Source organism: uncultured Ferrimonas sp. (assembly GCF_947489035.1).
GTDB lineage: Bacteria > Pseudomonadota > Gammaproteobacteria > Enterobacterales > Shewanellaceae > Ferrimonas.
Genome location: NZ_CANLCI010000010.1, coordinates 57,672 through 114,068, shown reverse-complemented (window position 1 = coordinate 114,068; position 56,397 = coordinate 57,672). Strand labels below are relative to the sequence as shown.

Here is a 56,397-nt window from a genome sequence, read left to right as displayed (position 1 = left end):
GCGATATCGTCATTCGCTTGGGCGGAAAAATCTTGCGCCGCTTTTAATTTACTCATGTCAGTTTGTCCCCCAACATCCAATCAATCAGATGATCCATGCGCATGTGTGGCATCGGACCATCGCTGGTTAACCCACGGGGTGGCGCCAGCGGGGTGAAGTTAAACCCTTGCTGCTGCCAAAATTGCCCCTTGGGCAGCTGTTTTGGCACTTCGCCAGGAAAACGCAATAGCGGTTGATTGTTCATGTCGGTGCCACGGATCACCGCCACCGGCCCGCTGCCATCATCCACCTGTCCTTGCTCGCTAGCACGGATGGCGCTCAGCACCATGCTTTCCGATTTGGCTCCGCTAAAGCGCACTCGCTTGCCACTGGCCCCCATCAGCTGATCGGTCAAGGCCAGTAAATTGCTGTGCTGATCGATGCTGATGTGATCCGCTTTGCCTGCCACAAACAGTAATTTGTCGATTTGAGGCGACAACAAGCGCTTTAACAGCGAGCCAGGACCATAGTGAAAGCTTTGCAGCACCGCCTGTAAGGATTGGCTCATCTGCTCAACCTGAGCACGGCCATGATTCAGCGCCGCCAGCGAATCCACCAACACAATTTGCCGATCAAACTGAGCAAAGTGATTGCGATAAAACGGCTTCACGACCTGAGCTTTATACGCTTCAAAACGGCGTTCGAGCATCTGGGTTAATGCCGATTGCGGATCATGCTCGGCAGGATCTTGCGGATAGAACGCTAAAATCGGCGTACCGGCTAGATCCCCCGGCAGCAGCGCCCGTCCCGGCTGTAAGTAAGTAGCACCATGATCAAAACGCAGCCGCTGCAGCAACTGAGCATAGGCGTCAGCCACCTGCGCCACTTGGGCTTCATCCGCAACCGTTACGCTGCCGCTGTGTTGCCGCCACTCTTGGCTGGGTTCGGCCCAACAGGCTTGGCTTAACCACTGCCACTGCTGCTGGCACCAACGCTGGTAATCCAGCTCCAGTAGCGGCAGATCCAGCAGCCATTCACCGGGGTAATCCACCAGATCCAAGTACAGCGTAAAGTGATCGGCCAGCTGCCGTTTCAGCCCGCCTTGGGGCTCAAACCGAATCGCCAAACGGATCTCCGCTAACCCCTTGGTGGATTCCGGCCAGCAGGGGGGCTCGGCGGTTAATGACGCCATCGCGCCATCGTAATCAAACGGCAGCATGGTTAAATCCGGCTGGGGCTGGCGCTGCACTCCTAGGATCCGCCCTTGCGCCAACGCCTGCCACATGGGTAGCTGATTGGCCGTTGCATGAGTGAGCTGATGCACCAGCGAGGTGATCAGCGCGGTTTTACCCGCCCGAGACAACCCAGTAATGCCCACACGCAAATGCTGATCCAAACCGCGATAGGCGATCTGCTCTAACTGTTTTCCAAACCGCTTTAGGTGGGGCGTAACACTAACCATTACCGCATGATCCATTAACATAAAAAAGGGAGCCAATGGCTCCCATCTTAAGAGGGCTTACCCATTCGCAATAGCATTGATTGCGATTTTTGGGTTATTTCAAATTGTCGATCTCACGGCCAAGATGATACGCATCGGAAGTCACAAAGCGTTCAAGGTTGCGGATCCGCAGTTCCAACGAACGAAACTTGCTGTTGATGTCGCGAAACGCATTGCGTGGAGACTCGCCCGCTTGCCATACCTTGGTTTTCACTTCAGCTCGGTGAATGGGCTGCGCTTCGGGCTTTTTGTCTAACAACACCCACGCCACCACATACCCCAGTAACACGAAACTGAACACCCCAGTAAGGATCATGGCCGACAGCGTCACGATACGTACTAACCAAACTTCCAAGTTAAAGCGTTCAGCGATGCCGGCACAGACTCCGGCCACTTTGCCTTGACTGGGGATCCGATAAAGCGGCTCTTTTTGGTTATTGGTGTTCATGTTTGCGTCTCCATTCTGGTGCTTCAGCATCAAGAATACGCTCGAGGCTATCAACACGTTCCGACATCTTATCTGCACGTCCCAGCAGCTCATTCAATTGCTGATACTCTTCGTCGGTTAACCCCTGAGTGATCTGCTTCTTGCTGCGGTAATGCAGGATGAGCCAAATTGGCGCCACAAAAATCGTGAAGACAATCAGTGGCGCAATCAACAGGACTACTAGGTCTTCCATATGTCTCTTCCTCTACCGTGTGATCAGATCAGGCTTCTTTCTTGGCCATGCTTTTTTTCAGAGCTTCAAGCTCTTGATTAACTTTATCTTCTGCTTCCAGCGCTGCAAACTCATCTTGCAGACCTTTCGGTTGAGTCATTTGGTACGCTTCCACTTCGGATTCGATCCCTTCAACGCGGCGCTCGTATTGTTCAAAGCGGCTCATTGCTTGATCGATCTTGTTGGTGTCCAACTGTTTGCGTACATCCAAACGGGAAGTCGCCGCTTGCTTACGCATGATGATGGTCTTTTGACGCGCACGAGCATCGTTAAGCTTATCTTGCAGCTGCGCCACTTCCTCTTTCAAGCGCTCCAGTTGCTGTTCGATGGTCACCAGCTCTTGCTTAATCGCATCCACCATTTCAGCGGCGTTTTGCTTTTCGCTCAAGGCGGCACGGGCTAAATCTTCACGCCCTTTCGACAACGCCAACTCGGCTTTTGCCTGCCAATCTTGTACCTGTGCTTCCGCACGTTGGATGCGACGCAGTGATTCTTTCTTATCGGCTAAGATCCGTGCCGAGGTGGAACGAACTTCAACTAACGTGTCTTCCATCTCTTGAATGATCAACCGCACCATTTTTTCTGGATCTTCAGCTTTATCCAGCAGTGAACTTAAGTTCGAGTTCACGATATCTGCGAAACGAGAGAAAATGCCCATAATTTGAATCCTCTTAAAAAGTGTTGCCCTCGACCAATCCTATTCAGATCCCGTGCCAAGTTTTTAAGTTATTGTTTTTGAAAGAAATAGCATTAATGGTGGTTTTTTCAGCTCAAGTCCATATTATGGATTTCACCACTGGATAGTGAAATTAACCACGCGAGAGCACGGATGTCATCAAATCGCCAAGCCAATAATTTAATTGGCCAATCTGCCGCCTTCCATGAAGTGCTAGAACACGTATCGAAAGTTGCCCCCTTAACTAAACCGGTGCTGATCATCGGTGAACGGGGCACCGGGAAAGAACTGATCGCCGAACGCTTGCACTTTCTCTCCAGCCGCTGGGAACAGAATTACGTCAAACTGAACTGTGCCGCCCTGAACGAGAACCTATTAGAAAGCGAACTGTTTGGCCATGAGTCCGGCGCCTTCACCGGGGCCAGTAAGCGCCATGAAGGCCGATTTGAGCGCGCCGATAAAGGCACCTTGTTTCTGGATGAGCTCGCCAACACCTCGGGCTTGGTGCAAGAGAAGCTGTTGCGAGTGATCGAGTACGGCGAATTTGAACGGGTTGGCGGCACCCGCACCGTCCGCAGCGATGTGCGCTTAGTTTGTGCCACCAACGAAGATCTGCCTCAGCTGGCGGCACAGGGCAAATTTCGCGCGGATCTGCTGGATCGCCTTGCCTTTGACGTGATCACCCTGCCGCCACTGCGGGTGCGTAAAGAAGATATCCTGATTTTGGCGGATCACTTCGCCATGCAGATGACCCGTCAACTTGGGTTAGAGCTGTTTGCTGGCTTTAGCAGCAACGCTCAAAAAACCCTAATGGCCTATCCGTGGCCAGGCAACGTGCGGGAATTAAAGAACGTGATTGAGCGCAGCGTTTACCGCCACAGCAACATTCATATCCCACTGCAAGAGATTGTACTGGATCCGTTTGAGTCGCCATGGCGGCCAACGCAGATGGTGCACACCGAGGATCGCAGCAGCGAGCCCGCCCAAACCGCAACCAGCAATGAGGCCGCCGCACCAGCCGCCGTTAAGGTCAATGGCAGTGGCCACATTCAGTTCCCGCTAGACTTTAAGCAGGTGTGCCAAGACAGCGAACGCAACTTACTGCAGCAAGCGTTGGTACACAGCCAATACAACCAGAAGAAAAGCGCCGAGCTCTTGGGGCTGACCTACCATCAACTGCGCGGTATTTTGAAGAAATACGACATGTTGGCTCAGGAAAATTGAGCCCCCCACCCCGCCCTGCTAGACTACGCGGATCAATAAGTTGTGAATCAATATCATGGCCAAGTCGCGGCTACTTATAGCCTTGCTTATGTTGTTCGTTGTCGGTTGCAGCGAACAACAGCAATACATCGATAATGGATTGGTGTATTGCTCTGAAGGGGATCCTGAAACCTTCAACCCTCAAAAAACCGTCTCTGGCACCGCCATCGACGCCACCGCTAAGCAGTTATACAACCGCTTAATCCAGATCGATCCGGAAACCGGCGAGCTGCTGCCCGAACTGGCGGTGGATTGGCAGATCAGCGCCGATGGCCGGCAGTACCTGTTTACGCTGCGCCAACAGGTGCAATTTCATCGTACCGATTACTTTCAGCCCAGCCGCGCCTTTAACGCCGACGACGTGCTGTTCAGTTTCGAACGGTGGCTCAAGCGATCCCACCCCTATCACCAGATTGGCGGCGCCCGTTACCCCTTTTTCCAAAGCATCGATTTAGATCATATTGGCCTGAAGTTAGTGCGGGTGGCCGATGACCAAGTTCGATTTGAACTGCAGCAGCCGCGGCCCAACTTTTTGGCCGAGATAGCCACCGACTTTGCGGTGATCTTGTCGCAAGAGTATGGCCTAAGCCAATTGGCGGCGGGTACGCCAGAACTGCTGGACGCCAAGCCCATCGGCACCGGTCCATTTAAACTGCGTAACTACGTTCGCAACCAATACATCCGTTACGATCGCCACAACCAGTATTGGGGCCCGTTAGCGCGTTTGGATCAGTTGGTGTTCGACATCACCCCGTCGGCCTCTTCCCGCGTGATTAAGCTGATTGGCGGCGATTGCGACGTGGCCGCCTTGCCGCAAATCAGCGAGTTGGGCACCATTCAAAGCTACGACGACCTCGCGTTGGACGTGATGCCGGGACTCAATGTGGCCTACTGGGCCTTTAACACCAATAAAGCGCCGTTTAACGATCCCAAGGTACGCAAAGCGCTGAATCTGGCCGTGGACAAACGCCGCATTTTGAAAGCGGTGTACCACAACACCGCCGTGATGGCCAAAGGGATGCTCCCCCCCATCTCTTGGGCCTACGATCCTAACCTGCCCGCCATTGAGCACGATCCAGCCCAAGCCAAACGCTTGCTAGAACAAGCCAACGTTGGCCCCATCAGCATCGACATTTGGGCGGTGCCCGTGGGGCGCATCTACAACCCCGACGCCATGAAAAGCGCAGAGCTTATCCAACAGGATTTGGCCCGCATTGGCGTAAGCGCCAACATCGTCAGTTACGACTGGGGCCGCTTTTTACAGCTCTTGCAGCTGGGGGAGTACGATTCAGTGTTGATTGGTTGGTCTGCCGACAACCTCGATCCCGATAACTTCTTTAGCCCTCTGCTGAGCTGCTCGGCATTGGCTTATGGCTCTAACCGCGCCCGTTGGTGTGATCCTAAGTTCGATCAGCTGATGGCCCAAGCTCGCGAAAGCCGCGATCCACAGCAGCGTCAGTTGCTTTACAGCCAGTTGGAATATCAACTGCAGCAACAAACCCCTTTGGTGCCGTTAGCCCACGCCAGCCGCATTTTGGGGCGCAAACGCCACTGGCAAGGCCGGATGCTGCACATCAGCGGCGGCATCGACTTCTCTACCGTTGGTAAGGAGGCACTGTGATTACCTATTTGATCCGGCGCCTGAATCTGTTGGTGCTGACCAGTCTGGTGCTGATGGGGCTGATCTACAGCGCCACCTTACACATGCCCGGCGATCCGGTCACCAACCTCAGTGGTTACACCAACCCCACCGAACCGCAACGCGCTGCCATCGTAGAAAAATATCAGCTCGACAGTAACGTAGCCCAAGGCTACTTAGCCTTTGTTCGTAACCGCTTAAGCGGCGATTTAGGCTTATCCCAAGCCTCTGGCCAGCCCATTGCCGTCGAGCTACGCCAAGCGGTGCCCGCCACCGTAGAACTGACCGCCATCGCCCTGTTTATCGCCTTGGCGTTGGGCGTACCGCTGGGCGTTATCGCCGCTGGCCGGTCTGGCTTGTGGCCCAAAATACTGTGGGCCATCACCCTGCTGGGCTTCAGTTTACCGGCGTTTTGGTTGGGGCTGTTGCTGCTGATCACCTTCGGTTTGGATCTGGATCTGCTGCCCCCTTATGGCCGTTTAAACTTGCTCTACGATGTGCCCTTCCACACCGGCTTTATGCTGATTGATATCCCCTTATCTGGCGAGCCGTGGCGCTGGCAGGCACTGAACGACGCCATCGCCCACTTGGTGCTGCCCGTGATGGTGATGGCAGCCCTGCCCACCACCTTGGTGATCCGCACCGTGCGCGTCAGCATGTTGGCGGAGATGGAAAAGCCCTACATTCGTGCTCTAAAAGCGCGGGGGATCGCCAAATGGAGCCTGGTGTTTAACCACGCCATGCCGAACTCAATGTCGCCAATGTTTCGCACCATGACCCTGCAATTAGGGCCCATTGCCTCCACCTTAATGATTGTTGAAACCATCTTTAACTGGCCGGGGATCGGCAGCTGGTTGCTGTCATCGCTCTATCAAGGGGATTACACCGCCCTACACAGTGGGATCTTAGTGATGGCGATGTTCATCATTATTTTGTCCATCCTGTTGGAAGTGACCCACGCCCTGCTTAATCCGGTCAGCCGTAAGGAGATCCATGGCTAGTCCACAGCTGTATTACGAGGACAAAATCCCCTCAACTTGGGCGCAGATCTGGAACCACTTCCGCGCCCGCCCATCCGCCTACATTGGCTTATGGGCACTGGGGTTGATGCTCGCGCTCTCTCTGGTTGGGCCTTGGCTCGCGCCGTTCAGTGCGGTCGAACAAGCCTCACAAACCCTATTGGCGCCGCCCTCGTGGGACGCCAACGGCGACGTAAAATACTTTTTTGGCACCGACGCCTTAGGCCGCGATATCTGGTCGCGCTTACTGCACGGCGCCCATTTAACCTTTGGTTACGCCGCCTTAATCGTACTGGTAACCGTGATCGTTGGCTTTATGATCGGCACCCTGTCTGGCACCGCCCGCGGCTTGCGGGCGTCGATTTTAGGCCACCTGCTTGATGCTTTGCTGTCGCTGCCGTCGGTGGTTCTGGCGCTGCTGGTGGTGGCCGTATTGGGCCAAGGTTTGAACCACATCTTTTGGGCGGTGGGATTAGCGCTGCTGCCCAGCATCGTCCGCACCGTGCACAACGCCGTGCACGAAGAGAGCCAAAAAGAGTACGTGATCGCCGCTAAACTCGATGGCGCCAACCGTTACCAGCTGCTGCGTTACGCCATCTGGCCCAACATCGTCGATACTATGGTGGTACGCACCACCTTAACGTTCTCGGCAGCCATTTTGGACATCGCCGCCTTAGGGTTCCTGAACTTAGGTGCCCAAGCGCCAGTACCAGAATGGGGCGCCATGGTGCGCGACGGCGTAGCCAATGTGCTCAGTGCCCCTTGGACCGTTGCCATGCCGGGGATCGCCATCTTGCTGGCCGTATTGGCCACCAACTTAGTGGGCGATGGCTTGCGCCATGCCATCACCGAGGAGCGCGACTGATGCAGTTGCTTGATATTCGAAACCTCACCATCGAGCTGGATACCCCCCACGGCCGTTATGTAGCGCTGGAAAAATTCAGCCTGAAGATGTCGGAAGGGGAGATCCACGGCTTAGTGGGCGAATCTGGTTCGGGCAAAAGTTTGTTGGCTAAAGCGATTTTGGGGATCACCGATCGGCGCACCCACGTTCGAGCGGATCGGCTTAACTGGAACGGCAAAAACATGCTCGCGATGACCAATCGTGAGCGCCGCCAGTTGATGACCAACGAAATTGCGATGATCTTCCAAGAGCCCGCCGCCTGCTTGGATCCCACCGCCAACATTGGCTCGCAGTTGATTGAATCGATGCCCCACAAAGCGGAAACCCCCTGGTGGAAACGCAAAAGTGAGCAACGCAAACTGGCGATCCAACTGCTGCACAAAGTGGGAGTAAAGGATCACAGCCGCTTGCTGGAAGCCTACCCGTGGGAGTTAACCGAAAGCCAAGCCCACAAAGTGATGCTGGCGATGGCGTTGGCGCGCAAACCCAAATTGATCATCGCCGACGAACCCACCACCGGCCTTGAAACCGCCACTCAAGCGCAGATCTTCCGCATGCTGGAGAAGATGAACCAACTGCACAACGTCGCCATCTTGTTCATCAGCCACGATCTGCATTCGGTCGGGCGCTGGTCTGATCGGGTAACCGTGCTCTATTGCGGCCATTTGATGGAATCCAGCAGCGGCAAAAAAGTGCTGGAACAGTTTAAGCACCCCTACACCCAAGCGTTGCTGAACAGTTCGTTATCCAGCCAGCTGGATCTGACCAAAAAAGCCGATCTGCCTGCCTTGCGCGGTGCGGTGCCGCTGTTGCAGCACCTGCCGGTGGGCTGCCGCCTTGGCCCCCGCTGCCCGCACGCCCAAAAAGAGTGCGTCAAACCACCGGTGATCCGCACCGTCAACGGCCACGCGTTCCGTTGCCACTTCCCGCTAGAACAAGAGACAAAATCATGACCACGCCGATGCTGCAAGTGCGGGATCTGCACAAACAATACCCCCGCGGACGATCGCTCTTTAGCCGCGATTACCTGCAAGCGCTCGCCCCCATCAGCTTTGATCTGCGCGCTGGGGAAACCTTGGCGTTTGTGGGAGAAGCGGGCTCAGGCCGCACCTCGTTAGCGCAGGTGCTTAGCGGTGCTAAGGCGCGCAGCGGGGGCCAAATCATTCTGGATGGCAAAGAGCTTGAAAGCCAAAACAACCGCCAGCGCAGCCGCAACATCCGCATGATATTTCAAGATCCGGCCACCTCACTCAACCCACGTTTGCGGGTGGGCGAACAGCTGGAAAAACCGCTGCAGTTCAACACCAACATGAGCAAATCCGAGCGAGTTCGCGCGGTAGAAAAAGCCTTGGTGCAGGTTGGCTTGCTGCGGGAACATGCGGATTTTTACCCACTGATGTTGGCTAATGGCCAGCGCCAACGGGTGGCCATTGCCCGCGCCTTGATGCTCGAACCGAAAATTCTGATCGCCGATGAAGCCTTTGGTGGCTTAGATACGTCGCTGCGAGCTCAGTGCATCAACTTGATGCTGCAGCTGCAACGCAAGTTGGGGCTAAGCTACATTTTGATGTCGCACGATTTAGGTTTGGTGCGCCACATCAGCGATCGGGTGATTGTGCTGCGTAAAGGGGTGATCGTTGAGCAAGGCGATACCGCCGACGTGTTTGAAAACCCACAGCACGAATACACCAAGCTGTTGATTGAACAACAGGTGCTGCGCGCCCGCAATTGAGCCACCGCAGCCCAGAACAACAAAGGCGACCTAATGGTCGCCTTTGTTTTGCCCTGAGGCTGTGCTGTTACCAAAGCAACTCAGCGCAGCGCTTAATCCAAGGTGATCACATCAAACGGCACTTCTGGGTTTACGTCAGCGTCGTAATCCACGCCCTCTAACCCAAAACCAAACAGACTCAGGAACTCCTGCTTGTACTCAACGTAATCGGTACGTTCGGTCAAGTTGTCGTTGGTCAGTTGTGGCCACAGCGCCTGACAGTGGGCCTGAATGTCTTCACGCAGCTCCCAATCGTCCAAACGCAGGCGGTTGTTATCATCGGTCAGCAGCGGCTTGCCGTTGTACAAACGATCCGACAGCATGCGCCACACTTGCTCGATGCACCCTTCGTGTACGCCCTCTTCGCGCATCTTCTTAAACACCATCGCGATGTACAGCGGCATCACTGGAATGGCTGAAGATGCTTGGGTTACCACGCTTTTCAGTACCGCAACGTTCGCGCCACCGTTGATGTTGCTCAAGGTGTTATCCAGTGCCGCTGCAGCGCGATCGAGATCTTTCTTGGCTTCGCCTAAAGCGCCATCCCAGTAGATCGGCCAGGTGATTTCAGTGCCGATGTAGCTGTAAGCTACGGTACGACAGCCTTGGGCTAATACACCAGCGTCATTCAGCGCGTTGATCCACAGCTCCCAATCTTGGCCGCCCATCACGGTGACGGTGTTGGCCACTTCTTCGTCGCTGGCTGGCTCAACCGAGGCTTCAAACAGTTGATCTTTGTTGGTGTCTACCGCAGTGGCGGTGTAAGTCTGGCCCATTGGCTTCAGGCAAGAGCGGATCACTTCACCGCTGTCTGGCATTTTCCGCACTGGCGAAGCCAGCGAGTACACCACCATGTCGATCTGACCTAAGTCTTCTTTAATCAGATCAATGACTTTTTGCTTGGCTTGGTGAGAAAACGCATCGCCGTTGATGCTTTTGGCGTACACGCCCGCTTCTTTCGCGGCTTTTTCGAAGTAGGCACTGTTGTACCAACCGGCGGTGCCAGGCTTACGCTCGGTGGCAGGCTTTTCGAAGAACACGCCAATGGTGGCCGCATCACTGCCAAAGGCGGCGGAGATCCGCGATGCCAAACCGTAGCCACTGGACGATCCCACCACCAGCACACGCTTCGGGCCATTATCCAGTTTGGGTTGTGACTTTACGTAGGCGATTTGGTCGTTAACGTTTTTTTCGCAGCCCACTGGGTGCGTAGTGGTACAGATAAAGCCACGGATTTTAGGTTTGATAATCATGTCAGATCCCTGATGGCACGCGGCGGTGCAAAGCGTAACCGCATACTCATGCTTACTATTGAATTTACTGGCGCAAAGGGTAACGTAAAGCGCCTGCGGGACAAAGTCGAGATACGCTGATCCGACCATCCCCCAGCACAGTTTGGCCAATGGTTCGCCGATCAAAATCACAAACGATAACGATTATCATTGACAACTAGTTAACTGGCCATACACTTATTTTTAAACGTTCAGTTAGGTCGCCTCGTTATGTGTCTTGCTCGCCCAGAAGCGGTAGAAACGCCCGCCATCCCAATGATCCCCAGCAAACCGCAGGGCTCGACTACCCGTCTGCGCCGCAAACTGTGGGAGTTAGAAACCAAGCTGCATTGTCCGGTGATCGGCACCTGCTTGAGCAACACCGAACTGCGTACCTTGGCCAAAAAGCACGGCGATCCCTACGCCATCGGCAAGAACGACTATTGGCTGCACACCTTTTTTGTCACCAACACCCAAAACAAAAACCCGCTGTCGCTGGCCACCTTCAAGTTTTTAGAGCGCAAATACAGCAGCGCTGCTCGGCAGTTTGCTGCCGCCAAAGACGTCACCAGCTTGCGCCAGATGTGGAACGATGCCCTTGCCCGTGGGGCAACGGCCGAAGCACTGTGGGCAACATTAACCCACGGCCAATGCGACCAAGCACTGCAAGAAGAAGCGTTTGAAACCATCCATATGTTGTCGCACCAAATTGGCGCAGGTCAGCAAGCGGATCTAAAACGCCTAACCCAAGCAGAAAGCGAATTAACCAAGCTGAAGCAAACCCAGCAGCAACAGCAGAAGAAAGCCACCCAAATTCAGCAAGACAAAGACAAACAGCTGCTGGCACTGCGGGCTGAACTTGCGGCGCTGCAGCAAAGCCACCGCCAATTAGAGCTGCGCCACCAACAGTTGCAGCAGCAAGGCGCACAAACGGCCGACAGCGTTGAATTACAACAGCAAAACCAGCAGCTGCAGCAGCGTTTCCAAGACAGCCAAAGCGCACTGCAACGCACCGCCGAGCAGCGCGATCACTGGCAGATGACGGCGCTGACCCATCAACGCAAACTGGATAAGATCCGCGCCCAGCATGAACAGGATATGCGTACCCTAGAGGCCGCCTTTGGGCCTTCGGCCAGCGCCAGTGGCTGCACCGATTGTGGCAGCAGCGATTGCGGCAGCTGCCCAGACTTGGAAGGGCAAGACGTCTTAGTGGTGGGCGGTTTGCACCGTTTGGTGGAGCAATATCGGGCGATTGTCGAGCGCAGTAACGGGCAATTCAGTCACCACGATGGCGGCAAAGAGGACAGCCGCAAGCGACTGGAGTCGATGTTGGCCGCCGCCGATACCATTATCTGCGCGGTGGATTGCGTTAGCCACGACGCCTACTACAAGCTCAAACGCTTTTGTAAGCAGCACGGTAAGCGGCACATCTTTATGGAATCGTCGAGCCTGTCGAGCTTTGCCAGCACCGTAGGGCAACTGGCGGCTAAGCCCGACAGCAACGCCGCCTAAGCGAAGGCCACGGCGTTAACACTTCAGGCGGTTATTGATGTCGCGGCTGTCGCGCACAAGCTCATCGCCTTGGGCAAAATCGGATTTGGCCATGCGATCGTACAGCAGCACATTAACGGTTGCGGCCAGATTCATGCAGCCGTTGGTTGGCACATACACCACCCCGTCTGCTGCGGAAACCACCTCTTGACTTAAGCTGCCGTCTTCTGGGCCAAACAGGTAGATCGCCTGTTCTGGGTGCACAAACTGCGGCAGTGGCACCGCCCCTTCCACCAATTCAATGCAGACAACCTTGGTGCCCGCGGGCAAATTCTCACGCAGATCGGCCACCGCCGTTAACGGGATGGCGCTCGAGGCGCTGTGGGTATCAGTATGAAACTTGGCGGCACGTTCATAACGGGCACCGGTGTAACGCACCTCGTCCACGCCATAACAGCCAGAGGCTCGCATTACTGCGCCAACATTGGTTGGGCTTTTCGGGTTGGTTAACCCAATCATCAACTTCGGCTCGGCCATCGGTTCTTCATCTCAGTCATAAAAACGGCGCTCATCCTAACCGCCAGCGCCGCTTTTGTCAGCCACCGGCCGCCGCCGATGCCAACTGGCCCCAACATGAATGGCGTTTACATCGGCACAAAAAAACACCACATTGGTTAAGTAAGCCATTGGAATCGCTCCAACAGTTACCAAAACCCTATGACCCAAGCGCCATTATTAACGAGCCGTTATCGATAAGCAGTAGCGAATAACAGCCGGTGTCCGTTGCTAAGGAGAGCAATCATGATATCAATGCCCCAGCTCGCGTTGCCCGTAACCGCCCTGCTTAGCGCCATATTGGTCAGCAGTGCGGCCACTGCCGCTGCACCCAAGCAGCACTTTCACCCAGAAGGCAAAGCGCCGTCGGTGTTCACCAAAACGATCCTACAACAAGCCAAAAACACCCTACCGTTTGCCGACAAACGGGATTTCGATGAACAGAAACAAGGCTTTATTGCCGCGCCGCCATCAATGCAGATCAAAGACGACGACGGCAAAGTGGTGTGGGATCTGGGCCGATTTCAGTTTATTGAAGATGCCAACAACAGCGACAGCATCCACCCATCCTTGGTACGGCAATCCCAGCTCAACATGAACTATGGCCTCTATCAGGTGATGGATGGGGTCTACCAAGTGCGCGGGTTTGATCTGGCCAACATCACCTTTGTCCGCGGTAAGCGGGGTTGGATTGTGTTTGATCCACTGACCACCAAAGAGACGTCGCGGGCGGCACTGCAGCTGATCAACCAACAGATAGAATCCTTACCCGTTACCGCCGTGGTGTATTCCCATAGCCACGGGGATCACTGGGGCGGTGCCCACGGTGTGGTTACCGAAGAGGATGTGGCCTCAGGTAAAGTGCCGGTGTTTGCCCCCGCTGGCTTTACCGAGCACGCGGTAAGCGAAAACGTGTACGCCGGTACGGCCATGACTCGGCGCATGTATTACCAATACGGCATCGCTCTGCCTGCGGGCCCTTACGGGCATGCTGGCCAAGGCTTAGCGCAAACTCTGTCGCGCGGCACCATTGGCTTGATCCCGCCCACCCAGCTGATTGAACAAGCAATTGAAACTCGGGTCATCGATGGCATCACCATGGAGTTTCAATTAACCCCTGGCACCGAAGCCCCCAGCGAAATGAACACCTATTTCCCCGATAAAAAGCTGTTGTGGGCGGCGGAAAACGTTACCGGCACCTTCCACAACATCTACACCCTACGCGGCGCCCAAGTGCGCGATGCGCTGGCGTGGTCGAAATACATTAACCGCATGCTGTACCGCTATGGCCAGCAAGCGCAGGTGATGATGGCCTCGCACCACTGGCCTCGCTGGGGGAACGATCGCATCCAAGAGGTGCTGCGTGGCCAGCGTGATTTGTACGCCAACATCAACAACCAAGTGCTGCATTTGGCCAATAAAGGGATCACCATTAACCAGATCCACAATCAGTTCAAAACCCCCACCAGCATCAGTCAGCAGTGGTACAACCGGGGCTATCATGGTTCGCCAGAGCACAACAGTCGCGGGGTGATTAACCGTTACTTGGGCTACTGGGACAACAACCCCGCCACCTTGATTCCGTTATCGCCAGGGGATTCTGCGCCGCTGTATGTCGAGATGATGGGCGGTGCTGACGCCATTATCGCCAAAGGCCAACAGTTGCACGATCGCGGCGACTACAAACTGGCGGTGGAAATTTTAGATAAGCTGCGCTACGCCGAGCCCAATCATAAAGCGGCGAAACAGCTGCTGGCCGATTGCTATGAGCAACTGGGTTACCAGCAAGAAAACCCTGGCCTGCGTAACAGCTTCTTACAAGGCGCGTACGAGTTGCGCTCTGGGATCCCAACAGGGTTTGCCCCAGATACCCGCAACCCCGATGTGATGAAAGCGCTGCCAACCGAGCTGTTTTTTGATGCACTGGCGATCCGCATCGACGCCGAAAAAGCCGAGGGACTCAATTTTGTGATTAACCTCATTACCCCCGACACCGGCGAAACTTTTGTGATTGAGCTAAGCAACGCCACCATGACCACCATCGCCGGTGAGCAAGCCGACAACGCCGATCTCACCTTCACCATCGACCGCGAACATCTGGTGGCGGTGATGCAGCAACGCGCCAGCTTTGCCAGCCAACTGGCGGCGGGTAATGCCACCGCCACTGGCAACATCTTGGTGTTTGCCCAGCTGCTGATGACGCTATCGGCGTTCCCAGTCGAGTTTGAAATCCTGCCGGGCACCTCGTAACCGTAATCAGACATCACTTTGCACCGTGCCAAGAAAAGGGCCGCATATTGCGGCCCTTATTATGGCTGTGTATTAGTTAACTGTTGGCGTTGCTGCGCGGTAGCTATTGTCGCCTGCGCGAGCTTCGATGGCACTGCTTTTAAGTGGTTATGTCGCAGTGGCGACGGCACACTAGCTCGTAGAAAAAGGGGGGGATCCTCCCTTTGGGATCCCATTGCCTTAGCACAGCTCAACTTTCGCTCCTTGCACTGCGCCATTCGGCACGGCATCGATGCGCCATCCATGGCTTAGCGATGCACTCGCAACATCCTGTTGCTCAACCTCATTTTGCAGTACACCGCTCAACGCTGTGATGCGGCAGTAAAGCCAGTGCGGCGTATCTGTCACGGCTAAGTCATCATCTGGCGGTGAGAGCTTTCTGCCGACTTGGTGACGCCGAGTGCAGCAGTGATGAAATAAAGCCGAAGGCAGGATGCCGTAGAGGCCAGAGATTGCAAAGGGACGAGTCCCTTGCCCGCCGCCGGGCGGTCCCGGCAATGACCTTTATGCCGCAGCGGGTCATGCACAATAAGTTCAACAGCTAATTGGTACACAGCCCTTATTATTGATGTCGGCTTAATTAGATGCAGAGCTACTGGCACGGAGCACTGGCCGCCGTAACCAACCGGTGGCGGGCGATGTCGTACAGATAATTAAAGGCGATGGCATACAGCAAGAAAAACACCACCATGCCCAAGTCCAGTAACAGCACCGTCCAGAAATCCAAGCCGGTCGCCCACATCAACAGCGGCAAGCTGGCACCAAGTAACACCGTTTCAAAACCGATGCCGTGGCCAATTCGCAGCCACAACGAGCGTTCGATGCGGTTGTCACCAAACGCTTTATCGAACGCCAAGTTATAGCCGTAGTTCACCACCATCGCGATAACACTCATCGCCACGGCGATCCCCGTCATCGTGCTGCCATCAATGCCGCCCATCACCGCCCCCAACGGGATCAACATCAACAGCGCCAGCACCTCAAACAGCACACTGTGCACGATCCGCTCTTTCTTGTTCATTGCTGCACTCATTTATTTGTTTTGCCCAATAACCGGCAATACTATTAGCTTTACGAATACATAAAAGTTAATAACTATCGGATATGTCGATATGTTAAACCTGCAACAGTTGGATTTGTTTGTGCACTGTGCCGCAGCGGGGTCTTTTTCGGCCGCCGCCCGCAAGCTCGGCAAAGCCCAATCGGCGGTCAGCCAAGGGATCGCCAATCTCGAGATCGATTTAGGCCAAACCCTGTTCGATCGCAGCAGCCGCAAACCCACCTTGACGCCACAGGGGCAGCAGCTACTGCAACAAGCCAAAGCCGTCTTGCAGCAAGCGCAAGAGCTGCAAGCCACCGCCGAAGCCCTCAGCATTACCAGCGAAACCAACATCACCCTTGCGGTTGATCCGGCCGTCACTCTGCCCCGCCTTTATCAAATGCTGGCGCGCTTTAGCGAGCGCTTTCCCGCCACCACCATCACCCTAAATCTGGCCAACAGCGACGTGATCCCCAATTTAGTCAAGCGGGGCGAAGCGCAGTTGGGGCTGATGCTGGTGGAGTTCGAACAGGATATGCCCGTTGGGGTAGAACTGGGGCTGATTGGCCAACTGCCGTTTTATACCGTGTGCCATCCGCAGCACCCGCTGGCGCAGCTGCCCAGCATTGGCCGCAGCGAACTCAGCCAACATCGGCAGTTACAGGTAAAAAGCAGCGATGGCCGCGTGGCCGAAATCAGTGCGCCGCTGTCGCCAAAGGTGTTTTACTGCAACGATTTCGATGGACTCAAGCAGATGGCTCAAGCCAAACTCGGCTGGTGTTATCTGCCGGCTCATCTGGCCCAACCCGCCATCGATTTAGGCCTGTTGGTGCAATTATCGTTACGATTTGATTTAACCACTTGGACCGTACCGATTGATCGCGTTACCACCATGGGCAGCGGCAAAGGCCCAGCGTTATCCTGGCTGATAGAACACAGCACAGCACTGCTCGATTAACCTCAAAATAGAGAACACAACATGGCTTTAAAACATTACGTTGCCGGCTTTTTATTTAATCACGCCGCAACTGAAGTGGTGCTGATCCGCAAAATCAACCCCGCGTGGCAACGGGGACACTACAACGCCGTTGGCGGCAAAATCGAACCCGGCGAATCCGCCATCGACGCCATGGTACGGGAATTTGAAGAGGAAACTGGGGTGCTGATCCCCGCCTCAAGTTGGACCCATTACGCCCACATTCACCGCCCCACCGATTACCACCTGCAGCTGTTCTTTGCCCATTCAGATCAGGCTTACGATTGCCGCACGGTCGAGCAAGAGATTGTTGCCCGTTTTGCGGTCAGCGCCCTGCCCGACAACCTCATCAGTAACCTGCGGTGGTTGATCCCTCTGGCATTGGATCAGCACATCCAATTCAACCAGCCGATTGAGTTTACCGAGCCCGCCCACGAGCGCAGCCAAGTCTGATCACGGCAACACACCTTCGATAACCGCTGTGCCCACTAGGCAGGCGGGCGCAATCTGCTAAGTTAACCGTTTCACCATAAGGAATTGGATAAACGATGGAAGCCTCAGGAACCTTTACTGTCAGCCTTAGCCCCTTGGGTCCCTACGCCGAATCCAGCCAAGGCATTCAATTAGGGCGGATGTCGATTGATAAAACCTTCAGTGGCGATCTGAGCGCCAACAGCAAGGGCGAAATGCTGAATGCGATGGCCCCCATCGCGGGCTCGGCCGGTTACGTTGCCATCGAACTGGTGTCTGGCGTCTTACAGCAAAAGTCCGGCAGTTTTGCCCTGCAACACTACGGCACCATGGCCGCGGGGGCACAGCATCTGGTGGTTGAGGTTGTGCCCGGTTCCGGCGTGGGGGAGCTCTCTGGCTTAAGCGGCATCATGACCATCCGCATTGAAGCAGGCCAGCATTTTTATCACTTTGATTACCAGCTTTGATCTGCGCTTTGGGCTTGCAGCAGTTGGTAGCTCAGTAGCACCAACTCTTGGTAATAACGGTTTTCCAAGCTATCAGTAAGCTGGCCGTTATAGCGCTTGGCCACCGCTCTTACCGCCTGTTCTTGCGGCAGTTCAGGGCGCCACCAGTGTTGCACTAACTGTTGGGCATAATCGATGTTGGGGCACGGTTGCAGCAGTTGCTGCGCCAACTGCTGCCGCGACGTGAGCGTTGCACACTCGGGCAGTTGGCTGAGCTGATCGCACAGCGTCGTCAATTTGATTTGGGCTGGGCCTAACGACCAATCCGGCAGGGGCAACCGCAGCTTACTTAATAGGGTGATCCCCGCATGTTCTACCGCCGCTTCGAGCCGCCGCTGATTCACAAATTCAATGCTGACGATGGCGCGGGTTAATGTGGCAATGTTGCCGTGATCCGCAGGAAGGCATGCCGCCAGATGCGCAGCGCTGTATTGCAGAATATTCTGCGCCGCCTGTTGGGGCGGTAGCTGCGCCAGCGCCCGCCCTGCCAAGGCACGGGTTAAATGGCTGTGGCTGCTACTGAGCACCAGCGTTAACGCCAGCAGCAACAGCAGCATCAGCGCTTTCATCTAGGCCGCTCTGGCGATAGCCGTGGTGACGAACCAAGTAATCCCAACGGTGATCCCAGTGGTTACTAAGCTCGACATGGTTTTGCCTAAATCAATCTGAAATTGACTGTTTTTAATCAACCCCTTTTCAAGGCAAAACTCCGCCAGCATTACCCCCAACCGCGCCAAATGGAAGTAGAGCAACACGTACAGCATATACAACACCATAAACAGGCTTTGCTGTTGCGACCACGCCGCTGACACCACCCAATCCCACAGTAGGATCACCGGCCAGCTGTGGCTTAACGCCGCCAGCCCTGCCCCCACTGGTACCGCAATGTGCGCTTGCTCGCGCCACAGAAAATACAATAAAAAACCCGCCAGCAACGGCGGCAACCCCTTTAACAGCAGCGAGCTCCAAAAGCGCGGTTGGCCCTGCTCAACAATGGCGTTATTCAATTGCTTGATCCGCTCCGCCGTCGGCGCCTCCCCCAGCTCAATCCATTCGCCATTTTTATCCATGCCGCCGCCCCAAGCGCTGATCCCTTTTTCTTGCAACAACTGCTGGTAAGGCTCGGATTCCACGTAGGGTGGGCTGATCAAAAAGGGGCTGCTGTCACTGTCGACCAGTTTGGCAAAACCAAAATAGTACTGGGCAGGTAAGAGCGTCAGCAGTTGCATCAAGATGACGGTGGTGGCCAGTGCGGTAAATAAGCCAGAGAGATTGACTTGAAGGGCAAACAGCTTGCCAAGCTTTAAGGTATCCATTGCTACTTTCTCGTCCTATAACGCGGCATCGTGCCAGCGTGAGAATCACCGAACGAGCACAATGGTCGCCCAGTGTATTTTGAACAAGACGGCAAACCATTTGGCACAGAGACACCAAGCCGCATCCCGCTGGCTGCGACAGGAAATAAGTACTTAGCCTCGTTTAATCAAATACGTAAGGGCAACCCAAGGCATCGTTATGCTGTGGATCCCAGCGCCGTACATCGTTAGCCCGGCGCCAGCGGCCATGAAAAAACTCCATTAAGCAGCTACCTTGCGGCGTCTGCACTAAAAAGGTGTCGAACTCATTTACCTGTTGGTAATTGGGGTAATCCACGCTACTGCCCCAAAACCGGCTGTCTTTGCTCGCCGCGTAGGCTTGCCAAAACTGCTCCGTGGGTTGCCATTGCTGCTGGCTTTGTTGCCACGTTTGCCACTGTCCATCCTGTTGCCGCATCTCACCATTTTTAGGCGCGGCCACCGCCGCAAACACCGTGATGGCCAAGACGGGCACCAATAAATCCATTTTCATCTTCAACACTCCCTATCGAAGTTGACAGATCGGCGCTGCTTTAACGAAGTTCGCTACACGTTAACCAGAAAAAACCACTTAAATGGCCAATCAACGGCACCGAAAAAGCAGATCCAATCTAAAGTTAAAGATAGGCCAAACTGATAATTAATATAAACATTGGGAGCGCCATTAATCGTGATGCCTTTTTTCACACAATTGTGGCAAGCCCCGGCCCCAAGCACCTTATCGACTTGCGCTTATGGCGAATTGAGTTTTTCTCAACTCCGCGTAACTTTGTTTTTTTAATTATCAATATCTTACCCACCTACAAACTGCTTACCGGCGTCGATTACTCCGCTGCTCTCGGCTTAAGCTACGGGGCATTATTGTACGCCTGCTTGTGGCACCTCTTGTTAATTCGGCGCCAATACGTTCATACCTTCGCATTCTTCAGCACAATGATGGATGTGATGTGTAGTGGCACACTAAAACTGGCCACCTGATTAGAGGTGTTATCATGCGCCTCATACACAAACAGGTGTGACCATGACCAAACGAACAAGAAGAACTTTTAGCGCCGATTTTAAGCTTGAAGCGGCCCAGTTAGTCGTAGACCAAAATTACTCAGTCATTGAAGCTGCGAAGGCAATGAACGTCAGCAAATCGGCAATGGACAAATGGGTTCGTCAGTTGAAGCAAGAGCGAGATGGCAAGTCTCCTAAAGCATCACCGCTGACTCCTGAGCAGATCGAGATCCGAGAGTTAAAGAAGAAAATCTCAAATCTCGAAGAGCACAATGAAATTCTAAAAAAGGCTACGGCTCTCTTGATGTCCGACTCACTGAACAGTTCTCGTTGATCGAGAAGCTCAGGAAGAGCTATAGCGTAGTCCGGTTGTGCGAAGTGTTCGGTATTCAGCGCAGCAGTTATAAATACTGGCGTTCTCGCCCCAGCGAAATCAGTGCTGATGACATTCTTCTGCGTGCCAAGGTTCGCGAACTGCACAGTGCTAGCAATGGCTCAGCAGGCGCTCGCTCTATCGCGATGATGGCCTCGAATCACGGTTTTAAGCTAAGCAGATATCGAGCGACCAAATTAATGAAAAAGCTTGGTCTGGTGAGTTGTCAGCAGCCTAAGCACCGTTATGCCAAACAGACCCAAGAGCATATTGAGATCCCGAATTATCTCGATAGACAATTTGCTGTGACGGCACCCAATCAAGTTTGGGTAGGGGATGTCACCTATGTGTGGGCTGGGGGTCGCTGGGCTTACCTAGCGGTTGTGATAGACCTCTTTGCGCGTAAACCTATCGGTTGGGCAATGTCGTTTTCACCGGATAGTAAATTGACTTCTAAGGCCTTAACGATGGCTTACGAATCGCGAGGAAAACCAAATGGGCTGATGTTTCACAGTGATCAAGGTAGCCATTATACGAGCCGAAAGTTCCGACAGCTCTTGTGGCGTTATCAGATCAAGCAAAGCCTATCAAGAAAGGGAAATTGCTGGGATAACAGCCCAATGGAACGCTTCTTTCGCAGCTTGAAAACGGAGTGGATACCTGAAACCGGATATCAAAATTTTGCCGAAGCTTGGTGCGAGATTGTTGACTACATCATCGGCTATTACAGTTCGCTCAGACCTCACCATTACAACGGCGGTTTGACGCCCAATGAGTCAGAGCAAAGATACTGGAAAACTTACAAAACCGTGGCCAAATTTAGTTGACCACTACAATGCTGATTGGGCTGGCAATGTGGATCGACTTTTCTTATCGAGAAACCGCACTTGCCATCACCAATAACAACAACATTTTCGAGCTGTACTACATCGCCATCGCCGCCACCGCACTGCGTTACGATCGGCGCTTAACCCTGTTTGCGGGCGCATTAGCCATTGTCAGTTATGGCGCCTTAGTGGCTTACGCCAGTCAGATTTACGACAGCCATAACATCGATCCTCGTTGGCTGGCCCGTTATGGCGTGTTGTACCCAACGGATCTCATTAACCGCTTTCTCTATCTTGCCATGGTCACCATGCTGGCATGGGCGTTGGTAAATCGAGCCAGTCAGTTAGAACAAGAAGCGATCCGCGATCCCTTAACCGGCCTGTTTAATCGCACTTTTCTGAACAAACACCTAGAACTATCCCTGAAGCGAGGCAGCCGCGACCAGCAGGTCACCTCGCTGGTAATGCTGGACTTGGATCATTTCAAGCACATCAACGATCAATATGGCCACCCTGCTGGGGATCAAATCCTGCAGCAGTTTTCCCACTACCTGCAGCAAATGGTGCGCCAAGACGATGTAGTGGCACGCTACGGCGGGGAAGAGTTTTGCTTGGTGTTTAATCGCACCAGTCATTACGAGGTCAATCAAGTGCTGCTGAAACTACAACGGCACATTAACAACCAGTCATTTGCCATCGGCCACGGCAAGCACGTATCCATCAGTTTTAGCGGGGGCGTTGCCAGTAGCGTAGACATGAGCGCGGTGCAATTGATTGAAGAAGCGGACAATGCGTTACTGCAAGCAAAGCGCCAAGGCAGACAGCGGATCATCCTGCCCAATCAGCAACCGTTGCTGGCTTAACCTCGTTCCGCCAAGCTCAATTCTGGGCCGTTTCAGCGGCACACTTCAACGGTTTCCCCTAAATCAAGCGGCGGCGTAGATCATGACACAGCAGTTGAAACTGATCCTCGTTGCACTCCCCCAGCCGCGCCAACTGGGCGGCTACGCTGTCATGCAGCAGGCTGTTATCCAGATCCTCTAAGCGGCGGTAGTAGCCAAGGCGACGCCCCAAAATGAAGTTGCGTTGCTGCGCTAATGGCAGCGCTAATAGCCGATCGATGCGGCTGATCATCTGCTGTCGGTCTTGGGCTAAGGTGCCGTTCAGTTCGGTCAGCAGATTGATGCCGTGGTAATTACCGTAGCGGCCCTTGGCGCTGTCCAGCAGTTGCAGCAGCTGCCGCTGCTCTGCCAACATCTGTTGCTCGGACAGTGGCGTAAACTGGCCACGTTGCAGCTGCTGATCCAGTTCGGTGCCGGGTTTTACCGCCAGCGACAACACCCGGATCTCTTCCGGATCAATCTGATTCAGCAATGCGGCGGTCGCCCTGATGTGCTCGGCAGAATGGCGCTGTCCACCAAGCCCCAGGATCACAAAAATCATCATCTGCATGCCCGCCGCTTTCGCATGCAGTGACGACTTTAAAATTGAGTTGGGGGTTATCCCCTTTTTAACCATCCGCAGCACCTCGACCGAGCCAGACTCCATGCCGCAATAGAGGTTATTCAGCCCCGCCTCGCAGATCGCTTTTAGCTCAGCCGCCGACTTTTTCGACATGGTCTGCGCGCGGCCGTAAGAACTGATCTTAGTGAGGCTAGGAAACGCCTGCTTGAGGGTGGTCAGCACTTCGATAAGATCGGCGCTATCCATGGCGAACGAGTCGCCATCTTGCAGGAAACAGGCGTCAAATTGGCGATTGCCGTAGTGCTGTTTGGCGGCCCAGATATCGCGCTTGATATCCTCGACCGGGCGAATGGTGAAATCCATCCCTTTAAATAGGGTGCAGAAGCTGCACTTGTTCCATGGGCAGCCTTCGGTGGTGCGGATCAACAGGCTGTCGGCTTCCGACGGGGGCCGAATTGGCCCTTGTTCAAAATCAAAAATGTCCAAAACTGTGCTTCCGAAACTGAGCATCCAAAACGGTGCATCCAAAAACAACAAAGGCCGGTCTTGCGACCAGCCTCTGTAGGGAAACCCCGACGCCTTAGGCGCTGTGGGTCATCTCATGCAGGATGAAGTTATCCACCGCACCGGCCACCGCTTGGCTGTAGGCACGAATATGGGCGGCACCCATGTGCTGCTGCCACAGCGCGCGGCTGGTCCAGTTTTCGTAGAACATGAAGTGGCTTGGATCATCGTTGTCTTGATGCAGATCGTACTGCAGGCAACCGGCTTCAGCGCGGGTTGGTGCCACCAGTTTGATCAACTCGGCTTGCACCAACTCGATGTGGTCGGGCTTGGCGATGATGTGGGCAACGATGGTTAACTTAGACATGCTCTACTCTCCGCTGCAATTAAGCGATGTGGGTCATTTCGTTCAAGGTGAACTGCGCAACCGCGCCTTCGGTGGCGGCCATGTAATCAGCCAAGTGCTGGTTCGCCATGTGCTGCTGCCACAGTTCGCGGCTGCTCCAGTTCTCGTAGAACATGAAATGCGCTGGGTTTTCATTGTCTTGGTGCAGATCGTAGTTGATGCAACCGGCTTCAGCGCGGGTGATCTCAATCAGCTTCAGCAGCTCTGCTTTTACCAGTTCAATCTTGTCGTCATTGGCGATGATGTTGGCGACGATGGTCAGTTTGCTCATGGGGTTGTTCCTGTCTCTTGTGAAGTTGGAGCCAGTGTAGGGCGCAAACTCTCTTGGATAAACAGGGCAAAACCTCAAACTTTTTCTAATAATATTGGATAATAGCCACTAAAATTTTTGCTACTCGGCCCCCATGGCCGACAAATCACGCAGATAGTGGGGCTACACCATGTTGTTAGAGGACTTACAGGTAGTGCTAAAGGTGGCGGAGTTTCGCAGCATCACCGCCGCCGCCGCCAGTTTGGATATGCGCACCGGCACCGCCAGCGCCGCGCTCAAGCGGGTGGAAGCCGCCCTGGGTGCCGAGCTGTTTATTCGCACGACTCGGCACCTGCGCCTATCGACTGCGGGCGAGCGTTATCTGCCCCAGTGCGAGCAAGCGCTGACGCTGCTGGAACGCGCGAAACAGAACATGAAGCAGGAGTTGGACGAGGTCGACGGCGAACTGCGGTTGGCGCTGTCATCGGACTTAGGCCGCAATGTGGTGCTGCCGTGGCTGAATGCGTTTATGGATAAATACCCGCAGCTGTCACTGCGCGCTCACATCAGCGACAGCACCATCGATTTCTACCGCGATCCGGTCGATATGGCGTTGCGCTATGGCCCACCCACCGACGCCAACCTCTATGGCTTTAAGATCTGCGATGTGCCGCGCTTGCTCTGCGCTCATCCGGATTATCTGGCCCAGCATGGCACCCCCAAACATCCAGCTGAGCTGGTTAACCACAACGGTTTGCTCTACCAGTTGCACGATGTGCTGCACGATCAATGGCAGTTCAGCGCCAACGGCCAGCACTTCCCGGTGAAGATGATCAGCAAAAACGCCTCCAACGATGGCGACTTGGTGCGGCGCTGGTGCGTTGATGGCCGCGGCTTGGCGCTGAAATCAAGTTTGGATATGGCGGCGGATCTGCTCAGCGGTCGGGTGCAGAGCGTGATGACCGACTTCACCCCGACCGCCACCGAGCTGTGGTTGATCTTCCCCAGCCGCCAGTCGATCACCCCAGCGGCGCGGCTGCTGCGCGATGCGCTAAAACAGCACTGCGCCGAGGTGCTCACTCAGCTCGCTAACGCCAACCTGCTGCCCGCTACAGATTAACGCAGCCTTCAATCAGAAAGTGGTGATTGATGGCACCACGGCTGCGCGCCGCCAAGTGTGGCGCGTATTCGGCGTCGTTCAAGAAATCCAGCGCCGCTTGTTTGCTGGGCCAGGCGACGATGATCCGCACTGCCGCATCTTCGCCGCGTCCCTCTAACCGTTGATGGCGATTGGTGCGCGCTAAAAACTGGCCATGATGCTTATCGACCAGACCTTTAATCGCCCGCATGTACTCAGGCACCCAACTGTCGTCAGTCGGGGTGATGGCCATTACCGAATAAAATGTCATTGCCTACTCCCGTTAATTCGAACAGATAAGCCCGCAGTTAGGCGCTGCGGGGCTCGATCCGCGACAGCAGCTGATCCATCGCCTCAACAATGGCGGTGGCGTGCAGCGGATCGTTCCCCTGTGGCTGCGGCGCTGCAAACTGGCCAATGTCGTTATCAAAATATTTGCCGTGGGCGTGCGCGAATTCGTCGCTCAGCGCCGCTCGGGTCAAGACATCAGCGCCGATGCTCAGATCGCCGCCAGCAATGCCGTAGGCGTCTTGCACCATCTTGCTGCCCAGCAGTGACTTTGGATTTACCGACACCAGCAGCGGCATATTCGCCTGCTGAGCCAGCCACCAAGTCCAGCTGATCAGCGCCAACTTACTCTGAGCGTAGGCGGCGTTGTCGCTCATCGCTTTGGCGCGAGTTAAGGCGTCAATATCCACCGGCGCTTGCGCGGCGCTGGCAAGATTGACCACGCGGCTATCGGTGGACAGCAGCGGCAACAGTTTTTTGGTCAGCAAATAGGGGGCGATGGTGTTGACCGCAAAGCGCACATCTAAGCCATCGCTGCTGCGCGGCGCAGCTGTGCTGAACACCCCGGCGTTGTTGATCAGCACATCCAAGTGGCTGTGATTGGCGGCGATGGTGTCCGCCAGCGCGGCCACTTGGCTGAGATTGGACAGGTCCGCGACGTAGCTGCTGACGTTGCCACCAAGTTGCTGCTCAACCTTGGCCAGCTTTTCCGGGTTGCGACCGTGGATCAGCACTTGATGCCCTTGGGCAAGCAGCAACTGGGCGGTAACGAAACCGATGCCGTCGGTGGCACCAGTGATCAGGATGGTCTTAGACATGTTGTGCTCCACGGCGTTCTCTCGATGAACTGCATTGTATTTATCAACACCGCTACTGATAATAGAGCGACATAGAGAATCACTTTATAGATTTTGTAAACAATCAACGATGAACATCGACCACCTGCAGCTGTTTGTACGCTTGGCACACACCCACAACATCAGCGCCGCTGGGCAAGAGCTGGGCCTGTCGCCGGCGGTTTCCAGCAGCTACATCACTAAGCTGGAGCGCAATTTAGGGGTGCGCTTAGTGCATCGCACCACCCGCAAGGTGTCGCTGACGGAAGAGGGGCACAGCTTCTTGCCCCACGCCGAGCAGGTGCTGGCGCAGGTTGATGCCGCTCGGGCTGCCATCAGCCCCGACAGTCAGCAACCCAAAGGCACCTTGCGCATCGCCGCCTCGGCGTCCTTTGCCACCTTGCACCTGATGCCAGCATTGAAAACCTTCTGCCAACGCTACCCCGAACTGAACATCGATCTGCGCCTAACCGACACCGTGGTGGATTTGATAGAGGGGGGATTTGATGTCGCCATTCGCAACTCGGCGTTAAAAGACTCCAGCCTCGTCGCCCGTAAGCTGGCGCCGGATCAGCGCATTTTATGCGCCAGCCCCAGCTATCTGGCAGCACATGGCGAGCCGAAAACTCCGCAGGAGCTGCTGCAGCACCAGTGCGTAAGTTTGGTGGGGATCGAGCAGTGGCGTTTTAACGGCAGCGAAGGAGCTATCAGCATTAAGCCCAGCAGCGGCTTTCGCAGTGACAACGGCACCGCGGTGCGAATGGCCTGCTGCGATGGTTTCGGCATCGGCCTGTCTGCCACCTGGAGCGTCTATCAGGAGTTGCGCTCTGGCCAATTGGTGCAGGTGTTGGCGGATCACCCGCTGGATTCCGATACCGCCTTGTGGGCGCTGTACCCTAGCGCCCATCAGTTGGCGCCAAAGATCCGCGCCTTTATCGACTTCTTTATTGACCACCTAGGCGAGCCGCCCTACTGGCAACGAGACTCAGATTAAGGCGCGGCCAACAAGTGTTCTTGGCTAAACAGCCAAACGAACCCCATCGGTGTCACCACCGCTACCGCTGCGCTTGCAGCAAGCGTCGATAGAGTTTGTCTTTCATCTCGGCGCGATCCAGTTTTAGCTGCTGCATCGCCTCGTCAACGATGGGGCCACCGGCCAATTCCAGTTTGCGGATCTCTTTATCCATGGCGGTGTATTTCTTGTTCTGCGCCAAGAAGTCCATGTCGGTTGCCAGCAACTGGGCAATGGTTTGCTTTAACTCAGGAAAATCGTTCGCCAAAGAGTGCTCTTCGCCTAGCATGGTCACCTCATGTTTTTGTTAACGGTTTTTTGTAAATAGCGTTTATTAACTGGCTTTCAGTTAATTGGATCAACGGGGTAAGCATAGCTGTTCGCTGTTCGCTGTTGGCTGTTAGTGCCGCCCATCTTGGTGGCCAAGTTAACGGCATAAAAAAACCGAGCCACGGCGGACTCGGTTTTCACAGGCTCGGTTTTCACCGGCTTGGCGTTGCCGACGTTACGCCGGTTGTGCCGAGGAAAAGCGGCCTAAATCCACTTCGTTATCGAACTGCGACACTAAGCTGCGCTGATGCGACACCATCAAGATGCTGGCCTCGGGCAGTTGCTGGCGCAGGGTTTGCATCAACACACTGGCTCCGGCTTCATCGACGCTGCTGGTGGCTTCATCCAAGATCAAGGTATCCGGCTGGGCCAAGATGGCGCGCACCAAACTGAGCCGCTGCTGCTCACCGCCGGAAAGGCGTTGTTGCCATTCGCATTGGTAATCCAGATCGATGCTGAGGTGGCTTAGGCCAACCGCTGCCAAGGCGGCGCGGCAATCGGAGTCGGGGTAGCACTGCTCGCTGGGGTAACTGATGCACTGGCGCAAACTGCCGGTTGGTAAGTACGGCTTTTGCGGCATCAACATCACTTGGCCATGACCAAGCTGCAGCTCCCCTTGGTAGAACGGCCAGATCCCGGCAAAGGCGCGCAGCAAGGTGGATTTACCCAAGCCGCTGACACCGGACAGCAACAGCTGCGACTGCGGCGGCAAGGTTAAGTCGACGTTGCTTAGCAGCGGTTGCCCCGCTGGGGTGAACAGATCCAACTGCTGACAGTTAAGCTTGTCCCCCTGCGCCGGCGTTGGCAGCGGCGCCTGCTTATCCATCTCATCCAAAAACTGGCCCAAACGCGCCACCGTGGCAGACCATCGGGTTAGATCATCGTAGCTGTGCACAAACCAGCTGAATCCGGCGTACACCTTCATAAAGGCCATCCGCACTTGGAACAAGCCACCTAAGGTGATGATCTCGGCCATCATTGCTGGAATGCCAGCAAACAGCGGCACCATTTTGGCGGTGTCGTGGTAGGTGTGTACCACCAAGCCCAGATTTTTCCGGCGGTTCATCAAGGCACGCCAGTTGCTGACGATGTCGGCAAAGCTGCTGTTCAACTGAGCTCGTTCGTTGCGCTCGCCTTTTAACAGGGCGATCTGCTCGGCGCTGTCGCGTTTTCGCAATAAACTGGCGCGGAAGTTGGCTTCTTTGCGCTGCTGCTCGAAGTTCAAACCGTGCAAGCGATGACCAAACAGCTGGGTAATGCCGGTGCCAACAATGGCGTAAATCAGCGCCACCCAAAACAGGTAACCGGCGATGTGGATTTGCTCCCCATCCCACGGAATAGCGATGTTGCCAGAGAGCTCCCACAGCACCGAGGCAAAGGCGATCAGCACCGCCGCGGATTTGATAAAACCAACAAACAGCTCGACGCTGTCGGTGGCCAGCAAGCGAGCGTCTTCGGCGATCCGCTGATCCGGGTTGTCCGGTTCATTACCCAGCGTCATGCGGTAGTAGTTGCCGTTGTCGAACCAGCGGCCAAGCAGGTGCTCGGTGATCCATTTACGCCAGCGGATCTGCACCAGCTGCGCCAGCCAATCGGCGTACACCACCAACAACACAATCACCGCCACTAAGCCGCAAAACTCAAACAGCAGTGGGTAGATCAAGTCCACCTTAAGCTCTGCCAAGGCGTCGTAAAATTCGCGATTCCATTCGTTCAGCCACACGGTGATCTCCACCATGGTCATGCTGGCAGCAATCGAAGTGCCAAGCAGCACCCAAGAGAACCAGTTTTGGCGATCGCACCAGTAGGGTCCGGCCAAACGCCAGAATTGTCGTAATAACTGCATGATTGATGCCCCAGCGGTGCTGGGGCCTCCTTGGTAGGGAATAATTAAGCTGTGTCTTGGTTAACTGTTGGCGTTGCTGTGATGAAGGCATTTGCACCTGCGGTGCGATGTCGCAACTTTGCTTTCAAGTGGTTATGTCGCGGTGGCGACGGCACCCAAAGGGGATAAATCCCCTTTGGAATCCCCTTTGCCTTAGGTCGGTGCCCAAAACGCTACGCTGGGCACCTCCAATGCGGCAAAAGAGCATAAGCAGCATCGCTGGTTGCCTGATCCACAGCAACAACGATGCTCAGTGCTGCTTATGCCAAAGCGATTCAACAGTTATTTGGTAAACAGCCAGTAATTACGCTTTCGGTGCTGGTAACAGCAGCGCGTCAATTTGGTTGCCGGAGGCCAAGATGGTGCTGGCCATCGGTTGCAGCTCGGCGGCGCGCACCTGCTCGAGCCAGGCGATGTAGCTGCCGGGCAGATCGCGGAACTGGTTATCGCGGGCTTGTTCGGTTAACCAGCGGTAACGGTCGCGATCGCTAATGGCTTCTGGCTTTAAGCCGGTCAGCAGCTGCGCTTTGACTGTATCCAGCTCAGCGTCGGTGACGCCGTTGCTGGCCACATCGGCCATGATCGCCAGCGCCATCTGCTTTAACTCATCGGCACGCTCTGGCTGGTGCGAGTAGCTGACCATGCCAAAGGCTTGGTCGCGGTGGCGATCCAGCTTGATGCCAAAGCTGGTGGTGTAGACCCCGCCCGCTTCTTCGCGCAGTTTTTCCCGCATCCGTACCGAGATAATGCGCGTTAGCAGGTAAGCGCGGTATTCCGCTTCGCGGCTGTAGGCGTAATCGGCGTTAAACAGCACGCTGGTTACCCCTTGCGGCTCTTCCCCGCCCACCACGCGCACCTTGTGTTCACCCTGAACCAGTTTAGGCAGCGGCAGTGCTTTGCCAACCTCGCCGGCAGGCAGATGGCCCAAATAGCGGGCGGCTAAATCGATCACCTTGTCTGGTGAGGCGTTGCCGACAACCACTAACTGGTGCCCTTGCGCGCTGCCAAACAAGCGGTCGTAGGCGGCGGCGATCTGCTCGATCTGGATCCCGCGCACTTCGTCCGCTTGCAGCGGCAACAACGACGGGTTGTTGGCGTAGCGAATGCTATCGACCGCGCGGTTGAATTTGGTGTTGGGGTTGTCTTGACGACGTTCGATGCTGCGCGCCATAAAATCTTGCTTGGCCTGCCAGATGGCGGCGTTGGTTTGCGGCGCAGTTAGCATCAGGTTGAGGTTTTGCAGCCACACTTCCAGCGCTTCGGCATCGGTGCTGCCAAACACGCCGTGGCGGTTTTGATCCACAAAGGGAGCGATGATGATGTTGGCGTCGGCGTTCAGCGCATTAAGCACGTCCCGATCAAAGCCGCCGTAACCAAACTGGCCAAGGTTACGGGTGGCCATGGAGGCGGCGCGGCGCAGCTCTGCCGGCAGGCTTTCGGTGCCGCCGTAGCTTTGCCAACGCAGCTGCAGCGAGTTGGCGCTGTCGTCGCTGGGGTGGAACCAGATCTGGGCACCGTTAGCGAGGGTCCATTTGTGCACGTCGCCATTGATTTGATGATCGGCCACCGCCGCTTTGGCGGGCACGGTGGCAAATAAGCTCGCTGGCACTGCTTGCTGCACTATGGCCGCCGGTGGGTTGGCCAGCGCCTGTTGCCACAGCTGCGCCACTTCCGCTTCGCTTGGCAGCTTGGCTTGGTTGGCGCTGTTGATCTGCGCCACCACCATCGGCCCGCGCTGGCTTAGCACCTGGTTAAAGTGGGCGTTAATGTCGGCCAGAGTGATGTTATCCAGCTGCTGATTGACCGCCTGATTCAGATCGGTCATCGCCACCAGCGGCTTGCCCATCCGAATTTGGTTAAACAGCGCCATCATCCGGTGGCGGTTCTTGCCCGCCTTCAGGCTGTCGGCCATCTGCCGGTAACGGCGGGCGATCTCTTTCTTGGCCACCGTTAAATCACGCTGGCTGAAGCCGTGCTTGGCGTAGCGGCTGGCTTCACCAAACAACTCTTGCAAGATGTCGCGGTAGTTTTCGGTTTTCATGATCGCCATTAAGCGATCGTTGTTGTAGCCGGTGGCGATCGGCATGGCGCTGGCCATCACGCGGCTGACGTTGTCGGTTTCGGTTTCGTACTGCGCCGCTAGGCGGGTGTCCAGCATCGAGAAGGTCAGGCTGTTCAGCAGTTCATCCCGCAGCTGGCCATGGCTAACTGGCAGCGGCGATTCGCCGCGAAAGTTAATCGAGATCACTTCGGTGGTGATCTCGGGATCGGTGATCGCCGCCAGCTTCATCGGCTTAGGCAGCGGCACGGTCAGATCTGGGCGCGCTGGCAGGGGCTTGGCGGGCAGCGGGGCAAAGTGTTTGTTCAGCTGCGCTTCGATTTGCGCTGGGGTGATGTCGCCCACCACCACCATGGTCATGTTGTTGGGGTGATACCAGTCGTCGTAAAACGCTTCGATGCGATCGGCACCGATGTTACGCACCAGATCCATGTCGCCGATGGGATCGCGCTCGCCAAAGCGGCTGCCTTCCAGCATCAAAATGCGCGAGGCGGCACTTAAGCGCGCCATCATGTTGCGGCCACGGCGCCACTCCTCTTCCACCACCGGGCGCTCTTTTTCCAGCTCGGCCTGTTCAAACACCACCGCCACCGCTTGCTGCGACAGCATGGTGAAGGCTTCGTCAACGGTGGCCGCTTGGTTGTCGGGCAGGTGCAGGTAGTACGAGGTGGTGGCGTATTCGGTCATGGCGTTAACGTCGCGACCAAACACCATCCCCATCGCTTCTTGGCGTTCAATGATGCCGTTGGCGGGGTACTTTTTGGTGCCGTTAAAGGCCATGTGCTCCACCAGGTGGGCGATGCCGCGCTGATCGTCGGCTTCATCGAGGGAACCCGCGTGGACGATAAGCTGCATCGACACCCGTTGTTCCGGTTGTTGGTTGGGCAGAATGAGGTAGCGCATGCCGTTGGCCAGCGTGCCTTGGGTTAAATCGGTGCGCAGCGGCAGAGGCGTAGCGGCAACCACAGCGGTGTTGCTGTCGGCGCCGCTGGCCACAGTGCGGTCGGCGGGATCGGTAGTGAGGTGACAGCCGCCAATAAGCAGCGAGCTAACAACCAAAGCAAGGGGTAATTTTTTCATCGTAATACTTCTTTTCTTAATCGGTGGCGCAGCTAACGCACACTGATTTGCGGTGCGGCCAAGCTGCCAAAAGGCGTGCCGCTTGTTTTCGGTTAGCTGTCCTTGGCTGCCGAAACATTGCTCATCGGTATTGCCGCCAGCGGCGACAAAAAAGGGATCCGTGCGTTGGCACCGATCCCTTGGTGGTCATATTTTTTGTTTACTTAACCGCAGCGGTCACGCTAACGCCGTTGGCGCTTGGGCTCACGCTCAGCTCGATAACCTCACCATATTCAGCCACGTCCGGCACGGTTACATCGCCACGGTTGTTGTCGACGGTGTAGATGCGAATGGCTTCGCCGTCCACGGTGGCCGTTAGGGTAATGATGGTGGTTTCGGTCACTTGGGCGCCGTCAATGGCGGCGATTTTCTCGTCAACCAGCTGCAGCAACGGGTTGTCGGATAAAGCGTATGCCGCCAATTTGCCATCGCCCTGCTTGCACTCGTTGTTGTCAGCACACTGGTAGCTGTACACCGCCAGCACTTGCGACATGGCAGGATCGACTTCTGGCTCGGTGCCGTTTAAGTGCACTGCAGCAGCCTCGGCCAAGGTGGTTAGGAACGAGGGTTTGACCATGGCGCCGTTAAAGGCATCGCCGTAAATTGGATCGGTGCCCGGATCGATGCTGTCGCCGTCGCGAAGGGTGACGTCGGCGCTTAAGCTGCCGTCGTCATTGCTGACGTGGATGGTGAATTCAAAGGATTCAACCGATTGGGCGCCCAAGACGTCGGTGGCAAAGATGGCAACGTCATAGGTGGCGGTTCCGCTTTGCGGGTACAACACCTTGGCGTTAAAGGAGTAACCAAAACCAAATTGCACCATGAAATCGTCAATTTCAGGCGCATCTTCAAAGCCTTCGGTTAACGCTTTGGCGGCGTAGCTGATGGTTTGTGCCTCATCGGCATCGGTAAACAGCTGGGCAAACTCGTCCACCGCAATGTCAACGTTGGTGAGGCTCAGCTCTGCGGATCCATCAAGGCCATAATCGGCTGGGTTAAAGGTACTAAATTGATCTTGCGCTTTGTCCTGCAACCGAGTCAGCAGCGTTTGGGCAATGGCGCTGTCCATACCCGCAAACACCGGCGCTTCGTTGGGCAATTGTGCTTTGCTGATCGACACATCAAACACCACGCTGGCTGAGCGATAGCGGTTGCCGTCGATGCTGTTTTCCGCGTACAGCTCGAAACGGTAATCGCCGGCTAAGCCAAACATCGGTGCGGTGTTGGGGGTAAAGATCCCGTTGGCAAAGGTGGCGCTGTCGGTTTCGGCGGCCTCAGCAACGGAGGCGGTGCCCAAGATGGTGGCGTTGCCAGCGGCGTCTTTACGTACCAACACCAGTTTACCGGCGGTGGCGCTAATGTCGGTTAAGGCAAGATCCGTTAACACCAAGCCGCTTTCATCGCTGTAGAGCTCGGCAGCGGCGACAATGGCTTCATCAACAGTGGTTTTTAGTGCCACCGCATCGGCGCTCACCGTCGGCATCGCATCCAGCAAGGTGGTGTCGTCAACGTCAATCAGGCTGTCGTCGTAATCGGCGCTGTCCAGCTTGGCTCTGTGGCCATCAAACAGCGACACCAACTGGGCGATTTCGGTATCGGTGAGATCCGCCGCCACTTTGGGTGCCAGCTCTTTCACCACGTTGAGAGTGGCGATCGCGCTCAGTTCAGCGTCGGTGGTGTCTAAGTCAAACAGCACCTGTGCCACATCGTGCAGGGCGTGGTTGTCCGCTTTGATGAAGTCGCCGAGCAGATCGGCTTGTTCCACATCCAGTTCGCGGGTCAGCTCGCTGATGGCGGCGTCGATGGCGGTTTGTTTATCGTCGCTGCCTTGGCTGGCGGCATACAGGTAATCGCTGTACGGGGAGATCACCAGTTCGCTGGCTTCGCCCATGCCCAGCAGTTCTGGCGCTGGGGCGTACAGCATGTGGGTGCTGGCCAGCTGCGCGTTAGGCGCATCGCCATCGCGGGTTGCGGCGGTGGTGATTAAGCAGTAGCCGTTGGCCACATCAACCCGCTTCACGTCAAGCTGGCCGTTCGCATCCGTTGTCCCCAGCTTGGCGTTGTCGCTGCTGCACTGGCCATCGTTTAACAGGTACAGATCGGCGCCGCTGAGGTAGCCATCAATGGCGGTAATGGTGACGTTGGTTGGCAATGTTGGTTCGGTTGGCTCGCTGCTGCCGCCGCTGCTGCCACCACAACCGGTTAGGGCAAATAGGCCGCCGATCATTGTTGGGATCAGTTTTTTGTTAGAAATGTTCATTTTTTCAACCGTTTATAATTAATGAAGCCGATCTGTGCGTTCGCGCAACTCTTGGCCTAACTCGCCGCCAGCCCACCACAATGCCCTTGCCGCTAACTTAGGTTGTGCCTGATTAAGGGGCTGAAGCCGCACTGCACGCTGGCCGTAATCTGGTCAGACCTTACCACTGCGATGTTAAGCAAGATGGCGCGAAATGCTAAAACAATGACATCGGTAACACAAATAGCATTTATTCTCATTTTCATGCCCATTTGGTTGACCTGGTTTTCCGATTTCTCTAGCATCTTGAGCCCTATTTGATCCCGAAACCGATGTGCAGTTCGTCGCAATCAAGTTGCGAATGTGCATTTAAACGCTGCAATACAGCAGCGAACGGGATAATGATTCCGTCACGCAGGAGATCCGATGCAGCAGGATTATTGGACCATCGCCACCGCAACACCGTTGTTGTTGTGCTCTGTGATTGCGTTGGCGTTAACCGTTGAGCGCTTGGTTGCCATGGTGCAATTGCGCAGTTTGAACAAAGGCTGCCAAGCGCAATTGGCTGCCAGCATCGGCCGTGACGATCTGGACGCTTCAATGCAGTTGTTGACCCAATCCCAGCCGTTTTACCACCCTGCGGTCGCCCGCTTGCAACGCTACGCCAACCAAGAGAAAAGCCTGCGAGATGAGGCGGTCACCATCGCCCTAGAGCAGGTAAGCCAGCGCTTACTAAAACGCTTAAGCGCCATTAACACCATCGGCGCACTGGCACCAATGCTGGGCTTGCTGGGTACCATCATCGGCTTGATGCGCTCGTTTCATAACATCGGCTTAAGCCAAGGCCCAGTAGAACCCGCCATGGTCGCCGACGGCTTATGGCAGGCGTTGTCTACTACCGCGGTGGGGATGATCATTGCGGTATTTTGTGTGTTCTTTAGTGCCCTGTTGCGCTCTAGCGCTAAGCGCAAGCTCAGCGCGGCGGCCACCACCCTAAGCCAGTTATCGCTGCTGATGGCGGCCAATAGCCCCGCCAAGGTCGGCCATGATTAAGCCCAATTTCGGCGCCGAAGAGAGCGGCCATGGCGAAACCATGACGCCGATGATCGACGTTATCTTCACCCTTATCGCCTTCATGATGCTGATGATCAATACGCCGCTGTTGACGATGGAGCTGGATCTGCCCCAGACCGAAAAAAGCGCCAGCGTGGCGGTGGCGGATCCGCAAAACGTGACGGTGGTGATTTTGCCGCAAGCGCAGCAGTGGCGGCTGGATCACAGCGACGTGATGAACGCCGCCCAGTTGCAACAAGCCCTGCACAACCTGCAGCAAAAAAATGACCAAATTCAGGTGCTGTTAACCACCGACAAACACACCGAAGTGCAGCGCTTAATCAGCACCATCACCATCTTAAATAAGCTCCAGATCAGCGGTTCGCAGATCGCCATCAACGAACAAAAGGCGTAAGCCCAGTTAGGTAATTAATGATGTTTACTCAAACTCAGGTAGCCGTGTTGGTTGCTGCCGCTCTTTCTAGCTCGCTCGCCATGGCGGCCGACGACGTTAATGAACTGCAAGAAGTAGAGGTGTGGTCTGATCCCTTTGCCCAGAAGATGGGCACCCAAAAGGTGGATGCCGACACCATCAGCAAAACCGCCACGGGCAATGGCACCGTGTCCGAGCTATTGAAAAACAACCCCAATGTGCAGCTGGCCAGCAACAGTTCGTTATCGGAAGCCCAAGGGGAGATCGCCCCAGAAAATGTGTCGTTCCATGGCGAACGTTTCTACAACAACAGCTGGATGATCGATGGCATGTCGAACAACGACAACATCAACCCCGGTGCCAACAACGGCTCCCGCAGCGTCAACAGCGGCCAGTCGCCCTACGCCCTGCCCGATGGCGGCACCCAATCGTTTTGGCTCAACGCCGATCTGCTCGACAGCGTCGAGGTGTACGACAGCAACATCTCCGCCCGCTATGGCCAGTTCACCGGTGGCGTAGTCGATGCCAAGCTCAAATCCCCAGACACCACCGAAGCCTATGGCAGCGTGTCGTACCGGATGACGTCCGACAGCCTCACCAACTTCCACTTTGAAAGCCAAGCGGATGAAGATGAGTTTGGCGAGGCGGAGTTCCTCTACCATCAGCCCCAGTTCACCAAACACATCTATTCGGTCAATGTGAACCAGCCGCTGTCGGACAACACCGCGCTGCTGTTCTCTTACAACCGCACCGAGTCTGAGATCCCCTTCCATCACGCCAAATTGGTGCCAGATTTATGGGAAGATCAAGATCGGTTAGCGGAAACCTTTCTGCTTAAAGGTCTGCATGAAGCCGACAACGGCGATCTGTGGGAGCTGACCGCCATCGCTGCGCCGCACAGCTCTGGCTACGTGTCTGCCAACGTCAAAGACGGCGGCTACGACATCACTGGCGGCGGCCACCAGTTAACCCTGAGTTGGGCGCATTTCTTCGATACTGGCTCGGTAACCAGCTACCTCGGTTACAACGACACTGAAAACGGCGTCGATTACGATGGCAGCGATTCGATCACTTGGATAATCACCGATTCCATCGATTGGGAGTCCAGCACCGGATCCGCGGTACAAGGGGGGTACGGCGAAACCGTTACCAACAAACAAACCATCACCGCCAAGCAGGATTATCAGTTTGATGGCTTCGCCATGGGCGCGTGGCAACACAAGTTAAGTTTTGGTTGGAAAGCCGATTTTGCCAGCGCCGAATACCAGCGCAAGAACGACACCAGCATCTATGTGTCGAGCGGCAATAGCGTCCCAAGCCAGTGTTTGCCCAGTGACTTTACCTGCATCCCCGGTGAACAAGCGGCGGACATTCAGCTGAAATACCTGAAAGGGGACGTATCGGTCAGCAACGATCACCACGCCATCTACGCTCAAGATCAGATCCAATTTGGCCAGTGGGAACTGACCGCTGGGGTGCGACTGGATTACGACGAATTGCTGGAAAATGTGGATGTCGCCCCGCGTTTTACCGCCTCTTACGATCTGTTTGCTGATGGCAACACCGTGCTGTTTGGTGGCGCCAACCGCTACTACGCCGACAGCTTGCTGGCCTATGCCCTAAGCGACAAAAAAGGCGATGCAGAACGCTACAGCCGCGACAACTACAACGACGGCTGGCAGTTGGACAGCAGCGGCAACATCGGTGGCACCTACCTATCAACGGATCTCGACACCCCCTACAGTGACGAACTCAATCTGGGCGTTCACCTGCGCATCGGCAACAGCGAATGGACCTTTAAGTGGGTCAACCGTCAAGGTAAACAGCAGTTCAACAAAGAGGAAAACAGCGACGACAACAGCCAGTACCTCAGCAACAACGGCAGCAGCGAATCCAACAGCGTCACCTTATCTGGTCGCCTGCTTAAGCCGCTGATGTGGGGCCAAAGCGAAATCGACATCAACCTTGGTGCCAATTACCTCGACAGTGAATCGGACTTTACCTCGTACGATCCCAGCCACGAACTGGCGGACACCTACCGCGCCTACGCCGATGGCCAGATCATCACCTACGACGAACTGTACGCCAAATTAGACTTCAACATTCCGTGGACGCTGTTTACCACCATCAATGTGGAGTTTGCCGAGCTCGGCATTAACTGGAACCAGCGCTACAACTACAGCGGTGGCTACAGCGCCTATGAGCAAAGTGGCGACAGCTACATCTGCAGCAGCAACGATCCTATCTGTGGCGGTTTCAGCGGCAACGCCATCGGGTATGAAGAAGTAAGCTACGACGCGCGCTTTAGCGCCGATTGGCGCTTCAACTACACCCTGCCGATTGGCAGCACCGAGCTGGCGTTGAACCTGGATGTGCTCAACGTATTTGACGCCAAGATTGCGGCACAGGGCGTGGATTCGGGCACATCAAATATCAGCTATAAGCCGGGACGTCAGTTTTGGTTAGGCGCCCAGTTTCACTGGTGATCACCACAACGGGGCGCCGAGGCGCCCCGCTCTTTCCTCGACCTAAGCTACCCGTTATGAAGCTGCCCATCGCCGTTGTAATCTCCGTTGCCATTCACCTAGGCGCTGTCGCGGCCTACCTGCATCAGGATGAGATCCCACCACCAGCTAAGCAAACCAGCCTTGATGCGGTGCAGTTTGATCTAGGGCTGCGCGCCGCACCGGTGCAAGCCGACGTGGCGCAGCAGAGCCAAAGCCAAGCGCAGCAGCAACAGCAGGCCGCCAGCACACCGGTAGCGCCCAAGCCCAAGCCCAAGCCTAAACAGCAGCAGTCCAAGCCGGAGCCAGAGCCTAAGCCGGTAACCGCACCCGCGCCCCAACGGCAAGCCAACGCCCCCATCAGCCAGCCGGAGCCTGAACAGGAGCAGGAACAGGAGCAGGAACAGGAACAGGAACAGGAACAGGAACAGGAACAGGAACAGGAACAGCAGCAGGTTGAGCCGCCAGCCCCTACGCCAAAGCCAGCCCAGCCAAAGCCAGCCCAGCCACAGGCGGACATCGCCGGCAACGGCAACCGTAATCTGGACGAGAGCCTGCAACAAGACGGCCCTACGGTACAAACCGCCACCGGTGGCAAAGCGGAAACCAGCGCCAACCAAAACGCCCTCAGCGCCAGTTACAGCGCCGGGTTACAGCGTAAAATTGGCCGCCAAGCCGCCCGCTTGTACCCCAATAAGGCCAAACGCAAACAGCTGCAAGGGGTCATTAAGGTCGGCTTTGTGATTCACCCAGACGGCAGCATCAGCAACATCGCCGTTACCGCACCGTGTGAGCACCCACTCTTGAACAAAGCTGCAGTGAAAGCGGTAAAGCGCATTGGCCGCTATCAACCGCTGCCAGAGGGCGTAAACCCCAACTTCGAAGTGCCGATCCGATTTTCGTTGCGCTAATCTCACGCGCCGAGGGTCTTAGTCCTTAATTGCCCAATTGCTGCAGCGTAAAGGTGGAAGCGGGATCGGTTACGCGCAACAACGCTTCAATTCGCTCAATGGCCTCAATCGACGAGGCACCCTTGCGATAACTCATATAAACAGGTCGTTGCCATACTTGTGTCCCGGTCACCACATACAATTGCTGGGATTCGAGCAGCGGCTTAACCAACGAATAGGGCATGTAGGCCGCGCCGCCTTTTTCAAGGATCAGATCCAATGCAATACGCGCCGTCGAGGTGCGCAAAAAGGGCGCCGGAATGTTCGGATGACGCTGTCCATGTTCGCTGGCAAAGCGGGTGCCCCAATCGATATAGACATAACGCTGCGCCATGGCTAAATCAACCTCAAGCGCTTGGGTCGCCACCAGCAACAGATCCAGCGTCGCGACCTCCCGACAGATCAAATCATCGGACTTCATCGGATCAAACAACAGCCCCAGATCTAAGGTCCGTTCCAACAGGGCGTTATTGATCTGCTCACGCCCCATGGCCTGCGCATTCAAGCCGTAGCCGGGAAATTCATCAATGATCCGATTCAAACCATGTTGCAAGAAAGCATCCCAGATATTGGGGGTTCCGGCGATCGCCAGTTGAATGGTTTTGTGGCTTTCCGATGCCAGTTCAAGCTTGGCCTGTTCCAAGGTATTGACCATCACCTCGGCATAGCTGACTAGCCGCTCGCCCGCCGAAGTCAGCTTAATGGCATTTCGATCTCGCACAAAAAGCGGCGTGTCAAAAAAGGATTCCAGTTGTTTAATCCGAGCACTAACAGCGGCTTGGGTTATATAGAGATCATTGGCGGCACGACCAAAATGACGCTGCCGAGCGACCGTTAAGAAGGTACGAAATACTTTAACGTCCATCAAAATAAGCCTTGAGATTAACGATTTGGCGAATGATAAATTGAGATTGCCCTTTCGACAAAAACTTCTGATTTTTCTTTTCTCTAGCGCTGAATTATAAGGCTCAGTAAGGCTGTCCTGTACGCCTGTTAACGCCTTTATGTAACTGGGTGCGCAAAGTGAAGTGGCCCGTGCAATATCTTTAAATCGAGCGCCACTATCCCTTGGAGCGGGCGCTCGATGCCGTATTTATGAGAGAAAATGACGATGCGGATCTGTTTCATGATGTACCCCTGGGAAAAGGTCGAGCCAGAGCATGACTCGACGCTTCGCCTCGTGCACGAATGTGCAGTGCGTGGCCATACGGTAGCGATCACTACCCCTTCCGGCCTGACCATCCGCGACAGTACCGTCTATGGATTCTGCCAAGTCCTGACCAAGGGGCAGAAGATCCACGAAAAGGTTCCGACCTTTTACAGCCAGGTGCAATTTCGCAAGGCGATGCTGCCAATGGCAGGCTTTGATTGCATCTTTATGCGCAGCGATCCGCCGTTGGATGTGCTGGCCTTGAACTTTCTCGATTCCGTCAAAGAAGACACGCTGATCATTAATGATTTAGAGGGGCTGCGGCTGGCCAACAATAAGCTCTATACCGCCTCAATGGGCGGCGCGGCCAAGGAGTTTATTCCCACCACTCACGTTGCTAAAAACAAAGAATACCTGATGAAGGTGCTTGAAGAGAGCGATCAGGAAAAGATGATCCTGAAGCCGCTCAACGGCTATGGCGGCCAAGGAGTGATCCTGATTGAAAAAAGCGCCAAACAAAATTTCAGCTCACTACTGGATTTCTATATCGGTCATGGCGGCAAATCTAACTACTTGATTTTACAAGATTACATTCCAGGTGCCGAGGAAGGAGACAAACGCATTCTGATGCTCAATGGCGAACCGATTGGCGCCATGCGCCGAGTACCTGCCCAAGGCGACATCCGCTCGAATGTGCACGCCGGTGGTACTGTGGTGAAACACGTGCTAACCAAAGAGGAGCGTCGTATGTGTGCTGCTATTGGTCCCAAGCTGGTGCGTGATGGCCTCTACTTCGTTGGCCTAGATGTGATTGGATCCAAGCTCGTGGAAGTGAATGTGCTTAGCCCCGGCGGTATCGCTCGGATCAACAAACTGAATCGCACTAAGCTGCAACGCCCGGTGATCGACTTTGCCGAAAACATTGTCCAATCACGGGAGCTGCTGGCTCAACGCAAAACTGAGTTCCGACGGGCTGTCGAAGATGCCAACCTATAGTCTGGAGCAGGCCTTGGGCCTGATCCGCAAAGGGCAAACCTTTGCCGGCCATATTGAGGATGGCCGCTTTTTTCTTAAGATCGACGCCTACCTGCCGGTGGTGGCAACGGCGATCCACGCTGGCCACCGGCTGCGGGATGAGTTGCTACCCAACTGCTTGCTGAGCCCTGAAGAGCGCTACTTTGAGGAAGATCCCTTCACCGACGACATGATCGCCTCACAGCCAATCACCCTGCTAGGCTGCGATTCTCGCTTTGAGTATGATCTTAATCGTTCCATGACCCTGTCGACCTACTACAAGTCGGCGTGGGGCAAACAGGTGTGGAAAAAGCCGCTAAGCCGCAAACAACGGGAAGTCAGTCAGCACAAGCATTGTCAGTTCTACCAACTGTACGAGGCTCTGATCGCCAAGCTAGAGTCGCTGTTCAACCATGTGATTGTGTTTGATATCCACTCCTACAACTACCAGCGTATTGAACGGCCCACGCCGGTATTTAATGTGGGCACCGAGCAGATCGACATGGAGCGCTGGGGAGCCGTAGCCACGCGATTTTGCAGCGAACTGGATCTGATGGCGCTTCCCAATATTGAGGTGAACGCTAAGATCAACGACGTGTTTGCTGGTCGAGGTTACTTGATCACCCACACCAATGCGCATTTTGATCGCACCTTGGTGTTGCCTACCGAGGTAAAAAAGGTCTTCATGGATGAGCAGCGTGGTGAAGTCTATCCGCTGGTGGTGGATGGCCTGAAACTGGGAATGAAGCACGCATTCAGTGCAACCAGTGCCTTCTTTGAACGTAAGCACAATCGCAAACGTAAGACCCGTAAAGCCGACATGCTTAGCGGTGCCATCGAACCGGCCCTGCTGCAACTGGATACCAAGTTGTACGCGTTAGCCCGCGGAGTTGACACCCTCACTTACGTCAACCCACTCAATCTACAAAGCGAACGCAAACGCTTCTCGGCATCGCCACGGCGCTACCAACCCAACTATCGCTATCGTCAGTTGGCGCTTGATCCGGCTGCGTTTCGTGAACAACTCTACCGGTTGCCGCTGGAGGCACTGGACGATCCGGGCGTCAAACAGCTGTATGGTGCAGCCGTCGACAACCTGGCCAGCAAAATTGACTTGATCAGCTCCGTCGGCAGCGAGTCCTTTCTGTACAACTCCCTCCGTTACTATGGCCAACCCTCGGAACAGGATCTGAAAAATGCCGCCTTTCTGCTGCATGCCGCGGATCTGGAGGAGCGAGATCCCGAACTGCTAACGGCTGCGCAAGCCAAAGACTGGCTAGAGCAGCAAGCGCTTCAGTGGGACATGCCGTGCAAAATCGGCCTTAGCGGCCAGATGGCCGCTCGCGCCATGGTGGTCGCGGACAGTCCCAAACTGCTGCTCAATCGTTACGCTCGCTTTGAACCCTCAGAGTTGGCTAACCTCGCCCAACATGAATTGGGGGTGCATTTGGCCACTACTATCAACGCCCGCAAGCAACCGCTGAAGCTGCTGCGCCTGGGATTACCTGGTGCCACCTTTACTCAGGAGGGCTTGGCAATACTGGCGGAATTTACCAGCGGCCAGATGAAACTGTCTCGCCTGAAGCAGCTGGCTGCTCGGGTTATCGCCGTAGACTCGATGGTTCGCCGAGAAGGCTTTGGGCCGACTTATGAACGGTTGCACCATGAGCACCGCGTCGCAGCAGAAGACGCATTCACCATCACATCTCGAGTGTATCGGGGAGGTGGCTTTACTAAGGATCACCTCTATCTCAGCGGCTTCTTAGCGATCTTGCGCCTTAGCGAACAACGCTCGCTGAATAGCCTACTGCTGGGCAAAACCAGTCTGGATTATCTCGATCTACTGGATGAGTTGGTTCAACGAGGCTATCTGCTCGCCACCCAGCCCTACGTCAGCCTAAAGACGCCCGATAAGCTCAGCGGGATATTGAGCTATCTAGTGCGCTCTATGCGGTGAGCTGTCCCCCGCCCCTAATCTGAGCATTGAGTGAGTTAAAAACCGCATCGGACTGAGCCTCACCGTGCTCGATTAGTGGCGAGAATTAACGATGCAAAACGATTCATCTCCGCCCTTTAGGAGGCCAGGCTGAGCCAGCATTTTCGCAGTGGTAAACCGTTCGATGGCTTCGCTTAGTTTGGGTGATTTCGGCTGTAGTGGTTTCGATGGTGATGTTGATTCAGCGATTTGCTTAGGAGTTATTGCATTGATTTATGAGGGCTTGTCGCTGTCTGCACTCAAAGCGTCATTTAACGCCAGCAGAAGGCACCATGAACGCTTTGTGGCTTCAATTCGACACTTCGTATTGAAGGGCTTGCGAAGCTCTCTACAACCCAATGAGGCACGTAAATTAAGTGGTACAACTAAGCGTGCATACCAGACCCCATGGCGGGATTGAAACAGATAGGGAGTCGCCTATTGAGGCTGGATAGAATGGGTATTTTTTGAGCTTTCTAAAACGTGCTAGTGCACCACCTGATGTACCACCTGATGTACCACCAGTGGTTTCAAAGCATCTATTTAGAAATTCAGTAACTTAGAACAAGTTTGGGTGGCCCCCCCAGCCACATCCCGGCACATGCGTCCTTAGCCTTGGCTGCTCCCTTCCGGGCCTGACCAGGTAAACCAAATAGCATTGCGAGAGGACCGGGGGCACCATAGAAAGGTGCGCTCGGAAAGCGCAGGGGCATTATGGCGATAGCACTGCTCCCATGCAAGGGCGAAACGGCCGTTCGCCTAGCTTTTGTGCAATGTCGCTCAAATTTGCTCGTCTTCGCGCTGCACTGACGCCGCTCCACGGCAGCTATCGCGCCCAATAGCAGTGAATTACTCGCCGCTTTCCAACCACTTCAGTTAAAAACACTCAACAGAGATGCTGACCTTATCAGCTGCCTTTCTCCGTTGTTGTCATCGTGGTTGATAGTGATTCAGCTACCTCCCGTTCATATCATCAAGGAGAGAGACATGAAAAGGTTAGCAACGTTAGCAGCGGCATTATTGGTTGTAGCCAGCCCTTTGACTTGGGCAGCGGAAGTCGACAAAGCCAACACCGCAACACAACAGACGGTGCAACAAAACAAAGCCAGCGCCTCTAAGCTGCACAACAAGGCCAAACAGGTAAAGCAGGCCGCAGTGCAGCACGATAAACAGGCCAAGGCGATCACCAAGGTGAACATTAACACCGCCGATGCCGCGCAACTGGCGCAAGCCTTAACAGGCATTGGCAAAAGCAAAGCCAACGCGATTGTTGAGTACCGCAAAAACAATGGCAAATTCAAAAGCATCAACAGTTTGAGCCAAGTGAAAGGGATTGGCGCTACCCTAGTAGCACAGAACTACGATCGCATTCAGTTGTGATGCCATTCCCCTTGAGGGGCTTTGGCCCCTTTTCCTCCTCTATCCACTCCAATTTAGCCACCACCCAACTACACTCGATCTCATTCAAAGTTTTAGTTTTGGAAGTTGTCGTTCGAAGGAGATCCAATGCCGAATAAAATCACCAAAGCGGTTATTCCTGTTGCGGGTTTGGGCACCCGCATGCTCCCAGCAACCAAGGTCATTCCCAAAGAGATGCTACCGGTGGTGGACAAACCATTGATCCAACATGTAGTGGCAGAGGCGATCGCCGCTGGGATCCGCGAAATCGTACTGGTTACCCACTCCAGTAAAAACGCCATCGAAAACCATTTCGATACATCATTTGAACTGGAAACCACATTAGAGCAGCGCGTAAAGCGGCAGCAGCTGCGTGAAATTCAATCGGTCTGCCCGCCAGATGTCACCATCATTAGCGTGCGCCAACACGAAGCCAAAGGGCTCGGCCACGCCATTTTGTGCGCCAAACCCGTGGTGGGCAATAACCCCTTTGCGGTGATCTTGCCCGATGTACTGATCGACAAATTTCAATCGGATCTCGCCGTAGATAATTTGGCGATGATGGTGGCCAACTACAACCGCACCCATCAGGGGCAGATCATGGTTGAGCCGGTTGAGAAACAAAGCATTGGCAGCTACGGCGTGGTCGATATTAATGGTCAGGGGATCGGCCCTGGCGACACCAGCGCCATCTCAGCGTTAGTGGAAAAACCCCATCCGGATGAAGCCCCATCCAATTTGGCGGTGGTTGGCCGTTATGTGCTGCCCGCCAAAATTTGGCCGATGTTAGAAAAGACCCAAGTGGGGGCTGGTGGCGAAATCCAATTAACCGATGCCATTGCCAAATTATTGACTGAACAATCGCTGCAAGCCTTCGCCATTCAGGGCCGCAGCCACGACTGTGGCAGCAAAATTGGCTACATGCAGGCCTGTTTGGAATATGCGTTACAGCATAAAGAGTTTGGCCCTGCGTTAGCCCACTACATTCAATCAAAAGATGTAAGTAAGCATTTGTAAAATAAGGGGTTGCTTAATCGCACTAAAAAGCCAGTTACTGACGAGCGCAGTTCACTGGCTTTTTTTATTGCCTCTCTGCATAGTGGGATCTGATTGGCGCGCTTGGCCGTGCGCTTTTTAACCAACCCACACAGAGTTTACCTGCGACCATGTTCGGATCTAACAAAAACAAACCCAAAGGCAACGCTGGCTTGACCTACATCGCAGCGGATTGTCAACTTAATGGCGATCTGCAAATCAGCAGCGATTGCATGATCGACGGCACCATTTTTGGTTCCTTGTCGGTGCAAGGCAGCGTTACCATCGATCAACAAGGGGTGGTTGATGGCCACCTTGAAGCCGATGAAGTGCGGGTCTCTGGCCAGTTTAAGGGCAAGCTTAAGTGTAAGCGGCTGTCGATCAGCGCCAATGGGTTGGTGGATGGGGAAGTGATGTCCGATAAGATCGAGATCTTTGATGGCGGCCAGTTTATCGGCAGCCGCGCACGCGAGCCGATGACCGATAACCTACTGGTAGAAAAAGAACCGGAACTGGCATAACCGTCGGTCTGTGCCCACACTGACTCTATGCAGCAGATCAGTGTTTCTCCTCTTAGTCGTCGCAACAGTTTAACCATGCTACTGGCCGGTGGCCTCTGTGCCATCGCCAGTACACTGATGTTGCAATGGCAACTCAGCCTGATGCTGCTTCTGCCCACCACCATCGCCGCACTGTTTTTACTCACCCTTGGGGTGGTTAAGCGGCTTGATCCCGATGTCTCGGTGCTCGTCACCCCTAAGGGGATCGGCTATCACCACCGCCGTGGCCATTGGCGCTTACCGTGGCAGCAAGTGCAGCGCATTGATGTGGTGCGTATTGATGGCATTGAACTGCCTTTTGTGGGCATTCGCCTGCGGGATCCTCTGCGCCACATCCGCAAGGTCAAGCCACGGTTGGCACTGGCGTTAACCACCGAACAGCGGGGGCTGCAACGCTTGGCCGATCCGCATTGCCCCGATGGCCACTGCGCCATTTTTATCCAGCACGATAAACAAAACCCCTTCAACGGCGTTAAAGGGGCTTACTTCAATCATCTGCATATCCTACGCAACCAGCTGGGCTTCGATCTTTATCTGCCCCACTCGATGCTGGATCGCCACGTCAGCGACATGGCGCAGCTGCTGCGCCGTTGCCACGCCCAATCATTGCAGCCAAAACTTAACCCTTAACCCCTTTCAGCTGCAGCCACAGCAAGCCGATGTATTCATGCAGGGCACGCTGGCTGATCAGCAGGTTTTGGCTGCTGAGGTACCAGCTGTGGGTTGGGGTGGCAATAAAGTCCGCTGGGGCCGCAATCGGCGTTAACCCCGCCGCTTGGTAGCTGATCATCGAGCGGTGCATGTGGGTAGCGGAAGTAACCAAAGCCGCCGTTTGTTGGCCGACAAAAGCCGCCGTTTGCTGCGCTTCTTCTTGAGTATCTTTGGCGCTGGCCAAGACTAAAATTTGCCCCGCTGGCACTCCGGCATTGATGGCCGCCGCTTGCATCATGCGAGCATGGGGCACCGCATCCATGCCACTGTAGCCAGACACCACCAAGGTCGATTGCGGGTTTAACCGCCACAGGCGCAGCCCTTCCAGCAAGCGCCCCCGCGCAACCGCAGACAATTGCTGCTCGATTGGCCGAGTCGGATCGCTGTGGTGGCCACTGCCGAGCACCAGCACATAATCCAGCGGCTGCCCCGCATACAGCGGATAGCGTGATTCCAACGAATCCGCCAGCCACACACTGATAGGCGAGAACGACAACAGCAGCAGATACAGCGGCCCCACCAGCAGTAAGCCTTTGCCCGCTTTGGGCCACCAGCGCAGCAGCGCCCAGCCCGTCAGCATCAATAGCAGCGCTAAAGGCACCGGTAAGATCGCCGCAGTGATCGCCTTTTTTAACCAAAACCCAAAAGCCATCTCGGTCATTGGCCTGCCTGCCATAACCAGGCGGCACCGCGCACGCCAGAGCTGTCCCCATGCTGGTTGCGCACCACCTTGGTAACGCACTCACGCCCCAGCACCCGCTTCGGCAGCTCGGAATTCAGCGCTGGATAGAGCCAAGTTAGGTTCGACAAGCCACCGCCAAGCACAATGACATCGGGATCCAGCACGTTGATCACGTGCGCCAGCGAATCAGCCAAATGGTGCAGCAGTTGCTGCTGAGCCTGCTGCGCGAGAGCTTCCCCTGCCGCCGCACGCTGCTCTATCTGCTCGGCGCTGATCCGCGCTCCAGCTAAGGTTTGATACAGGCGCTGGTAGCCGCTGCCCGAGACATACTGTTCAATGCAGCCGTGGCGACCACAGAAGCAGGCCGGGCCCGGATAGTCGGCTTTATCCTGCCACGGCATTGGGTTATGACCCCACTCCCCCGCCAAGCCGTTATTGCCCGCCAGCGGCTGGCCATTGACCACAATGCCAGCACCGCAACCGGTGCCAAGGATGGCAGCAAACACCACCGCCTTTCCTTGGGCGGCGCCGTCGCTGGCTTCCGACACCGCAAAGCAGTTGGCGTCGTTGGCAACGCGCACCGCTCGGCCGGTGGCAGCAGCCACCTCCGCTCGTAGGTCTTGGCCGTTCAAGCATTGCGAGTTGGCGTTTTTAACCTTGCCGGTTTGGCTTGATAGCACCCCAGGGATGCCGATCCCAATTCGCCCTTGAAACCCAAGTTGCTGCTCCGCTTGCTGCACCATGGCGGCGATAAGCGTCACGGTGCCAGCGTAATCCCCCGCCGGTGTCGGTTGGCGCAGTCGCAGCTGCTCATCACCGTTATCGTCGAGCACGATCAGCTCTACCTTGGTGCCGCCTAAATCGATGCCAATCCGCATCTGTGTGTTCTCCATACAAAAACGGGAGAGGCGCTGTGCCTCTCCCGTGTGCTGATTTTAGCGCCGGTTAACCTTAACCTTGGGCATCCACTTTTTGCACTTGATCGGCAATGCGTTGGGCCAGTGCCGGTACATCAAAGCTTGGCTCGGCTTCCACCATCACCCGGATCAACGGCTCGGTGCCCGATTTGCGCAGCAAGACTCGGCCACGACCGGCCATTTCCGCTTCCACTTCGGCCACCACCGCCTGCACTGATGCGTCTTCCAGTGGCGCAGTATTGCCAGAGAAACGCACGTTCACCAGCACCTGTGGCAGCATGGTCAGATCCGCTAAGGCTTGCTCTAGGGTTTCTCCACGCGCCTGCAAGGCGTTCAGTACCTGCAACGCAGCGATGATGCCATCGCCAGTGCTGTGGTGACGCAGCGACAAGATATGGCCCGAGTTTTCGCCGCCCAGATCCCAGTTGTTTTGCTTTAACAACTCAACCACGTAGCGATCGCCTACTTTGGAGCGAGCGAAGTCGATGCCCAGTTTTTTCAGCGCCAGTTCAAAGCCGAGGTTGGCCATTAAGGTGCCCACCACGCCGCCATCCAGCTCGCCGGCCAGCTTAAAGTGGCGCGCGATGATGTAGAGGATCTGATCGCCGTCGATCACCTCGCCATCACGGCTGACCATCATCACTCGATCGCCATCGCCATCAAAGGCGATGCCCAGATCGGCGCCCACTTCTTGAACCTTGGCCTGCAACCCATCAAGGTGGGTTGCGCCGCATTCGCGGTTGATGTTGGTGCCGTTCGGCTTATTGGCGATCACGGTTAATTCGGCGCCCAGTTCGCGGAACACGTTCGGGGCGATGTGATAGGTCGCGCCATTGGCGCAGTCCAGCACAATGTGCATGCCCGCTAAGCTGCGATCTTTGGCGAAGGTGCTTTTGCAAAATTCAATGTAACGACCGGCGGCGTCATCGATGCGGCGCACTTTCCCCAGCAGATCCGATTCAACGCAGCCCATCGGTTCGCCCAGCTTGGCTTCAATCGCCAGCTCATCCGCGTCGGTTAGCTTGGTGCCACCTTGGCTGAAGAATTTGATGCCGTTGTCGTGGTACGGATTGTGGGAGGCGCTGATCACCACGCCCGCATCCGCGCGGAAGGTTTGCGCCAAGTACGCAATGGCCGGCGTTGGCAGCGGCCCAGTCAGCTGTACCCCAACGCCTGCGGCACTGAAGCCCGCTTCCATTGCAGATTCCAACATGTAGCCAGAGATCCGCGGATCCTTACCAATGATCACCTCTTTGGTGCCAGAGTTGGCCATGATGGTGCCAGCGGCGTAGCCAAGGCGCATCGCGAAATCAGGAGTAATAGGGAATTGGCCAACCAGACCACGCACGCCATCGGTGCCAAAATATTTACGGGACATAGTAAGTACTTTTCTGCTAACGCGCCGGCATCAGGCCCACGCTCAAAAATTTAGGTTATCGCTATCGATAAGGGCGGCTATTGTGCCATTGCCATCGGTGGCAATACAGCGCTGTTTGCCCTAACCCGCACCAATTCGAACGCCATTAACAAGATAACGTCAATCTCTTACAAAGCAATCCGCAAATCGCGTAACAAAAAGATCAACGTCTGCACTTGGTAAGCGGTTAATCCCCGCCGCCAAGGTGCGGCCGCCGCCACTGGGAAATTGACGACAAAAAGCATCGGCGCCCAGACGAAAGCCCCTTGGTACCCGCAGTGATACCTGATAATCGCCACAACCATCGGGCAAAGGCAGCAGTACCGCAATGGCGCAGTGGGGATGCTGTTGATGCCATTGATTGGCTAAGGGCCCACTTAAGCGCCGCGCCCACGGCAGATCGGGCAAGCGGTAGATGCGCTGATGCACACCTTGATGGCAAGGGGCTAACCGTTGGGCTTGCGCCAGATCCTGTTGCCAATATTGCTGCAATCGTTGCAGTTCCTCGCCACTGGCAGCGTCATCCGCGCTGGGGTATTGCAACAACCGTTGATACAGCGTGGTGGGGGCAAAGGCGACATCCGCCAAACTTAAACCGTAGCCATTGTAATTCACCAGCTCGCCTAAACGCTGCAATCGCTGCAGCTGGACACGGCTTAACCCTAGGCGCTGACCATAACGCTGAGCGACATCGGTAAGGTTGTCGCCAAAGGCACCGGCGATGGCCCAGTGGCTTAACCTGTGTGGCGGCTGTAAGTGCTGTGGTTGACTGCGGTTCAAATGGCGATCAACCAACAAACTGGTGCACCAAGCGGCGCCGGTATTGATGTTGGTGTGTAAGTTGGGGTGCAGCACCGCCGCCCCAGCAAAATGATGATCGCAGTAATCTAGTGTTGCTCCGGCTTCCAATAATCGGAGCACATCCGCGCGGTTTTTATCGAAGGAGATGTCCAGCACCGTCACCTTATCCCCTGCCGTGGCGGTTACCTGCGCCAGCAAATTGATATCACGCTTAACGCCGCTGATTAAGGTGCTGGTTTGGGGCGAAACTTTACGCAACTGCAGCAGCGCAAAGATCCCATCGGCATCGCCATTAAACACATCAAACTGGATCATCGCGGCGCGTTATCTTGATGGTTGTTAAGGTCAGGCGCGGGATCGCGGTCAAGGTGGCGGTCGAGATAGGCAAGGATCTGCTCAACGCACACCGCCACGCTGTCGCGCTCGGTTCGCAGGTGAATCTCGGGCTGCCGTGGTGGCTCATAAGCGGAATCGATGCCGGTAAAATGCGGGATCTTTCCCGCCCGCGCCTGTTGGTATAAGCCTTTTGGATCCCGCTGTTCACACACGCTCAGCGGCGTATCCACAAACACCTCGATAAACTGGCCTGGGGGCAGCAGTTGTCGCAGCCGTTGCCGTTCCTGCACAAACGGCGAAATAAACGCCGATAAAGTAACGGTGCCGGAGTCCACAAACAGCTTCGCCACCTCACCAATGCGGCGAATGTTTTCGATTCGATCGGCGTCGTTAAACCCCAGATCGCCATTGAGGCCGTGGCGCACATTATCGCCATCCAATAGATAGCTGTGCATGCCCCGCTGCAGTAACCGCTGCTCCAGCGCATTGGCGATGGTGGACTTGCCCGAGCCGGATAAGCCGGTAAACCATAACAGCGCCGCGCCGTGGCCCTTCAATTGTTGCCGCTGGCTGTTGCTTACTTGATGCTGATGCCAAACCAGATTCGTGCTCATCCTGTGCCGTTGATCCTTACTGTAAAAATAAAAATTGGTGTCGATTAAAACGGAAACACGCGCGGTACTAGGTGTATCACAATGGCGCTGTACAACAGCGACATTGGCACCCCAATACGCAAATAATCCCGCTTTCGGTAGTTGCCTAAGTTCATCACCATCAGGTGGGTTTGATAACTAAAAGGGCTAATAAAGCTGGCGCTGGCGCCGTAGGCCACCGCCATAATAAACGGCATCGAGCTCACCCCAAAGGCATCGGCTAAGCCCAGCGCCAGCGGCAGCACCAACGCCGCAGCGGCGTTGTTGGTCATCAGTTCGGTGGTTAACAGTGCCAGCAGATACACCCCAATAAAGGCCGCCATCACCCCGCCATCACTCAGCTGCAGCTGTAAGCTGTTGGCCAACAGCTGCGATAAACCGCTGCGCTGAAACGCTTCAGCCAAGGCTAAGGCGCCGGTAATGATCACCCACAGTTCAAACGGGAATCGCTGCCGAATGTCGTTGCTGTTGAGCACCGTGGTTGCGACCAGCGCCAGCAACAGCAGCGCCAACCCAAGATACAGCGGCAAGCCAAAGCTGAGGTTCGCCACTAGAGTCAACCCGAATCCCCCCAGCACCACGCCCTCTTGCCAGCGCTGCAATGGCTTGGGCAACACGGTGCCACCCACATGGTAGAAGTGGCGATTGACTCGGCGCTGAGCCAAGTACTGCTGGCCGACGGCCAGCACCAAGATGTCGCCGCCTTGCAGCTCGATGGCGCCTAATTTGCCCGACAAGCGCTCGCCGCGGCGTCGCATCGCCACCACGGCGGCGTCAAAGCGGGCACGGAAATCAACCTGCTTTAGGGTTTTGCCGACAATGTTCGATGTTGGGCTTACAAGCACCTCATGCAGGTTTTCACTGAGCAAGCCGTTGCTGCCCGCAAACAGCTCCAGACCATCAAATCGTTCTAATTCGCTGAGCTTGTCAACCGCGCCGCAAAACACCAACTTATCTTGCGCCTGCATCACCAGATCCGGACTGATCGGCGCAATCAGCTGCCCCGCCCGCACAATTTCAGCCAAATAGAGGCCATTTAACGAACGCAGCCCATTTTGCTGCACCGTACGGCCAACCATCGAACTGCTGGCCAGCAGCTGGGCATCAATAAAGTAAGGGGGTTCTTGCTCTTGCGGCACGCTGCGATCCGGCAGGTGACGGCTTAACAGCAGCAACAAGCCTAAGCCCGCCACCGCCACCGCCAAACCGATGGGAAAGAAATCCAACAGCGCCAAGGCTGGCCGTCCCTGCTCGGTTAACACCGAATTCAGCACCAAGTGGGTGCTGGTGCCGATCAGGGTTAGGGTGCCGCCTAAGATCGCCGCATAAGAGAGCGGCAACAGCAGCCGCGCGGGCAGATGATCCACCTGCCGGTTAATCACCCCCGCTAACGTCGCCACCACCGCGGTGTTGTTCAAAAACGCCGAACTGACCACGGTACTGGTGCCAATACGCATCAAGGTTTGGCCATAACTGGGGCGAAACAGGTGCCGCCCCAAGCGTGCCAGCAAGCCGGTTTTTTCCAATGCGGCGGACACCAGCAACAGTAAAATCAAGGTGATCACCGCGGGATTGGCGGCCAGCTGCGGCAACCGCTGCGGCTCAATAACCCCGGCAGCGGCCAGCAGCAATGCCAACGCCGCAAACAACAGTTCTGGCCGCAGTTTGCTGAACAGCAGCGACAACACCAAGCCGGTTGCGGCGGCGATCACCGTCCACTGGGCCACGTTCAGCATCACCGCGTTTACCCGCGCTTAAGCAAGCGCTGCAGATCGGCGGCGCCCCAGTGGGGGAAGTGCTTACGCACCAACGCGTTCAGCTCCAGTTCAAACTCACTGAATTGCTCCGGCTTGGCTTCACCGTCAACGGGATCGCCGTTGTGGTTGAGAGTACTCGCTGCGGTGGTGCGGATCATCCCCGCCGCGACGGTGGCGTTACTGAACTTATCCACCACAATGAAGCTGCCGGTGTGGGGCTGTTCAAGGTAGTTGTCCAACAACATGGTTTGACCAAAACGCAGCTGCACCTCGCCAATCTCGTTCAGCGCCAAGCCTGCACCGGGCTGACGCGCCAAGCTGTTGATGTCCACCTGCTCCAGCACCTGATCCACCCACACCGAACCGGTTTGGGTGGCCAGCTTAATGGCGTATTCCCGCCCCAGTTGCAGCGGCGTATCGGCCATCCACACCAAGGTGGCGGTGGCCGCTTGCGCCGCCTGCGCCGGAGATTCGGGGCTCACCAGCAACTCACCGCGGCTGATGTCAATTTCATCAGCAAGGGTGACCGTAACCGCATCACCGGCTTGGGCTTGGGTTTTGTCGCCATCAAAGCTGACGATCCGCGCCACGGTGCTGTGCTTGCCCGATGGCTGCACCTGCACCGCTTGCCCCTGCCGCAGTTGCCCGGCGGCAATGGTGCCGGCGTAACCGCGAAACTCGCTATTCGGGCGGCTCACCAGCTGCACCGGCAGCCGCAACTGCTCGCTGAGCTGCGCTTGCGGCAGCGGCACCTGTTCTAGGTACGGCAGCAGCGCCGGACCTTGATACCACGGCATCGCAGCCGCTGGTTCAACCACGTTATCGCCATTAAGCGCCGACATCGGAATGTACTGCACCGATGTCAGCCCCAGCTCTTGCGCCAGTTGCTGATAATCCTGCTGGATCTGCTGATAACGGGCTTGGCTGTGCGCCACCAGATCCATCTTATTCACGGCCACCACCACCTGCTGGATCCCCAGCAGCGACACCAAATAGGAGTGGCGGCGGGTTTGCACCTGCAAGCCCGCTCGGGCATCCACTAAGATGATCGCCAGATCCGCGTTGGAAGCACCGGTCACCATGTTGCGGGTGTATTGCTCGTGCCCCGGCGTATCAGCAATGATGAATTTACGCTGATCGGTGGCGAAATAGCGGTAGGCCACATCAATGGTGATCCCCTGCTCGCGCTCGGACTGCAGCCCATCCACCAGCAGGGCCAAATCCAATTTTTCCCCTTGGGTGCCCAGCTTTTTGCTGTCGGCTTCAATGCTGGCCAGCTGATCTTCAAAAATCATCTTGGAATCGTGCAGCAGCCGCCCAATCAGCGTGCTTTTGCCGTCATCGACGCTGCCACAGGTGATAAACCGCAGCAGCTGTTTATCTTCATGCTGTTGTAAGTAGCCAAGAATGTCTCGGGCCAACAGATCGTTTTGTTGGTTCATTAGAAGTATCCCTCTGCCTTCTTTTTCTCCATCGAGCCGGCGCTGTCGTGATCAATCACCCGCCCTTGCCGCTCTGAGGTGTTGGTTAACAGCATCTCTTGGATCACCTCGGGCAAGCTGGTGGCCGTTGATGGCACCGCGCCGGTCAGTGGGTAGCAGCCCAAGGTGCGAAAACGCACCATCTGCTGGCGCACCTCTTCCCCCGGCTGCAGTGGCATCCGCGCGTCGTCAACCATGATCAAAGTGCCATCGCGCTCCACCACCGGTCGGGGTTTGGCCAGATACAGCGCTGGGATCTCGATGTTTTCTTGGTAGATGTATTGCCAGATATCCAGCTCGGTCCAGTTTGACAGCGGAAACACGCGGATCGACTCCCCCGGATGGGTGCGACCGTTAAACAGCTGCCACAGCTCGGGACGCTGGTTTTTCGGATCCCAACGGTGGGCTTTATCCCGA

Annotated in this window: 55 protein-coding genes and 1 other RNA gene (2 of these 56 running past the window's edge); 25 read left to right on the top strand and 31 right to left on the bottom strand. The window is 55.6% G+C overall.

Annotated elements, in window-relative coordinates; genetic code table 11:
• The 5 genes from Q0796_RS08470 to pspA form a co-directional block, all read right to left on the bottom strand.
• Positions 1 to 56, bottom strand: the start of a protein-coding gene (locus tag Q0796_RS08470) for a TIGR01620 family protein (RefSeq protein WP_298441953.1). Its footprint begins 991 nt before the window's first position; only the first 56 of its 1,047 coding nucleotides appear in the window; it begins with the start codon at positions 54 to 56; the stop codon falls past the left edge of the window.
• On the bottom strand, positions 53 to 1,441 hold the full coding sequence (locus tag Q0796_RS08465; protein ID WP_298441951.1) for a YcjX family protein: 1,389 nt from the start codon (positions 1,439 to 1,441) through the stop codon (positions 53 to 55). The genes Q0796_RS08470 and Q0796_RS08465 overlap by 4 nt, the downstream gene beginning before the upstream one ends.
• Positions 1,442 to 1,535: 94 nt before the next feature.
• Positions 1,536 to 1,928, bottom strand: a complete 393-nt coding sequence (pspC, locus tag Q0796_RS08460) for an envelope stress response membrane protein PspC (protein WP_298441949.1) — start codon at positions 1,926 to 1,928, stop codon at positions 1,536 to 1,538.
• Positions 1,915 to 2,160 carry an envelope stress response membrane protein PspB gene (pspB, locus tag Q0796_RS08455; RefSeq protein ID WP_298441947.1) on the bottom strand — a complete coding sequence of 82 codons (246 nt, stop codon included), beginning with the start codon at positions 2,158 to 2,160 and terminating at the stop codon, positions 1,915 to 1,917. Before pspB ends, pspC begins: the two co-directional genes overlap by 14 nt.
• 28 nt (positions 2,161 to 2,188) lie before the next feature.
• On the bottom strand, positions 2,189 to 2,857 hold the full coding sequence (gene pspA, locus Q0796_RS08450) for a phage shock protein PspA (RefSeq protein WP_298441946.1): 669 nt from the start codon (positions 2,855 to 2,857) through the stop codon (positions 2,189 to 2,191).
• A gap of 171 nt (positions 2,858 to 3,028) precedes the next feature.
• Between pspA and pspF the strand changes: the two genes are divergently transcribed.
• The 6 genes from pspF (at position 3,029) to Q0796_RS08420 (ending at position 9,432) form a co-directional block, all read left to right on the top strand.
• A complete protein-coding gene (gene pspF / locus Q0796_RS08445) occupies positions 3,029 to 4,099 on the top strand; it encodes a phage shock protein operon transcriptional activator (RefSeq protein ID WP_298441945.1) in 1,071 nt (356 codons plus the stop codon).
• 88 nt (positions 4,100 to 4,187) lie between these two features.
• A complete protein-coding gene (locus Q0796_RS08440) occupies positions 4,188 to 5,759 on the top strand; it encodes an ABC transporter substrate-binding protein (RefSeq protein ID WP_298441944.1) in 1,572 nt (523 codons plus the stop codon).
• Positions 5,756 to 6,778: an ABC transporter permease subunit gene (locus Q0796_RS08435; protein WP_298441943.1), complete on the top strand. Its 1,023-nt coding sequence runs from the start codon at positions 5,756 to 5,758 to the stop codon at positions 6,776 to 6,778. Before Q0796_RS08440 ends, Q0796_RS08435 begins: the two co-directional genes overlap by 4 nt.
• Complete coding sequence (locus Q0796_RS08430) at positions 6,771 to 7,661, top strand: ABC transporter permease subunit (protein WP_298441941.1); 891 nt, start codon at positions 6,771 to 6,773, stop codon at positions 7,659 to 7,661. Before Q0796_RS08435 ends, Q0796_RS08430 begins: the two co-directional genes overlap by 8 nt.
• A complete protein-coding gene (locus Q0796_RS08425; protein WP_298441940.1) occupies positions 7,661 to 8,653 on the top strand; it encodes an oligopeptide/dipeptide ABC transporter ATP-binding protein in 993 nt (330 codons plus the stop codon). The genes Q0796_RS08430 and Q0796_RS08425 overlap by 1 nt, the downstream gene beginning before the upstream one ends.
• The gene (locus Q0796_RS08420; RefSeq protein WP_298441938.1) at positions 8,650 to 9,432 is read left to right on the top strand and encodes an ATP-binding cassette domain-containing protein; all 783 of its coding nucleotides are present in this window, start codon (positions 8,650 to 8,652) and stop codon (positions 9,430 to 9,432) included. Before Q0796_RS08425 ends, Q0796_RS08420 begins: the two co-directional genes overlap by 4 nt.
• A gap of 92 nt (positions 9,433 to 9,524) precedes the next feature.
• Here the strand turns inward: Q0796_RS08420 and fabV are convergent, their stop codons facing one another.
• A complete protein-coding gene (gene fabV / locus Q0796_RS08415; protein WP_298441936.1) occupies positions 9,525 to 10,724 on the bottom strand; it encodes an enoyl-ACP reductase FabV in 1,200 nt (399 codons plus the stop codon).
• A gap of 249 nt (positions 10,725 to 10,973) precedes the next feature.
• On the opposite strand from fabV, the gene Q0796_RS08410 reads away from it, so the two are divergent.
• Entirely contained in the window at positions 10,974 to 12,254 is a 1,281-nt protein-coding gene (locus tag Q0796_RS08410; RefSeq protein WP_298441934.1) for a DUF2325 domain-containing protein, read from the top strand.
• 15 nt (positions 12,255 to 12,269) lie between these two features.
• On the opposite strand, the gene Q0796_RS08405 is transcribed toward Q0796_RS08410, so the two are convergent.
• A complete protein-coding gene (locus tag Q0796_RS08405; protein ID WP_298441933.1) occupies positions 12,270 to 12,770 on the bottom strand; it encodes an RNA methyltransferase in 501 nt (166 codons plus the stop codon).
• Between the two features lie 264 nt (positions 12,771 to 13,034).
• Here Q0796_RS08405 and Q0796_RS08400 point away from each other — a divergent pair, with 264 nt between their 5' ends.
• Positions 13,035 to 15,038: an alkyl sulfatase dimerization domain-containing protein gene (locus tag Q0796_RS08400; protein ID WP_298441931.1), complete on the top strand. Its 2,004-nt coding sequence runs from the start codon at positions 13,035 to 13,037 to the stop codon at positions 15,036 to 15,038.
• Positions 15,039 to 15,669: 631 nt separating this feature from the next.
• On the opposite strand, the gene Q0796_RS08395 is transcribed toward Q0796_RS08400, so the two are convergent.
• Positions 15,670 to 16,098: a PACE efflux transporter gene (locus tag Q0796_RS08395; RefSeq protein WP_298441929.1), complete on the bottom strand. Its 429-nt coding sequence runs from the start codon at positions 16,096 to 16,098 to the stop codon at positions 15,670 to 15,672.
• 91 nt (positions 16,099 to 16,189) lie between these two features.
• Between Q0796_RS08395 and Q0796_RS08390 the strand changes: the two genes are divergently transcribed.
• The 3 genes from Q0796_RS08390 to Q0796_RS08380 all read left to right on the top strand — a co-directional run bounded on the left by Q0796_RS08390 (position 16,190) and on the right by Q0796_RS08380 (position 18,030).
• Entirely contained in the window at positions 16,190 to 17,074 is an 885-nt protein-coding gene (locus Q0796_RS08390) for a LysR family transcriptional regulator (protein WP_298441927.1), read from the top strand.
• A gap of 21 nt (positions 17,075 to 17,095) precedes the next feature.
• Entirely contained in the window at positions 17,096 to 17,545 is a 450-nt protein-coding gene (locus Q0796_RS08385; protein ID WP_298441926.1) for an NUDIX hydrolase, read from the top strand.
• 95 nt (positions 17,546 to 17,640) lie between these two features.
• Positions 17,641 to 18,030, top strand: a complete 390-nt coding sequence (locus tag Q0796_RS08380; RefSeq protein ID WP_298441924.1) for a DUF3224 domain-containing protein — start codon at positions 17,641 to 17,643, stop codon at positions 18,028 to 18,030.
• Here Q0796_RS08380 and Q0796_RS08375 read toward each other — a convergent pair.
• From Q0796_RS08375 to Q0796_RS08365, 3 genes are all read right to left on the bottom strand, one after another.
• Positions 18,018 to 18,638, bottom strand: a complete 621-nt coding sequence (locus tag Q0796_RS08375) for a hypothetical protein (protein ID WP_298441922.1) — start codon at positions 18,636 to 18,638, stop codon at positions 18,018 to 18,020. The genes Q0796_RS08380 and Q0796_RS08375 overlap by 13 nt on opposite strands.
• Entirely contained in the window at positions 18,639 to 19,385 is a 747-nt protein-coding gene (locus Q0796_RS08370; RefSeq protein ID WP_298441920.1) for a hypothetical protein, read from the bottom strand. It lies immediately after the preceding gene.
• 163 nt (positions 19,386 to 19,548) lie between these two features.
• Positions 19,549 to 19,917, bottom strand: coding sequence for a hypothetical protein (locus tag Q0796_RS08365; RefSeq protein WP_298441918.1), 369 nt, complete (start codon positions 19,915 to 19,917; stop codon positions 19,549 to 19,551).
• A 528-nt stretch (positions 19,918 to 20,445) separates the two neighbouring features.
• On the opposite strand from Q0796_RS08365, the gene Q0796_RS08360 reads away from it, so the two are divergent.
• A protein-coding gene (locus Q0796_RS08360) for an IS3 family transposase (protein WP_298441916.1) occupies positions 20,446 to 21,623 on the top strand; the annotation gives its coding sequence in 2 pieces (ribosomal slippage) (positions 20,446 to 20,704 and positions 20,704 to 21,623; 1,179 coding nt in all).
• 26 nt (positions 21,624 to 21,649) lie between these two features.
• Complete coding sequence (locus Q0796_RS08355) at positions 21,650 to 22,486, top strand: GGDEF domain-containing protein (RefSeq protein ID WP_298441914.1); 837 nt, start codon at positions 21,650 to 21,652, stop codon at positions 22,484 to 22,486.
• Positions 22,487 to 22,544: 58 nt separating this feature from the next.
• Here Q0796_RS08355 and Q0796_RS08350 read toward each other — a convergent pair whose 3' ends face one another.
• From Q0796_RS08350 to Q0796_RS08340, 3 genes are all read right to left on the bottom strand, one after another.
• The gene (locus Q0796_RS08350) at positions 22,545 to 23,573 is read right to left on the bottom strand and encodes a radical SAM protein (protein WP_298441912.1); all 1,029 of its coding nucleotides are present in this window, start codon (positions 23,571 to 23,573) and stop codon (positions 22,545 to 22,547) included.
• A 94-nt stretch (positions 23,574 to 23,667) separates the two neighbouring features.
• Positions 23,668 to 23,958, bottom strand: a complete 291-nt coding sequence (locus tag Q0796_RS08345; protein WP_298441910.1) for a putative quinol monooxygenase — start codon at positions 23,956 to 23,958, stop codon at positions 23,668 to 23,670.
• Between the two features lie 19 nt (positions 23,959 to 23,977).
• Positions 23,978 to 24,268: a putative quinol monooxygenase gene (locus tag Q0796_RS08340; protein WP_298441908.1), complete on the bottom strand. Its 291-nt coding sequence runs from the start codon at positions 24,266 to 24,268 to the stop codon at positions 23,978 to 23,980.
• A 169-nt stretch (positions 24,269 to 24,437) separates the two neighbouring features.
• Here Q0796_RS08340 and Q0796_RS08335 point away from each other — a divergent pair, with 169 nt between their 5' ends.
• A complete protein-coding gene (locus Q0796_RS08335) occupies positions 24,438 to 25,367 on the top strand; it encodes a LysR family transcriptional regulator (protein WP_298441906.1) in 930 nt (309 codons plus the stop codon).
• On the opposite strand, the gene Q0796_RS08330 is transcribed toward Q0796_RS08335, so the two are convergent.
• Both Q0796_RS08330 and Q0796_RS08325 read right to left on the bottom strand, forming a co-directional pair.
• Positions 25,357 to 25,656 carry a DUF1330 domain-containing protein gene (locus Q0796_RS08330; protein WP_298441905.1) on the bottom strand — a complete coding sequence of 100 codons (300 nt, stop codon included), beginning with the start codon at positions 25,654 to 25,656 and terminating at the stop codon, positions 25,357 to 25,359. The genes Q0796_RS08335 and Q0796_RS08330 overlap by 11 nt on opposite strands.
• A gap of 37 nt (positions 25,657 to 25,693) precedes the next feature.
• Complete coding sequence (locus tag Q0796_RS08325) at positions 25,694 to 26,491, bottom strand: SDR family NAD(P)-dependent oxidoreductase (RefSeq protein ID WP_298441903.1); 798 nt, start codon at positions 26,489 to 26,491, stop codon at positions 25,694 to 25,696.
• A gap of 109 nt (positions 26,492 to 26,600) precedes the next feature.
• Between Q0796_RS08325 and Q0796_RS08320 the strand changes: the two genes are divergently transcribed.
• A complete protein-coding gene (locus Q0796_RS08320) occupies positions 26,601 to 27,503 on the top strand; it encodes a LysR family transcriptional regulator (RefSeq protein ID WP_298441901.1) in 903 nt (300 codons plus the stop codon).
• 61 nt (positions 27,504 to 27,564) lie between these two features.
• On the opposite strand, the gene Q0796_RS08315 is transcribed toward Q0796_RS08320, so the two are convergent.
• The 4 genes from Q0796_RS08315 to Q0796_RS08300 form a co-directional block, all read right to left on the bottom strand.
• On the bottom strand, positions 27,565 to 27,810 hold the full coding sequence (locus tag Q0796_RS08315; protein ID WP_298441900.1) for a YdcH family protein: 246 nt from the start codon (positions 27,808 to 27,810) through the stop codon (positions 27,565 to 27,567).
• A 216-nt stretch (positions 27,811 to 28,026) separates the two neighbouring features.
• Positions 28,027 to 29,697: an ABC transporter ATP-binding protein/permease gene (locus Q0796_RS08310; protein WP_298441898.1), complete on the bottom strand. Its 1,671-nt coding sequence runs from the start codon at positions 29,695 to 29,697 to the stop codon at positions 28,027 to 28,029.
• A 343-nt stretch (positions 29,698 to 30,040) separates the two neighbouring features.
• The gene (locus Q0796_RS08305; protein WP_298441896.1) at positions 30,041 to 32,875 is read right to left on the bottom strand and encodes a M16 family metallopeptidase; all 2,835 of its coding nucleotides are present in this window, start codon (positions 32,873 to 32,875) and stop codon (positions 30,041 to 30,043) included.
• 199 nt (positions 32,876 to 33,074) lie between these two features.
• Complete coding sequence (locus Q0796_RS08300) at positions 33,075 to 35,174, bottom strand: hypothetical protein (protein WP_298441894.1); 2,100 nt, start codon at positions 35,172 to 35,174, stop codon at positions 33,075 to 33,077.
• A gap of 405 nt (positions 35,175 to 35,579) precedes the next feature.
• Here Q0796_RS08300 and Q0796_RS08295 point away from each other — a divergent pair, with 405 nt between their 5' ends.
• Genes Q0796_RS08295 through Q0796_RS08280 form a run of 4 tightly spaced genes read left to right on the top strand, consistent with a single transcriptional unit; the run spans position 35,580 to position 40,054 of the window.
• Positions 35,580 to 36,206, top strand: a complete 627-nt coding sequence (locus Q0796_RS08295; RefSeq protein WP_298441893.1) for a MotA/TolQ/ExbB proton channel family protein — start codon at positions 35,580 to 35,582, stop codon at positions 36,204 to 36,206.
• Positions 36,199 to 36,621: a biopolymer transporter ExbD gene (locus Q0796_RS08290; protein ID WP_298441891.1), complete on the top strand. Its 423-nt coding sequence runs from the start codon at positions 36,199 to 36,201 to the stop codon at positions 36,619 to 36,621. Before Q0796_RS08295 ends, Q0796_RS08290 begins: the two co-directional genes overlap by 8 nt.
• A gap of 17 nt (positions 36,622 to 36,638) precedes the next feature.
• Positions 36,639 to 39,125, top strand: a complete 2,487-nt coding sequence (locus Q0796_RS08285) for a TonB-dependent receptor plug domain-containing protein (protein WP_298441889.1) — start codon at positions 36,639 to 36,641, stop codon at positions 39,123 to 39,125.
• Positions 39,126 to 39,181: 56 nt separating this feature from the next.
• Positions 39,182 to 40,054, top strand: coding sequence for an energy transducer TonB (locus Q0796_RS08280; RefSeq protein ID WP_298441888.1), 873 nt, complete (start codon positions 39,182 to 39,184; stop codon positions 40,052 to 40,054).
• Positions 40,055 to 40,079: 25 nt separating this feature from the next.
• Here the strand turns inward: Q0796_RS08280 and Q0796_RS08275 are convergent, their stop codons facing one another.
• The gene (locus Q0796_RS08275) at positions 40,080 to 40,958 is read right to left on the bottom strand and encodes a LysR family transcriptional regulator (protein ID WP_298441887.1); all 879 of its coding nucleotides are present in this window, start codon (positions 40,956 to 40,958) and stop codon (positions 40,080 to 40,082) included.
• Between the two features lie 246 nt (positions 40,959 to 41,204).
• On the opposite strand from Q0796_RS08275, the gene gshB reads away from it, so the two are divergent.
• Together gshB and Q0796_RS08265 are read left to right on the top strand one after the other, a co-directional pair.
• Complete coding sequence (gene gshB, locus Q0796_RS08270; protein ID WP_298441965.1) at positions 41,205 to 42,239, top strand: glutathione synthase; 1,035 nt, start codon at positions 41,205 to 41,207, stop codon at positions 42,237 to 42,239.
• A complete protein-coding gene (locus Q0796_RS08265; protein WP_298441886.1) occupies positions 42,226 to 44,214 on the top strand; it encodes a flavohemoglobin expression-modulating QEGLA motif protein in 1,989 nt (662 codons plus the stop codon). The genes gshB and Q0796_RS08265 overlap by 14 nt, the downstream gene beginning before the upstream one ends.
• Positions 44,215 to 44,466: 252 nt before the next feature.
• Here the strand turns inward: Q0796_RS08265 and Q0796_RS18300 are convergent, their stop codons facing one another.
• Both Q0796_RS18300 and ffs read right to left on the bottom strand, forming a co-directional pair.
• The gene (locus Q0796_RS18300; protein ID WP_363322311.1) at positions 44,467 to 44,658 is read right to left on the bottom strand and encodes a DUF6538 domain-containing protein; all 192 of its coding nucleotides are present in this window, start codon (positions 44,656 to 44,658) and stop codon (positions 44,467 to 44,469) included.
• 152 nt (positions 44,659 to 44,810) lie between these two features.
• Positions 44,811 to 44,907: signal recognition particle sRNA small type (gene ffs / locus Q0796_RS08260), an RNA gene on the bottom strand.
• 312 nt (positions 44,908 to 45,219) lie between these two features.
• On the opposite strand from ffs, the gene Q0796_RS08255 reads away from it, so the two are divergent.
• The 4 genes from Q0796_RS08255 (at position 45,220) to Q0796_RS08240 (ending at position 47,855) form a co-directional block, all read left to right on the top strand.
• On the top strand, positions 45,220 to 45,612 hold the full coding sequence (locus Q0796_RS08255; RefSeq protein ID WP_298441884.1) for a helix-hairpin-helix domain-containing protein: 393 nt from the start codon (positions 45,220 to 45,222) through the stop codon (positions 45,610 to 45,612).
• 126 nt (positions 45,613 to 45,738) lie between these two features.
• Positions 45,739 to 46,647: a UTP--glucose-1-phosphate uridylyltransferase GalU gene (gene galU / locus Q0796_RS08250; RefSeq protein ID WP_298441882.1), complete on the top strand. Its 909-nt coding sequence runs from the start codon at positions 45,739 to 45,741 to the stop codon at positions 46,645 to 46,647.
• Positions 46,648 to 46,838: 191 nt separating this feature from the next.
• The gene (locus Q0796_RS08245) at positions 46,839 to 47,186 is read left to right on the top strand and encodes a polymer-forming cytoskeletal protein (RefSeq protein ID WP_298441880.1); all 348 of its coding nucleotides are present in this window, start codon (positions 46,839 to 46,841) and stop codon (positions 47,184 to 47,186) included.
• Between the two features lie 27 nt (positions 47,187 to 47,213).
• Positions 47,214 to 47,855, top strand: a complete 642-nt coding sequence (locus tag Q0796_RS08240) for a DUF2982 domain-containing protein (protein WP_298441878.1) — start codon at positions 47,214 to 47,216, stop codon at positions 47,853 to 47,855.
• Here Q0796_RS08240 and Q0796_RS08235 read toward each other — a convergent pair.
• The 8 genes from Q0796_RS08235 to cysD form a co-directional block, all read right to left on the bottom strand.
• Complete coding sequence (locus Q0796_RS08235; protein WP_298441877.1) at positions 47,845 to 48,597, bottom strand: ElyC/SanA/YdcF family protein; 753 nt, start codon at positions 48,595 to 48,597, stop codon at positions 47,845 to 47,847. The two genes, Q0796_RS08240 and Q0796_RS08235, sit on opposite strands and share 11 nt — an antisense overlap.
• Positions 48,594 to 49,496, bottom strand: a complete 903-nt coding sequence (locus Q0796_RS08230; RefSeq protein ID WP_298441875.1) for an ROK family protein — start codon at positions 49,494 to 49,496, stop codon at positions 48,594 to 48,596. Before Q0796_RS08230 ends, Q0796_RS08235 begins: the two co-directional genes overlap by 4 nt.
• A gap of 73 nt (positions 49,497 to 49,569) precedes the next feature.
• Complete coding sequence (glmM, locus tag Q0796_RS08225; RefSeq protein WP_298441873.1) at positions 49,570 to 50,913, bottom strand: phosphoglucosamine mutase; 1,344 nt, start codon at positions 50,911 to 50,913, stop codon at positions 49,570 to 49,572.
• A gap of 159 nt (positions 50,914 to 51,072) precedes the next feature.
• Entirely contained in the window at positions 51,073 to 52,068 is a 996-nt protein-coding gene (locus Q0796_RS08220) for a DHH family phosphoesterase (protein ID WP_298441871.1), read from the bottom strand.
• A complete protein-coding gene (gene cysC / locus Q0796_RS08215; RefSeq protein ID WP_298441869.1) occupies positions 52,065 to 52,703 on the bottom strand; it encodes an adenylyl-sulfate kinase in 639 nt (212 codons plus the stop codon). The genes Q0796_RS08220 and cysC overlap by 4 nt, the downstream gene beginning before the upstream one ends.
• A 44-nt stretch (positions 52,704 to 52,747) precedes the next feature.
• Positions 52,748 to 54,478, bottom strand: a complete 1,731-nt coding sequence (locus Q0796_RS08210; RefSeq protein WP_298441964.1) for an SLC13 family permease — start codon at positions 54,476 to 54,478, stop codon at positions 52,748 to 52,750.
• A gap of 8 nt (positions 54,479 to 54,486) precedes the next feature.
• Entirely contained in the window at positions 54,487 to 55,941 is a 1,455-nt protein-coding gene (gene cysN / locus Q0796_RS08205; RefSeq protein ID WP_298441867.1) for a sulfate adenylyltransferase subunit CysN, read from the bottom strand.
• Positions 55,941 to 56,397, bottom strand: the 3' portion of a protein-coding gene (cysD, locus tag Q0796_RS08200) for a sulfate adenylyltransferase subunit CysD (protein WP_298441865.1). 455 nt of this gene lie beyond the right edge of the window; the window shows 457 of its 912 coding nt (coding positions 456-912); the start codon falls outside the window, past its right edge — the gene reads right to left on this strand; the stop codon is at positions 55,941 to 55,943. Before cysD ends, cysN begins: the two co-directional genes overlap by 1 nt.

What these genes read in the sequence shown, in the direction of transcription:
- cysN (WP_298441867.1), bottom strand. Translation starts at nt 55,941, where the DNA reads ATGAACCAACAAAACGATCTGTTGGCCCGAGACATTCTTGGCTACTTA.
- Q0796_RS08405 (WP_298441933.1), bottom strand. Translation starts at nt 12,770, where the DNA reads ATGGCCGAGCCGAAGTTGATGATTGGGTTAACCAACCCGAAAAGCCCA.
- Q0796_RS08210 (WP_298441964.1), bottom strand. Translation starts at nt 54,478, where the DNA reads ATGCTGAACGTGGCCCAGTGGACGGTGATCGCCGCCGCAACCGGCTTG.
- Q0796_RS08230 (WP_298441875.1), bottom strand. Translation starts at nt 49,496, where the DNA reads ATGCGGATTGGCATCGATTTAGGCGGCACCAAGGTAGAGCTGATCGTG.
- fabV (WP_298441936.1), bottom strand. Translation starts at nt 10,724, where the DNA reads ATGATTATCAAACCTAAAATCCGTGGCTTTATCTGTACCACTACGCAC.
- Q0796_RS08400 (WP_298441931.1), top strand. Translation starts at nt 13,035, where the DNA reads ATGATATCAATGCCCCAGCTCGCGTTGCCCGTAACCGCCCTGCTTAGC.
- pspC (WP_298441949.1), bottom strand. Translation starts at nt 1,928, where the DNA reads ATGAACACCAATAACCAAAAAGAGCCGCTTTATCGGATCCCCAGTCAA.
- Q0796_RS08370 (WP_298441920.1), bottom strand. Translation starts at nt 19,385, where the DNA reads ATGGATACCTTAAAGCTTGGCAAGCTGTTTGCCCTTCAAGTCAATCTC.
- Q0796_RS08310 (WP_298441898.1), bottom strand. Translation starts at nt 29,697, where the DNA reads ATGCAGTTATTACGACAATTCTGGCGTTTGGCCGGACCCTACTGGTGC.
- Q0796_RS08315 (WP_298441900.1), bottom strand. Translation starts at nt 27,810, where the DNA reads ATGCTAGGCGAAGAGCACTCTTTGGCGAACGATTTTCCTGAGTTAAAG.
- Q0796_RS08235 (WP_298441877.1), bottom strand. Translation starts at nt 48,597, where the DNA reads ATGACCGAGATGGCTTTTGGGTTTTGGTTAAAAAAGGCGATCACTGCG.
- Q0796_RS08325 (WP_298441903.1), bottom strand. Translation starts at nt 26,491, where the DNA reads ATGTCTAAGACCATCCTGATCACTGGTGCCACCGACGGCATCGGTTTC.
- Q0796_RS08390 (WP_298441927.1), top strand. Translation starts at nt 16,190, where the DNA reads ATGTTAAACCTGCAACAGTTGGATTTGTTTGTGCACTGTGCCGCAGCG.
- Q0796_RS08410 (WP_298441934.1), top strand. Translation starts at nt 10,974, where the DNA reads ATGTGTCTTGCTCGCCCAGAAGCGGTAGAAACGCCCGCCATCCCAATG.
- Q0796_RS08290 (WP_298441891.1), top strand. Translation starts at nt 36,199, where the DNA reads ATGATTAAGCCCAATTTCGGCGCCGAAGAGAGCGGCCATGGCGAAACC.
- Q0796_RS08380 (WP_298441924.1), top strand. Translation starts at nt 17,641, where the DNA reads ATGGAAGCCTCAGGAACCTTTACTGTCAGCCTTAGCCCCTTGGGTCCC.
- glmM (WP_298441873.1), bottom strand. Translation starts at nt 50,913, where the DNA reads ATGTCCCGTAAATATTTTGGCACCGATGGCGTGCGTGGTCTGGTTGGC.
- Q0796_RS08365 (WP_298441918.1), bottom strand. Translation starts at nt 19,917, where the DNA reads ATGAAAATGGATTTATTGGTGCCCGTCTTGGCCATCACGGTGTTTGCG.
- Q0796_RS08385 (WP_298441926.1), top strand. Translation starts at nt 17,096, where the DNA reads ATGGCTTTAAAACATTACGTTGCCGGCTTTTTATTTAATCACGCCGCA.
- Q0796_RS08220 (WP_298441871.1), bottom strand. Translation starts at nt 52,068, where the DNA reads ATGATCCAGTTTGATGTGTTTAATGGCGATGCCGATGGGATCTTTGCG.
- Q0796_RS08420 (WP_298441938.1), top strand. Translation starts at nt 8,650, where the DNA reads ATGACCACGCCGATGCTGCAAGTGCGGGATCTGCACAAACAATACCCC.
- Q0796_RS08280 (WP_298441888.1), top strand. Translation starts at nt 39,182, where the DNA reads ATGAAGCTGCCCATCGCCGTTGTAATCTCCGTTGCCATTCACCTAGGC.
- Q0796_RS08375 (WP_298441922.1), bottom strand. Translation starts at nt 18,638, where the DNA reads ATGAAAGCGCTGATGCTGCTGTTGCTGCTGGCGTTAACGCTGGTGCTC.
- pspF (WP_298441945.1), top strand. Translation starts at nt 3,029, where the DNA reads ATGTCATCAAATCGCCAAGCCAATAATTTAATTGGCCAATCTGCCGCC.
- Q0796_RS08265 (WP_298441886.1), top strand. Translation starts at nt 42,226, where the DNA reads ATGCCAACCTATAGTCTGGAGCAGGCCTTGGGCCTGATCCGCAAAGGG.
- Q0796_RS08255 (WP_298441884.1), top strand. Translation starts at nt 45,220, where the DNA reads ATGAAAAGGTTAGCAACGTTAGCAGCGGCATTATTGGTTGTAGCCAGC.
- pspA (WP_298441946.1), bottom strand. Translation starts at nt 2,857, where the DNA reads ATGGGCATTTTCTCTCGTTTCGCAGATATCGTGAACTCGAACTTAAGT.
- Q0796_RS08300 (WP_298441894.1), bottom strand. Translation starts at nt 35,174, where the DNA reads ATGAACATTTCTAACAAAAAACTGATCCCAACAATGATCGGCGGCCTA.
- Q0796_RS08355 (WP_298441914.1), top strand. Translation starts at nt 21,650, where the DNA reads ATGTGGATCGACTTTTCTTATCGAGAAACCGCACTTGCCATCACCAAT.
- Q0796_RS08330 (WP_298441905.1), bottom strand. Translation starts at nt 25,656, where the DNA reads ATGACATTTTATTCGGTAATGGCCATCACCCCGACTGACGACAGTTGG.
- cysC (WP_298441869.1), bottom strand. Translation starts at nt 52,703, where the DNA reads ATGAGCACGAATCTGGTTTGGCATCAGCATCAAGTAAGCAACAGCCAG.
- pspB (WP_298441947.1), bottom strand. Translation starts at nt 2,160, where the DNA reads ATGGAAGACCTAGTAGTCCTGTTGATTGCGCCACTGATTGTCTTCACG.
- Q0796_RS08275 (WP_298441887.1), bottom strand. Translation starts at nt 40,958, where the DNA reads ATGGACGTTAAAGTATTTCGTACCTTCTTAACGGTCGCTCGGCAGCGT.
- galU (WP_298441882.1), top strand. Translation starts at nt 45,739, where the DNA reads ATGCCGAATAAAATCACCAAAGCGGTTATTCCTGTTGCGGGTTTGGGC.
- Q0796_RS08395 (WP_298441929.1), bottom strand. Translation starts at nt 16,098, where the DNA reads ATGAACAAGAAAGAGCGGATCGTGCACAGTGTGCTGTTTGAGGTGCTG.
- gshB (WP_298441965.1), top strand. Translation starts at nt 41,205, where the DNA reads ATGCGGATCTGTTTCATGATGTACCCCTGGGAAAAGGTCGAGCCAGAG.
- Q0796_RS08340 (WP_298441908.1), bottom strand. Translation starts at nt 24,268, where the DNA reads ATGAGCAAACTGACCATCGTCGCCAACATCATCGCCAATGACGACAAG.
- Q0796_RS08240 (WP_298441878.1), top strand. Translation starts at nt 47,214, where the DNA reads ATGCAGCAGATCAGTGTTTCTCCTCTTAGTCGTCGCAACAGTTTAACC.
- Q0796_RS08465 (WP_298441951.1), bottom strand. Translation starts at nt 1,441, where the DNA reads ATGGTTAGTGTTACGCCCCACCTAAAGCGGTTTGGAAAACAGTTAGAG.
- Q0796_RS08440 (WP_298441944.1), top strand. Translation starts at nt 4,188, where the DNA reads ATGTTGTTCGTTGTCGGTTGCAGCGAACAACAGCAATACATCGATAAT.
- Q0796_RS08430 (WP_298441941.1), top strand. Translation starts at nt 6,771, where the DNA reads ATGGCTAGTCCACAGCTGTATTACGAGGACAAAATCCCCTCAACTTGG.
- Q0796_RS08425 (WP_298441940.1), top strand. Translation starts at nt 7,661, where the DNA reads ATGCAGTTGCTTGATATTCGAAACCTCACCATCGAGCTGGATACCCCC.
- Q0796_RS08345 (WP_298441910.1), bottom strand. Translation starts at nt 23,958, where the DNA reads ATGTCTAAGTTAACCATCGTTGCCCACATCATCGCCAAGCCCGACCAC.
- Q0796_RS08295 (WP_298441893.1), top strand. Translation starts at nt 35,580, where the DNA reads ATGCAGCAGGATTATTGGACCATCGCCACCGCAACACCGTTGTTGTTG.
- Q0796_RS08305 (WP_298441896.1), bottom strand. Translation starts at nt 32,875, where the DNA reads ATGAAAAAATTACCCCTTGCTTTGGTTGTTAGCTCGCTGCTTATTGGC.
- Q0796_RS08335 (WP_298441906.1), top strand. Translation starts at nt 24,438, where the DNA reads ATGTTGTTAGAGGACTTACAGGTAGTGCTAAAGGTGGCGGAGTTTCGC.
- Q0796_RS08285 (WP_298441889.1), top strand. Translation starts at nt 36,639, where the DNA reads ATGATGTTTACTCAAACTCAGGTAGCCGTGTTGGTTGCTGCCGCTCTT.
- Q0796_RS08320 (WP_298441901.1), top strand. Translation starts at nt 26,601, where the DNA reads ATGAACATCGACCACCTGCAGCTGTTTGTACGCTTGGCACACACCCAC.